This window comes from Bacillus sp. PS108 (assembly GCF_037963335.1).
GTDB classification, from domain to species: domain Bacteria; phylum Bacillota; class Bacilli; order Bacillales; family Bacillaceae; genus Bacillus; species Bacillus subtilis.
On sequence record NZ_CP150155.1, the window covers coordinates 3,075,001 to 3,132,671 of the forward strand.

Below are 57,671 nucleotides of genomic sequence, written 5' to 3' on the forward strand. Positions count from 1 at the left end.
AAGGGTTGCGCTCGTTGCGGGACTTAACCCAACATCTCACGACACGAGCTGACGACAACCATGCACCACCTGTCACTCTGCCCCCGAAGGGGACGTCCTATCTCTAGGATTGTCAGAGGATGTCAAGACCTGGTAAGGTTCTTCGCGTTGCTTCGAATTAAACCACATGCTCCACCGCTTGTGCGGGCCCCCGTCAATTCCTTTGAGTTTCAGTCTTGCGACCGTACTCCCCAGGCGGAGTGCTTAATGCGTTAGCTGCAGCACTAAGGGGCGGAAACCCCCTAACACTTAGCACTCATCGTTTACGGCGTGGACTACCAGGGTATCTAATCCTGTTCGCTCCCCACGCTTTCGCTCCTCAGCGTCAGTTACAGACCAGAGAGTCGCCTTCGCCACTGGTGTTCCTCCACATCTCTACGCATTTCACCGCTACACGTGGAATTCCACTCTCCTCTTCTGCACTCAAGTTCCCCAGTTTCCAATGACCCTCCCCGGTTGAGCCGGGGGCTTTCACATCAGACTTAAGAAACCGCCTGCGAGCCCTTTACGCCCAATAATTCCGGACAACGCTTGCCACCTACGTATTACCGCGGCTGCTGGCACGTAGTTAGCCGTGGCTTTCTGGTTAGGTACCGTCAAGGTACCGCCCTATTCGAACGGTACTTGTTCTTCCCTAACAACAGAGCTTTACGATCCGAAAACCTTCATCACTCACGCGGCGTTGCTCCGTCAGACTTTCGTCCATTGCGGAAGATTCCCTACTGCTGCCTCCCGTAGGAGTCTGGGCCGTGTCTCAGTCCCAGTGTGGCCGATCACCCTCTCAGGTCGGCTACGCATCGTTGCCTTGGTGAGCCGTTACCTCACCAACTAGCTAATGCGCCGCGGGTCCATCTGTAAGTGGTAGCCGAAGCCACCTTTTATGTTTGAACCATGCGGTTCAAACAACCATCCGGTATTAGCCCCGGTTTCCCGGAGTTATCCCAGTCTTACAGGCAGGTTACCCACGTGTTACTCACCCGTCCGCCGCTAACATCAGGGAGCAAGCTCCCATCTGTCCGCTCGACTTGCATGTATTAGGCACGCCGCCAGCGTTCGTCCTGAGCCAGGATCAAACTCTCCGATAAATGGATCACAGGTTAAGTTCACCGCATCCTGCGGCGACACCTGTGTGACCTGCGTCTTGCAGGCCCTAGTTTGACTGACTACGCACATCGCTGTGCGATTTTTAAAAACTGAATTAACAGGTACGTTTTGTCTTGTTTAGTTTTCAAAGATCATTTCGTTACTTCTCAATGAAGCAGCTTTACTAATATAACATTCAACTTCTTTTTTGTCAACAACTTTTTTAAAGTTGTTTTGAAGCATCTAGTTTGTGTCCGCTGTGCATCAGCGACGTTTAATAATATAACACCTGTATTTATTTATTGCAATAGTTTTTTGAAAAAATCTATAAAACAAATAAACTATAATCCTCGCCATGATTTCTAAAGCGTGTGTATCATATAAGTTTCTTAAAAGAACATATACATCAGTCATGTGATCTTGTTGTTTTTTTCGTTTTCTTGTATAGTAGAAACGAACTAAATACTGATGACCACAAGGGGAGCATTAAAGCTGAGAGTGAGCGGTTTCGTTCTGACCCTTTGAACCTGTTAGTTAACGCTGGCGTAGGGATGTGGCAAAGTCAAATGAATTGCAGATCGTAAAGCAGTGCGTGGAACTTTTCTCATCCTTCCGCGTGCTGCTTTTTTGTTGTCCTTTTGGTTGTCTATCAATGGAAGGAGATAGATATGAATCAATCTAAGCAACTGGTTCGCCTTATTGAAATTGCCATTATGACAGCGGCAGCCGTTATTTTAGACATTGTCTCAGGAATGTTTCTTAGCATGCCTCAAGGAGGCTCGGTCTCCATCATGATGATTCCGATCTTTTTAATTTCGTTTCGCTGGGGTGTCAAAGCAGGTCTTACTACAGGTTTGTTGACAGGTCTAGTACAAATAGCAATCGGAAACTTGTTTGCTCAACATCCTGTACAGCTATTGTTAGATTACATTGTCGCTTTCGCAGCAATCGGCATAAGCGGCTGTTTCGCTTCTTCTGTCCGTAAAGCCGCTGTATCAAAAACAAAAGGGAAATTGATTGTTTCAGTGGTCAGCGCAGTTTTTATCGGCAGTTTGCTGCGCTATGCCGCGCATGTCATTTCAGGAGCTGTGTTTTTCGGCAGCTTTGCTCCAAAAGGAACACCGGTATGGATTTATTCTTTAACTTATAATGCGACTTACATGGTTCCTTCATTCATTATTTGTGCAATTGTCCTATGTCTATTATTTATGACAGCACCCCGTTTGCTTAAAAGTGACAAAGCGTAAAAATAACAATCCCCCCAGCGAATTCCGCTGGGGGATTGTTCGTTATCTGTTAAGAAGTGTTTTTAAAGCTGAAAGATCCGGCCAGCCAAGACCTACTTCTTTCAACCTTACTCCGGCAATTTCAAAGTTGTCCTCCGCTACTCTTTCAGGTGAATAAGCCTGATAAAATATTATCGAGGGATTCTGCTCAATAACCCAAACAAACATACTTGAAAAGCCATGTTGAAGCAAATACTCCGCTCCTTTTGCTAAGAGCGCCCTGCCTGCACCTTGCCGCTGGCGCTCTTCCAGAAGATAAATAGCGTATAACTCGCCGTCATAGCCTTCTTGTTCAGAGCGAATAGGTCCAAATGAAGCAAAGCCGAATACTGAACCCTTTTCGTCCTGAGCAACAAATACTCCCTTTAACGAGCGACTTTTCCATTTGTCTTCAAATTCCTTATAGTTCAGGCTGTTTAAATAATCAATCGGGATAATTTCGTGGTATGTTGTCCTCCAGCTGTCTACATGCACTTTTGCAATGTCCTTTATATCCTCTAACTTCGCTTCACGTACAGTTACCATACGGTTCTGCCCTTTCCTTACTCTGATTTTTGGATCGTTTTGGCTTCTTTGATTTCATTTGTTAATTCATTAATGCTTTGTTTTACGTTTCCTTTTCCTGAAAAGTTCTCAAGCATTTCTTTTACATCAATTCCTGAGGATGCTTTTAAACTTTCTTGCAAACTTGACATTAAGTTCGTCGCATAGCTGGTTACTTTGTTTGCTCCGCTTGATTCACCGCTTCCTCCTGTATCGACAACGGTGATTTTATCAATATTTGAAAGAGGTGCCGCTGCTTGTTTCGCGTATTCCGGAAGCATTTTGACAATCATATCGAAAATCGCCGCCTGCCCGTACTGTTCAAAGGCGGCCGCAATTTTCTCTTTTGCTTCCGCTTCTGCAAGACCTTTCAGGCGGATAACCTCTGCCTCTGTCTCTCCTTTCGCTTTTTCCGCTTCTGCTTTTGCTAGCCCGTCAATTCTTACTTTTTCCGCCTCAGCCTTTGCCATTGCTTCAATACTGTACTTCTTGGCATCGGCTTCCGCGAGCTGTTTGGCTTTCTCAGCTGCTGCGGACTGCTCAACAGAATAACGGTCTGCATCGGCTTTTTTCTTTACCTCTGAGTCGTATTGACGTTCACGGCGAAGAATTTCTTTTTCTTCTAGTTCTATTTGTTTTTGGCGTTCGATAATTTTAACCTGCATTTCCTGCTCTGTGACTTGCTGGCGCGCTCTGGCAGTCTCTAAATCATATGCCTGGTCGGCATTCGCTTTTGCCGTATCTTGTTCTCTGCGGAATTCAGCCATTTTGAGCTGATTGATTTTTTCAGCTTCAGCGATTTCCGTCGCCCGTTCAAGTTCTGATTTTTTTGCGTCTTTATCGGCTTCTGCCCGCTTAATTCGGGTTTCTTTATCAGCCTCTGCTGTCGCGATATCAGCATCGCGTTTTACTTGGGCAATTCTCGGTTTCCCTAATGATTCAAGATAACCGTTTTTATCACGAACATCTTTAATGGTAAACGAGACGATTACAAGCCCCATTTTCGCGAGATCCTGTGAAGCGACACGCTGCACCTCTTGAGAGAATTTTTCTCTGTTTTTATAGATTTCTTCTACTGTCATTGAGCCGAGAATGGAACGAAGGTGGCCTTCTAAAACCTCCCGCGCTTCCTGCTCACGGTCGTCTTTTGATTTCCCTAAAAATTGTTCGGCCGCTGTAGCGATTTCTCCTATAGAACCGCCGATTTTAATAATCGCAGTTCCATCGGCCATTACTGGCACTCCTTGTTCTGTATAGACTTCAGGTGTCGAAACATCGAGTTTGCTTGATAATAAGCTTAGCGGCTCTGCCTGCTGGAAGACGGGAAGGACAAAGGTTCCTCCGCCGCGGACGATTTTAATACGGTTGCCGCCTTCATCGACATGAACATTTTTATTGCCCAGATAGCTCCCTGTTACAATTAACGCTTCATCAGGCCCTGCTGTACGATACTTCGTAATAAACACAGCTATTAGTGCAATTAATAAAAAGAATACAACTCCGATGATCATTATAATCGGCATTGTCATATCAAATTCCTCCTTGTATGTTAAATGGGTTCATGCGGAGTAACCGAAAGAACTCCGTTGTTAATATCTACGACTAACACCGTTGTCCCGTAACTGATCTGCTGATTATCAAAACTGACCGCTGACTTTGAAATGGTCCCGCCTATCCCTTCTATGACCACTTCACCAAACCCGTCAACCGGCACAGCTGTAATCACTTTACCGAGTCTTCCTCTGAGATCATCTTCTCTATATGCCAATGATTCTTCTGCAGATGATAATGGTACCAGTACAAAGATGTGAAGCAATACCGCCAGCATGATTGAAAGGATGCAAGATAAAAGCGCAATCAGCAAGCTCGACAGAGGCAATACGAGTTCACCTATATATCCGCCCGCTGAAAAACATGTGAAAAATGAGAGCACTAATGTCGGATTAAGAAACGGAATGCCTTCTGGCAGCCCTGCAAATACATCTCCGAAAAACAGAAATAACAGCGTAAGGCTGCCCGCAATAATAAGCGTATAAAGATAAATTGTTTGTATAGGTACTCCAAATAACTCCAATTTCCTCATCCTTTCTTCATCAATGCATTGATGAACGGCTGCCGTTACCATTAATACGTGACACCCCGGGAAAAGTTTCAAAATTTTAAGACAAATAACCCATTTGAAGTGCTTTATAAATGATAATTGCTTATATATATGGTAATGTCATTTTAGGAGGAGATATGATGAGTATCTTTAATGAAGCCAGATTAGAAACGTGGAACGAATTGAAAGGACTTTCTGACGAAAAGCTGAATCAAAAGCCTTCTGCTGAAGAATGGAGCATACGGGAAGTTCTTGACCATTTGAAAAAAATCGATATGACCGCACAAAAAATGTTGAAGGAACGTGTAAAGGACGCTCCGATTAAAGAAATTGAAGAAAAATTGCTTGAGGTAGCACAGGACAGAAATAATAAACGGAAAGCCCCGAGTCATCTTGAGCCTGCGCATGATTTTATTTCAGGCAGCCAAATGAAACGTGAGCTTGATGTGGTAAGAGAGCAGCTGACTGCTGCGATTGCCTCTCTGAAAGAAGAAGATTTTGAAAGAGTGCTTCCGCATCCTGTGTTTCAAGAGCTGACTGTCAGACAGTGGATCGATTTTATCGGCCATCATGAAAAACGGCACCTCAGCCAAATGAAAGAAATTAAAGAAAAGATAGAAAGGGCCTGATTTAATCAGACCCTTTCTGCTTTTCGTTTGACTTTTCGCTGATAGGAATGAACTTCTATTTCATCACCTGTGTAAACAGCACCAGGTCTCTCCACAATACAGACAATCCCTCTAATGCCCAGTGCGTGGCGGACGAAAGCCGACGCCAGCTTCGGTTGGTCCGGATAATAAGACTGAATGACTTCTCCCGGCTGGATACACGGATCATTTTCGCCCTCACACAGCAGAGCCGCTCCGCTCGGAAAAATAATCCGGCTTCCTTCTTTTAATGAAGTAAGATCTGGCATACCGCTGACTGCCACATTCGCCCCGAGCCATTCCGGCAAAATTCTCGGCACTCCCATTTTTAAAGCGATTTCGTTGCATTCCTCTATTGAAACAATTGAAATTTGTCTGCGGTTGAAAATTTCAGTCCCTCTTGAAAACATTGGTTCTCTGGCTCCCGCTTTTTTGGTCAGGCCAAAATGCAAGTCGCCGGGGATGCCGCCATAATCAAAATCAAGCTTGTCCATTTGCTTTGTTACGAAGCTTTTTGTATCTGCGATATATAAGCCTTCCGCTTTTGCAGTCATACGCTTCCACATCAGCTGGCACCTTCCTTCTTATCTAAAATTTCCACCTATGCTTCATTATCCCAAAAAATCCCGCTCTGTAAAGGAGCGGGATTTTGATTATACCGTTTTAGGCGTAAGGTTAAAGCAGCGTTTGTAGATCCAGTTGTATGCTTTTTCATTTAAATCTCTAGGGTTTCCGAAGGTTTGCGGATCTTTCATTGCTTCTTTAGACAAGCGTTCGATCATATCAGGTGATACTCCCTGCTCTTCTAAAGTCGGCACTTCTAAATCTTCGACCAGATCATACATCCAATTGACAGATGCTTTCGCAGCTTCTTCTGTTGTCATCTTGCTTGTATCAATACCGAACGCTTTCGCAATACGCGCAAACTTCTCAGGATAGCCCTTCCAGTTGTATTCCATGACAGGGCCCATCATCGCCGCTACACATTGGCCGTGAGCGACTGGGATAATACCGCCAAGCGTTTGGCTCATCGCATGAGCAGCGCCCGCTGATTCACTTCCGTAAGAAAGACCGGCAAGCATCGCAGCCTGCGCCATTCCGTACCTTGCTTCCAGATCCTCTCCATCAGCAAATGCCCTCTTGATGTAATGAGCGGCATACTCAATCGCCATTAAGGCAACCGCATCCGTGATTGGCTGTGCAAATTTCATTGTATAGCACTCAATGGCATGGGCGAGCGCATCAATTCCCGTCATAGCTGTTACATGCGGAGGCATTGAAACATGAAGCTCAGGATCAATGATTGTCAAGTGCGCTGCAATCAGCGGACCGCCCGTGTTGAATTTGAATTCTCTTTCTTCATCTGTGATAACCGCCCATTGGGTTACTTCTGATCCGGTTCCAGCTGTAGTGGGAATTGTCGTCAGCGGAGGAATGCGGTTTTCCAGCGGTTTTTTCCCATCTGCCGCTTCATAATCAAGCACGCTTCCTTCGTGAGTCGCTTCTACTCCGATTGCTTTTGCTGTATCCATGGAGCTTCCGCCTCCGACTGCCACCAAACCATTACAGTTCTCTTTTTTGTAAAGCTCAGATCCTTCATTCACCAGACGGACAGGCGGGTTTGGCTCAACTTTATTAAAGAGTACCACTTCAATGCCTGCTTCTTTAAGTGATTCGATTACGGGATCAGCAACACCGGCTTTATAAATCCCAGGGTCTGTGACAAGGAGCGCTTTTGAAACGCCCAGTGCAGCTACTTCCTCACCCGTATGCTTGATGGATCCGATTCCATGCTTAATCACAGTCGGAATTTCAAATGTGTGGAATTTCTGCATGCTTTCTACCTTCATATTTAATGTCATCATCAATCTCCCCCTCTTATGAATTGAACCAGTTAACCGCTGCCGGTTTTGTATTGCGGTATACATGTTTGACTTCTGTGTATTCTTCAAGGCCTATTTTTCCAAGCTCGCGTCCGAACCCGGATTGCTTATATCCGCCCCATGGCGCTTGTGCAAAGTACGGATGAAAATCGTTGATCCAAACGGTTCCCATTCTCAAGCGGGCAGCTACCCGTTCGCACTTTTCAATGTCTTTTGACCATACCGCTCCAGCCAAGCCATAGATGGTATCATTCGCAAGCTCGATTACCTCTTCTTCAGAGCTGAAGGTTTCGACTGTCAATACAGGACCGAAAACCTCTTCCTGAACGATTCTCATGTCAGAATTACAGTTTGAGAAAATAGTAGGTTCATAGAAAAAGCCGTTTTGAAGCTCAGGATCTTCCGGGCGTTTGCCTCCTGTCTCCAGCTTCGCGCCTTCCTCTATTCCGATCTCAACATATTTTTCTACCTTTGCCCTGTGCTCCGCCGAAATAAGCGGACCGCTTTCTGTCTCAGCATGAAAACCGTTTCCGAGTTTTATGCGTTTTGCCCGTTTGACCAGCTCCGCCAAAAATTGATCATGAATGGCATCCTCAACAAGCAAGCGGGAACCTGCAGAGCATACTTGGCCGGCGTGGAAAAATACAGCGTTTAAGGCCTGATCAACCGCAACTTCTAAATCCGCGTCCTTGAAAACAATATTTGGGTTTTTCCCGCCAAGTTCAAGGGCGATTTTTTTGACGTTTCCGCTTGCCGCCCGCATGATTTTTTTGCCTGTTTCAATTCCGCCCGTAAATGAAATCAAATCGACGTCTTTGTTTACGGCAAGCTCGTCGCCCACTGTGGCTCCCGGTCCAAGAACAAGATTTGCAACACCTTTTGGAACACCGGCTTCTTCCATCAGCTTAAAGACTTTGATTGTCGTCAGCGGCGTAATCTCACTCGGCTTCATGACGATTGTGTTTCCTGCGGCCAGTGCAGGGGCGATTTTCCAGCTCGCTTGAAGGAGCGGATAATTCCATGGAGTGATCTGGCCGCAAACCCCGATTGGCTCCCTAATAATTTTGCTTTCTGAATCAGGAATCGGAGATGAAATGATCTCTCCGCCATCTTTGTCTGCCAAGCCGGCGTAATATTGAAAAACATTGGCGATATCGTCCATATCGGCCTTGCTTTCTTCGAGTGTTTTTCCTGTATCAAGAGATTCAAGCTCAGCCAGCTCCTCAAGATCGCGTCTGATTAATTCCGCAATTTTCAGAACAATTTTCCCGCGTTCAAGCCCGGATAGCGAAGACCATTCTCCTTTGTCAAATGCTCTACGTGCGGCTGCGATTGCTTTGATGGCGTCCTCTCGCCCTCCCTCGCTTACAGTTGCAATTTCTTTTTGATTAAATGGGTTGATAATACTGCGGATCTGTTCTTTTTCGGCACTGATCCATTCTCCGTCAATGAATAATGTTTGACTCATATAAGCCTCCTTGACGTAAATAAAGTTTGTTAAATAAAAATTTAATGTTTTTAACAACCTTAATCTAACATATGGTTTTTAAACTGTCAAAGTCCCATTTTGATTTTTCTTTTTGACTTTTCCTCATGTTTCGTTAAGATAAAGAACATAAAGAAATAACTTAACGAATTTAATTTTCTAAAGGAAAAGAGGGTCAGTATGGATGAAAATCCAGAATTTGCAGCTATAGAACAGGCTCGGGATCTTGTTATTGACTCCATTGCTGAAACGATGGATCTTTACGGAATTACCCGCAGTGTCGGGATTTTATATGGGACGATGTATATGAGGGATGAGATGACGCTTGACGAAATGCGTGAGGAGTTGCAAATGAGCAAACCAAGCATGAGCACTGGCGTCAAAAAGCTTCAAGACTTAAATGTAGTGAAAAAAACATTTCACCGGGGCATCCGCAAGCATACATTTGTGGCTGAGAAGGATTTCTTTAAATTTTTCACAAATTTCTTTCCACCTAAATGGGAGCGGGAGGTTCAAGTGAATGTAACAGCGATCGAGGAAGCACAAGCTGATTTACAAAAGGTTTTAAGCAAGGAAGATCTCGATGAGGATATCAAAAATGAAGCACTGCAGTTATATGATCAGCTGGAAAGCTCTAAAGCTTACTATGACTGGCTGAAACGGCTTGCTGAATCGGTGCAGACCGGAGAAATTTTTAAATTTATACCGATCGAAACAAAGTAAAGCAGAAAACGCCTGGGAAACCAGGCGTTTTTTTGATGTAACTACTACAAATTTGAAAAATACGGGAAAAACACCCCATTTACTTCCAAAATATTTGATGGTAATTTTATGTAGGTAAAATTTGTATTTGGCCTTCAGAGGAGGTGAAAAGCGGGCAGGCCTGTTTAATTTATCATTTTTTAGGGGGAATTTTGTTATGAAACGCAAATTATTATCTTCTTTGGCAATTAGTGCATTAAGTCTTGGGTTACTCGTTTCTGCACCTACAGCTTCTTTCGCGGCTGAATCTACATCAACTAAAGCTCATACTGAATCTACTATGAGAACACAGTCTACAGCTTCATTGTTCGCAACAATCACTGGCGCCAGCAAAACGGAATGGTCTTTCTCAGATATCGAATTGACTTACCGTCCAAACACGCTTCTCAGCCTTGGCGTTATGGAGTTTACATTGCCAAGCGGATTTACTGCAAACACGAAAGACACATTGAACGGAAATGCCTTGCGTACAACACAGATCCTCAATAACGGGAAAACAGTAAGAGTTCCTTTGGCACTTGATTTGTTAGGAGCTGGCGAATTTAAATTAAAACTGAATAACAAAACACTTCCTGCCGCAGGTACATATACTTTCCGTGCAGAGAATAAATCATTAAGCATCGGAAATAAATTTTACGCAGAAGCCAGCATTGACGTGGCTAAGCGCAGCACTCCTCCGACTCAGCCTTGCGGTTGCAACTAATGTAAAAGACCGGTTAACGCCGGTCTTTTTTGCGTTTTACCCTCCCCTTTTTCTCTAATTCCCGTTATCTTTTTTCTGGTTTAAAATTTAAATTGACAAACACTAGAAACAGGAGTAAATTCTTGAGTGTTCAATTTCATACAGTCTCTTTTATCGCTTAATCAAACACGAACGGGGGAACCAACGATTGGCTGTTTTATTAACAGCCTTGGGGTGAATCTTACTAAGTAAGAGGGGGTACTCTGAATCCCTAATCCGACAGCTAACCTCGTAGGCGTATACAGAGAGGAGGTCTATTATCGGCCATTCTTTGCAATGGTCTTTTTTGCTTCAAAAACGTTAATTCACTAAGGGAGATATGAACATTGGGAAGAATTAAAAATAAGCAATTTGCCGTGATCGGGCTGGGCCGATTTGGCGGCAGCATTTGTAAAGAACTTCATAGAATGGGGCATGAGGTCCTTGCGGTTGATATCAACGAAGAAAAGGTCAATGCATATGCTTCTTACGCCACTCATGCGGTAATTGCCAACGCCACCGAAGAAAACGAATTGCTTTCATTAGGAATACGCAATTTTGAATATGTGATTGTTGCCATCGGAGCAAATATTCAAGCGAGTACGCTGACCACCCTATTATTAAAGGAGCTTGATATTCCAAATATTTGGGTGAAGGCTCAAAACTATTATCATCACAAGGTGCTTGAAAAAATCGGCGCTGACCGCATTATTCATCCCGAAAAAGATATGGGGGTTAAAATCGCACAAAGCCTTTCAGACGAAAATGTTTTGAATTACATTGATCTATCTGATGAATACAGTATTGTCGAGCTGCTGGCTACGCGCAAGCTTGATTCAAAATCGATTATTGACCTGAATGTAAGAGCAAAGTACGGCTGCACGATCCTGGCCATCAAACATCATGGAGATATCTGTCTTTCCCCCGCGCCTGAAGACATCATTCACGAGCAAGATTGCCTGGTGATCATGGGCCACAAAAAGGATATTAAACGTTTTGAAAACGAAGGGATGTAGACAAAGGTGACACTTCAAAAGGATAAAGTGATCAAATGGGTTCGGTTTACACCGCCTCAAGTGCTTGCCATTGGTTTTTTCCTTACCATTATCATCGGGGCTGTCCTATTAATGCTTCCGATTTCCACTACGAAGCCATTGTCATGGATAGATGCCCTTTTTACTGCGGCTTCCGCTACAACTGTTACAGGGCTTGCTGTTGTCGATACCGGTACTCAATTTACGGTATTCGGGCAAACAGTTATTATGGGGCTGATTCAGATTGGCGGGCTTGGATTTATGACATTTGCGGTCTTGATCGTCATGATATTAGGAAAAAAAATCGGCTTAAAAGAACGAATTCTCGTCCAGGAAGCCTTAAACCAGCCGACAATCGGCGGTGTCATTGGCCTTGTCAAAGTCCTGTTTCTGTTTTCGATCAGTATTGAATTGATAGCAGCACTCATTTTATCCATCCGGCTTGTACCTCAGTACGGCTGGTCATCCGGCTTGTTTGCAAGTTTGTTTCACGCAATTTCTGCTTTTAACAATGCCGGGTTTTCGCTGTGGCCTGATAATTTGATGAGCTACGTTGGCGATCCTACAGTAAACCTCGTGATTACTTTCTTATTTATTACAGGAGGGATCGGATTTACGGTTCTGTTTGATGTGATGAAAAATCGGCGTTTTAAAGCTTTTTCTTTACATACAAAGCTCATGCTTACAGGAACGCTGATGTTGAATGCGATTGCTATGCTTACGGTCTTTATTTTAGAATACAGCAACCCCGGCACGCTCGGCCACCTGCATATAGTGGATAAACTGTGGGCGTCCTATTTTCAGGCAGTGACGCCGAGAACCGCAGGCTTCAATTCTCTAGATTTTGGAAGCATGAGAGAAGGAACAATTGTATTTACTTTATTATTGATGTTTATCGGAGCAGGAAGCGCATCAACGGCGAGCGGCATTAAGCTGACTACGTTCATCGTGATTTTAACATCTGTTATTGCTTACTTGAGAGGTAAAAAAGAAACGGTTATTTTCCGCCGTTCCATCAAATATCCGATTATCATTAAAGCTTTAGCTGTGAGCGTCACCAGTTTGTTCATCGTGTTTTTAGGGATTTTCGCCCTGACGATCACAGAACAAGCGCCATTTCTTCAAATTGTGTTTGAAACCTTTTCCGCATTCGGAACTGTCGGCCTTACGATGGGGCTTACTCCTGAACTGACAACAGCTGGCAAGTGTATCATTATTGTCATCATGTTTATCGGAAGAATTGGTCCTTTAACGTTCGTGTTTTCATTCGCAAAAACAGAGCAATCAAATATCCGTTACCCTGATGGCGAAGTGTTTACAGGGTGATATCAAAAAATCCGGCGTGCAGTCGCCGGATTTTTTTATGATTCGATATGAGATTGATTTTGTCTTTTTTCCTGTTCCGCGATGATTTCGTTATCCTCCGCATTATCACGGGTCACTTTTTGTGTAAGAATCGCACCAACTGCTACAAGTATCATAACAGCGATGTAATAACCTTTTTCATTGAGTTCCAGATTATCAGCATTATAGAGTCCGATACTAAACAAAAATACTCCCGCAAAAAAAGTAAAATAAGCTAATACTGTAAAGGCAACCGTGTTTCTGCGTCTATATTTCTGCACCTTTGTTCCCTCCCGAAAGCATAGTTAAAAAGTGATAACTTCCGTGGAATATTATACCTCAAATTCCCCGGATTGGAACAAAGAATTAAAAATACCAGTAAAAAGGGCTTAGGTTGCCTCCTTTATTTCAACAGCTGAATCATCAATCCAGCCAATAAGTTTATCATTGATTTGGAATTGGTACCATATAGACTGGCCTTTCTGTTTTTTAGACACAACCTTTATGTCTTTGCCGACGTAAGATTGGGCAGAGGTAAGCCTTATGGACCGATCATCAGTAGAAGGCTTGGACCATACGTCTTGAACGGCACAGTCTTTAATAGAGGCGTTTAAATCCACAGATTTGAGGGATGGATTTACCTCATCGTACTCATCTAAATCGTATTTTTCCACAATAGCACTGATTTTGTCAGCGTAGTCAGGGTCTGTAGCATATCCTGATGTTTGCAGGGCGGTTGCCGCTTCCTTATAATTCCCTGCCTCAAGCACCGGTTTATACTTCTTTTTATTCCACGATGTGCCACGGACGAACAATTGGGCGTGATCATCCATAGATTCAAAAAACGTGCTGTATTTTCGAAACTTCGCGCGAATGGTTTTTCTTTTCCCTTTTTCAACTTCGTCCGTTTCCATCGTGACATGATGGCCTTTATAATTCCCTTTTACGCCAAAAAGGTTGTTGGCCTTAGCAGCCAGTTCACTGTTCCCCCAGTCCGATTCGAGAATGGCCTGAGCAATTGTAATGCTGGGGAGAACATGGTATTTTTCATACAAAATTTGGGCATGTCCGGACAGACTGTCTATAAATACTTGCTGTTCATCGATTTCTTCAGTTTCTTTGGATGTTTCAATCGGTTTTGATAAAGTTGTCGCTAAAACAAACAGAGCTAGCGGAATCGATACAATGAAAAATAGTGAAATCAAGAGTTTACGTTTTTTAAGTTTTTTACGGGCCATGAAAACCTTCCTTCGAATTAAAAGATTACGAATGTAAAAGAATCTACCTTTTAGAATTTTACTTGCACTTCTAATATTTTTCAATTCTTTAGGGATAAAGTTGGGAAAAGATTGCAAAACAAAAACCTTTTCGCTCAATGAAAAGGTTTTTACCATGTTTCTATTTTTGTAAATTTCTGAGTGCATTCCGATATTCCGTATCATTTATTACTTTATATGATTTGACAGTTGCCTTCGACAAACCTTCTGCTGAAACGGCCGGTTTTTCCGGAGCTGTTTTCGCTTTATCATGTGGTTTATGTGCCAGCTTGTGCCCCATTCCAGTGGCATTCATACAAAATGACAGGCAGACGAGCAGCACGCTAAGGATAAAAGAAATGAAGAAGAGATCATGATAAGCAGTCATCATAGAATCCTGTACCGAACCGCTTTGTCTGGCAGCATCTTTTTTCGTGAAAAAGCCGATGAGAATAGGAACTCCCATATAGACAAACAATCTTAAAAACTGAACAGCTGTCATTCTCTTGACCAAATCAGGCAGCGGGCCTCCCATGGCAGCTCCCATCAGCCCTGCGGCGACTGTCAGGCCTGTTCCCGCTGCAAGCATGATAAACAGTGCCGCGAACATATAAAGAGATGATCGATCCTGCATATGCAGCCATTGAAAATTCACAAAGACGAGAATGAGTCCGCCGATAATACCGAGCATCCCTGGTCCGACTTTATCGTATAACAGAGCGCTTAAAATGGCCGCGATCGCCACTCCAATTAAAAGAGTCAAGTTTAAAAAAATGAGATGCTCCTGAGAAATATCATACATTTGACGGAGCAAGCCTTGAAAAGCAGACAGGCTGACAGCTACCGTTATCGTCCCTGCAGCTATGATCAATAAGCCAAGCACCGGTTTTGGCAGCAGCATCAGTTTAATAGATATGAATGGGTTTTTCACTTTATATTCCACAATCAATAGACCAATGAGCAAACATAACGTCACCCCGAAACCAATCCATACATAACCCGATAACAGCCCCCATTTTTGCAGAAAAATGAATGAAACCGCTGAGGCTGCGGCAAGGAAAACAGATAAAAGAATTCCCGCATGATCAAGCGGCTGTTCTTGATCCGACGCCCCGTGATGCTCGTCATGAAGAAAGAAATAGCTCACCGCGACACCGATCAGGGACAAGGTGCCAAAGATGAAAAACAGCCATCTCCAATGCCCGCAGCTTGTTGCAATGGTTCCGAGGATTGTGCCGATGATAACAGAACCATAGAATCCCCCGATCAGCACAAGCAGTGCATAATTCCTGCGTTCAATCGGGAATGACAGTACAAGCATTGGAATCATAATCATCAGCATGACGCCTGTTGCCGCTCCCTGTAAAAAGCGCCCTGCCGCCATCCATGCAATATCGCCTGAACATGCGATGAGCAGTGAACCTAGTATAAAGACAGGTAATGAAGCCAGATAGACGGGACGAGCACCGAATTTTTTCCTCAGCAGCGGTCCTGCCGGAACTAACAAGGCAAAGGCCATATTGCCGATCAATATCGGATTTACTGATGTGAAGACACTTGTTCCAACCGCTTTCTGAACAAGGCCTTGAACTGACGACAATGCCGTGTTAGACATCAATCCCGGCCCGACCGCTAAGACGGCGAGCAAAGAAATCACCCAATAGTGTTTTGTCTTCATGTTGTCATTCCTTCCTATATGAATACATGCGAAACACATCATTTTTTGAAAACAAAAGAAGCTAATAGATTTTGCATACCATTAGCTTTCATTCTAATATTATCCCTTTCAGGGGAAATGATATTATTTTATTATAATTATGTGAATGAATGAGCATATAATCAAATATTATTTCAAATCGATTGTGTTTTGTCAATGGAGTAAATTTCAAGCACAACATAAAAAGTCTGAAAGCTTTTCCCCGATATTGTGTTTTGGAGCCAAGGGGCCTAGAACTGCACTTATGGAGCCCTGCTCGTTCCCTCAAGCGAATTAAAGCAGGCCGTTTTAATCCTTTCAATCCACTATTCCAACTAATAAACTCGAATAAGTTGGTGATAAGACAACATTTTGCCCCCACATTTTTTTGTGTTCACTGGGCGTTTGCCGCCTCTAAATTGTATATGGGTAAATACCATGAATTAACCTATGAAATACCAATGTAAGGAAATTCTAAATATTCCGGGAGGCAAAAACGAATGGAACTGTATGAGTGTATCCAAGACATTTTTAGCGGCTTGAAAAATCCATCGGTTAAAGATTTAGCAACGTCTTTAAAAAAAATTCCAAACGCAGCAAAATTAAGTCAACCGTATATTAAGGAACCAGACCAGTACGCTTACGGCCGAAATGCCATCTATCGAAATAATGAATTGGAAATTATCGTGATTAACATTCCGCCAAACAAGGAGACAACAGTACACGATCATGGTCAATCCATTGGTTGTGCAATGGTGTTAGAAGGAAAGCTTCTTAATTCTATTTATCGCTCAACCGGCGAACACGCAGAACTCTCCAATTCATACTTTGTCCACGAAGGAGAATGCCTTATTTCAACCAAAGGTTTAATTCACAAAATGTCCAATCCCACATCCGAACGAATGGTGTCTCTTCATGTCTACTCCCCTCCTTTGGAAGACATGACGGTCTTTGAGGAACAAAAGGAGGTATTGGAAAATTCATGATTGACAGATAAACTGCTCACTTTGACTTCGCTCAACTGGAGGATTCAGAGAATGAAACCTTTTCCTCAAAACAAAAAAACCCTTATAGAATAAGGGTTTAAAGGTATGGAGCCAAGGGGGCTCGAACCCCTGACCTCTACGCTGCCAGCGTAGCGCTCTCCCAGCTGAGCTATGGCCCCGTATGTAACGTCATGTTTATTATAGATGATTTTATTTTGAAAAACAAGCTGTTTCCTCTTGAATTGACAGAAAAAATAAGGCTCGTAAAAGAGCCTTATTTTCGACTTACATCATGATCAAAAGTAAAATCACACCGAGAATAATTCGATAGATAGCAAATGGGACAAGTTTGATTTTGTTAATCAGCCTTAAGAAGAAACGGACGACAAACAGTGCGACCACAAAGGCACAGATAAAGCCGACGATGAAAAATGGCATCAGATCCGAGCTTAAGCTGTCCCAATGCTTCACGAGGCTTAGAAAACTGGCTCCCATCATGATCGGCATCGCCATAATAAACGTAAAGTCGGCTGCAGCTCGGTGGTTTAATCCGAGAATAACACCTCCGGATATGGTTGAACCAGAACGTGAGAAACCCGGCCAAAGGGCAAGACATTGGAATAAGCCGACTGCTATCGCCTGTTTATAGGAAATGCGGTCGAGTGTGTCAGTCGCTGTTTTCCGCTTATTGACCCAGTCAGCAAAAAGCATCAGGATTGCCCCGGCAATTAAACCGATGGCCACAGTTTTGACAGAAAATAAATATTCATCAATGTAATCTTCAAACAAAAAGCCGAGAACAGCTGCAGGCACGAGTCCGACGGCAATTTGGGCAATGCTTAATTTATGTCCCTGCTCCTGGTCGCTTGTAATATTTTTTTTCAAGCCCAGTAAATTTAAAATTCGGTCTTTAAACACGATAGCTACTGCTAAAATGGAGCCTAGCTGAATAACCACCTTGAATGAGTTAGCAGCTTCTTCTGACATCAGATTACTTGATTTAAGCCAGATGTCGTCTACTATGATCATATGTCCTGTCGAAGAAACCGGCGCGTACTCTGTTAATCCTTCTACGATTCCTAAAATGGCGGCTACAAACAATTCCCATAGAGTCATGATTTTGATTCTCCCCATTAGACATTTATTTTTTTACATAACGGGAGCTTCCCATAAATGGAAAGCCCGTCTTATATAACTATAAACGAAAATCACACTTTATGCCCCGGCGTATTTTCATTTTTTTCTTCATCGTATAAATGTGACCGCATTTTAAACCAGTCAAATAAATGTGTCGTAATGACTTTGGCAACCGCATAGCCGGGAATCGCAAGAATGATTCCAACAACGCCAAACAGCTTGCCGGCTGTTAACAGCAGAAAAATAATCGTAATCGGATGGATGTGAAGGTTTTTTCCCATAATTTGCGGAGAGATCAGCTTCCCTTCAATCAGCTGAACAATGGTCCAAACGATCACCAGCTTAAGCAGCATGAGCGGCGATGTCACTATGGCAATGATAATCGCAGGTGTAATGGCAATCGTTGGCCCTAAATATGGAACGATGCTTGTGCAAGCCGCAATGACTGCAAGCAATGAAGCATAATCCAGCCCGATAATCAAATAACCGATAAACAGCAAAAACCCGATACAGAAGCTGACAATGATCTGGCCTCTGATATAAGAGCTTAACCGATGATTCATTTCGCTTAAGACTGTATATGTCTGTTCTTTCAATCGAGTCGGCACAAACTTCAGTATGTAGACTGGTAATTTTCTTCCGTCTTTTAGCAAATAAAATAGAATAAACGGAACCGTGACGATCGAAATGATAATCTCAGTCAGGGCGCCGATAAAATTCCCAACACCGGTAAAGGTGCTGTTCACGATCGTCGCTGCCTGATCCGAAACCTTTGTAGCAAGATCAGATATATTAATGTTCATCGTTTGCTGGGCTTGATTGACGAAGTTGCTGCCAATCAGCTGTTTCGTCTGATTTTCAACGACGTCCACATATCTCGGGATATTGTCAATCAAACTCATAATTTGTTCTTTTAAGAAGGGAATGATGGACACGATCGTGATCGTGATCAGCCCGATAACCAATAGATATAGCAGCAATATAGAATAGATTCTTCTTATTCTTCTTCTCTCCAGAAAATCGACGACTGGGTTTAACAGATAAAAAACAATGCCTGTCAAAATAATCGGAAGTGATATCGTTTTGAGCAGAACAATAATCGGGGTGAAAATAAATGATGTTTTTGTAAATACTAGAATATTTAAACCAATCAGCAGCAGCACAAGCAAAAATAAAACAAACTTATTATCCAAGAAGAATCGCTTGAATCTGCCGCTCCATGTTTGCAACGTCTCCACTATCGTTCCTCCGTCATACATAGTTTAATTAAATTGTACACTATCGTCCCTATAATGAAAAATAAAAACCGTTAATTGCTGGAAAAGCTTTCACGGTTTTAACATTCTATTTATATCTATCATGTGATTTTGTTCTTTTTAAGCTATAATTTAGCTATATCATACAAAAGGAGCGATACGAGTGATACGTTTTGCAATAATAGGAACCAACTGGATTACAGACCGCTTTCTTGAGTCAGCAGCGGATATCGAAGATTTTCAGCTGACTGCTGTTTATTCAAGATCGGCTGAACGCGCTGGCGAGTTTGCTGCTAAACACAACGCTGCGCATGCCTTCTCAGACCTTCAGGAAATGGCGGCGAGCGATTGCTTTGATGCCGTATACATAGCGAGCCCGAACGCTCTTCACAAGGAACAAGCCGTTCTCTTTATGAACCATGGCAAGCATGTGCTTTGTGAGAAACCGTTTGCTTCGAATACAAAAGAAACAGAAGAGATGATCTCAGCAGCTAAGGCAAACGGCGTTGTTCTCATGGAAGCAATGAAGACCACTTTCCTGCCGAATTTCAAAGAGCTGAAAAAACACCTGCATAAAATCGGCACTGTCCGCAGATTTACCGCAAGCTACTGCCAGTATTCCTCACGATATGACGCGTTCAGAAGCGGAACTGTTTTGAATGCGTTTCAGCCTGAGCTTTCCAATGGGTCATTAATGGATATTGGCGTCTATTGTATTTATCCGGCTGTTGTGTTGTTTGGCGCGCCGAAGGATGTAAAAGCAAACGGATATGCTTTATCCTCCGGAGTGGACGGAGAAGGAACTGTCATTCTGTCTTACGACGGGTTCGAAGCTGTTCTGATGCATTCCAAAATCTCTACTTCCTATGCCCCGGCTGAAATCCAGGGTGAAGACGGGACGATTGTAATCGATACGATTCACCGGCCTGAACGTGTTGAAATCCGCTACCGGGACGGCCGCCTTGAAAACATCGCGATCCCTGATCCTAAACCAGCGATGTTCTATGAAGCAGAAGAATTTGTCACGCTCATAAAAGAGAATAAGCTGGAATCTGAAGAAAATACATTTGAACGGTCTTTGACCACTGCAAAGATTATGGAAGAAGCAAGAAAGCAAATGGGGATTGTATACCCTGCTGATCAAGCTTAAAAAAATCCGCCCGCGTGCAAATGCCGCGGCGGATTTTTTATTAGGCAATCGGAGAAGATGCCTTCCTTTTTAAAAGCACCTGTTGCTCATATTCTTTGATGTCATGAAGCCATGCTTCTTTTACCGGAACGCCCATTTGCTCACAGTAGGAATCCCAGATGGCTCCGAAAGGATATGTTTTGAATTCCTCCATCAGGGCCAGCCTTTCTGTATAGCGGCCCTCTTCCTGCAATTGTTTTAAATAGCCGTTCGGGAGAAGCAGGGCATACAATAAAGCTTTGATCATATTTCTCGTTCCGATGGTCCAGGCGGCTACACGGTTAATGCTGGCATCGAAAAAATCCAGACCGATGGCGACCTTCTCAAGAGCATGATTTCGTACAATTTCAAGAGCGATTTCTCTCAATTCATCATCCAAAACCACTACATGGTCGCTATCCCAACGAACAGGCCGCGATACGTGCAAGGCAAGCTTGTCTGTGTAAAGCAGCATGGACGAGATCTTGTTTGATACCGTCTCAGTCGGATGGAAATGGCCTGTATCAAGTAAACAAAGCTTATGATTCGTCAAAGCATAAGCTAAATAAAATTCATGAGATCCGACAACATATGATTCGGAGCCAAGCCCGAACAGCTTGCTCTCGATTGAATCAAGATTGTGATGTTCACTGATCTCCTCTGCGAAGATCCGATCCAGTGATTCTTTTAGTCTTTTACGCGGTGTCAGCCTATCACTCGGGATATCCTTATAGCCGTCGGGAATCCAAATATTCGTCAAGCAAGGTGTTCCTAATTCTTTCCCGAAGTATTCCCCGATACGGCGGCAAGCGATGCAATGCCTGATCCAAAATTCTCTGATGTCGGGATCAGGGTGTGAAAGGGTGAGTCCGTCAGCCGCTTTCTCATGCGAAAACAAGGTTGGATTAAAATCTAAACCGAGACCAAGGTTTTTTGCCCATTTCACCCAGTTTTCAAAATGCTGCGGCTTCAATTCGTCACGTTCTACCGCTTCCCTGTTTGTTTCTGCGTATATCGCATGCAGGTTTACGCGGTGCTTTCCAGGAATGAGAGAAAGAGCCTTCTCCAAATCTCTTCTTAATTCTTCAGGAGTTTGCGCTTTTCCGGGATAATTGCCGGTCACGTCAATTCCGCCTGAAAGCTCGCCCTTATTTACTTCAAAGCCTTCAATGTCGTCACCCTGCCAGCAGTGGATCGAAATGGGCACTTGCTCTAATTGCCGAAGCGCCTCTTCAACATCAATTCCCCATTTTTCATATGCCTGTTTTGCACTGTCATAATTGGCTTTTATGGTCATACGGCTCTCTCCCTTTATCAGTTTTTCAATCCAAATAAAAAACTTCCTTTAGATCTATCGCAACAGGACTGAAATCCGAATTTGTTTTCATTAATGGCGCCATCGATTTCCACCATCTTTGGCAAACTTCCGTGTCCGCCATCTTTCTCCATTTCTCTTCATCCTCTATTTCTAAATATGCAAAAAGCCTGCCTGTTTCCTCGTCTAGAAAAATGGAATAATGGTGTGCTCCATGAGCTTTGAGTGCTTCTGCCATCTCTGGCCAAATGTCATCATGCCGCTGTTTGTATTCTTCGTACTTGTCTTGATGGACAAACATGATACTGGCTTTTCTTTTCAAACCTTTTCACCTCTTCATCATTTAGATAGCGCTTTCAAAACGGTTTGCTGAAATGACTGAATGATGGTGCTTCTGTCAATGTCTTTAGGTGTAAACACTTTGATCGGAAAGGAATTTCTGACGACTTGCCGGGCTTCTTTTATGTCTTTGACTTCTTTGGCAGCAATCATTTGCATCAAAAGATTTCCGATGGCAGTTGCCTCTATCGGCCCTGCATATACCGCTTTTCCACTCATGTCTGCCGTTAATTGATTTAAGAAATCATTCCGGGCTCCGCCGCCGATGATATGAAATTGCTCGATCGGTTGTTCTGTGATTGTTTCGAGCTCTTTGATGGCTATCGCATAGATGATGGCTAAATTGCTGTAGATGCAGCAGGCAAGTTCGCCTGCAGTGCGGGGAATCTTTTGGCGGGTTTGTCTGCAATAATGTTGTATTTCCTTTATCATGTTTTCTGGATTCAGGAATCGTTTATCATTTAAGTTTATAAATTGCTGGAATGGTTCTGTTTTTTTGGCTTCTTCTGCAAGCTGCTGGAAGGAGTAATCTGCTTGTAACTGCTGTCTGACTTCTTGTATCACCCACATGCCGATAATGTTTTTGAGAAAGCGAATGGTGTTGTTTGCGCCGCGTTCATTTGTATAGTTGTTTTCTAAAGCAAGATCAGTTATTATCGGTGTTTTGTTTTCAACCCCGATTAACGACCATGTTCCGCTGCTGATATACGCCCAGCCATCATGTACGCCTGGCGCTGCAATGACGGCCGAGGCCGTATCATGTGTTGCGACTGTCATCACCTTGCACGCCGGGAGATCATAATCCGGGAACCACTCATTTCTTAGCTTCCCGAGTTCACACCCCGGTTCAGTCAGCGGGGCAAATTGCTGTTCCTGAACGGACACGGCTTCAAGCAATTCAGGATCAAGATTTCCCGTTGAGGCGTTTAAAAGCTGTGTTGTGGACGCATTTGTGATTTCCGTTACAGCTTTTCCGGTTAAACAATAGCCTAAATAATCAGGAATCATCATAATTTTGTCTGTCTTTATCAGCAGCTCACGGTCTTCCTCATATAATTGATAGATCGTGTTGAAAGGCTGAAATTGTATTCCTGTTTTTTGATAAATTGCGGCTTTTGAGAGGGTATGTTCCAGTTTGTCTATTGTGTGATCTGTTCTTCTATCACGGTAGGAGATTGCTTCCCGCAACCGATCGCCTTTTTCGTCCAGTAAGACATAATCAACTGCCCATGTATCAATGCCTACGGTGCAGTGTTCATACCCAAGCGTCTTTACTTTTTGCAGTCCTTGCAGGATTTGTTTTAGCAAATGATCAATATCCCAAAAGCAATGCCCGTCTCTTTGACTGAAACCGTTAGCGAACCTGTGAATCTCTTGTATGTCAAGCTTCCCTTCATTCAGTTCACCTACCATGATTCTCCCGCTTGATGCGCCTATATCAATGGCAGTATAAATCATCCTTTCACCCTCTCTTCGAAAGAGGAACAGCTGTCACCTTCACCTTTTTGTCCTCAAGAGCTTTTACCGATGCCGGATCAAGTCCAGAATCCGTAATAAGGCGGCTGACATCTTGCAGCGAGGCAATATGTGAAAACTCGCGGTTCCCCCATTTGCTTGAATCGGCCATCAAAATGGTCTGGTCCGACCTTTCGATCATCCGTTTTTTGAGCAGCGCCTGCCACTCATTTGAATCACTCATCCCGTTGTGTACGTCAAATCCCTTACATGACAGAAAGGTTTTATTGACATGATAGGTCTCAAGTGAACGCTCTGCTAACGGGCCGGCAAACGATAATGATTTTTCCAGCAAAATGCCGCCTGTTGAAATGACTGATATGTTTTCTTTATTGCTGAGTTCAATAGCTGCTTTCATTGAGTTTGTAATCACGGTGAGCTCAATGTCAGGGAGTATTTTTGCCATGTACCAAGCGGTTGTGCTTGCATCGAGAATGATTCGGTCTCCGCTTTTTACATATTTGGCCGCTTCGTGAGCGATGGCTTTTTTTTCGATGACATTCGTGATTTCCCGTTCAGAAAAATGAATTTCTGATTCCTTCTGCTGAATACTGACCGCTCCTCCGTGGCTCCGGCTCAGTTTATGTTCTTTTTCAAGCTTTTCAAGATCACGCCGAATGGTTTCCTCTGTGACTGAAAATATGTCACTTAATTCGGAAACGCGGATGCTTGAACGCATATTTACTATTTCCACTATTTTTTGCTGCCGTTCTGCTACTAGCATCGGTAACGCCCTTCCTCATATCGTAGTCCGTCTTATATTTTTTATCATAGCATATTTCTAACGCGTAAAAGCAGCAGGAACGCCGCCGTCTACCGTGATCATGCAGCCCGTTGTTTTTTCGGCTTTGGAAGAAGCGAAGAATGCAATGGCTTCGGCAATATCCTCCGGGTAAATATTGACGAGCAATGCTGTCCGTTTCCGGTAATGTTCCTCCAGCTGATCCGGTTCAATCCCGTACGCCGCGGCTCGTTCCTCCCGCCAGCTTGAACCCCAGATTGCCGATCCTTGAAGAACCGCATCAGGCAAAACAGAGTTGACCCTAATGCCGAATTCTCCACCTTCTGCAGCAATGCATCTTGCTAAATGGGTTTCAAGCGCCTTAACCGAGCTGTAGGCAGAGGCGTTTTTGCCCGCATAAACCGAATTTTTCGATCCGACAAATACCATGCTTCCGCCTCTATTTTGGTGTTTCATCTGTTTAAACGCTTCACGGGCTACAAGGAAATAGCCTGTTCCTAAAACATTCATATTAAGATTCCATTCTTTTAGACTTGTTTCGTCAAATGGGCTTGATGTGGCCAGCCCGGCATTATTGACGACGATATCAATGCCGCCGTAAGCAAGCGCCGCTCGTTCAAAAGCTGATTGTACGTCTTCCTCCTTTGTCACATCCATTTTGACAGCCATTGCCCGTCCTTCTCCGTATGCATCGTTTATTTCCCCGGCAATTTTCTGTGCACCTTCTATATTCAGATCAGCTACGATCACGTGCCCTCCCTCAGCTGCAAATCGGCGGCATGCTGCACTGCCGATTCCGCCGGCTCCTCCAGTTATCAACGCTACTTTTCGGGAAAATTCTGCTTCCGGCGGGGCCAGCGTGAGTTTATATAGTTCGAGCGGCCAATATTCGACATGGTAGGATTCATTTTCATGTAAAGAAACAAATTGCCCCAGAGCGGTTGCTCCTTTCATCACGGCGATGGCCCTCCGATATAAAGCCCCGCTTACTTTAGACATGGCATAACTTTTTCCTGTATTCACCATTCCGATTCCCGGAATCAATATCACCCGTGGGGAGGATTCAAAGATTTGATCCCCATCCTGCTGATTTCGTGTAAAGTAAGCCTGATACTCTGATGTAAAGGTCTCGACTCCTGACTTGATCAGATCTGCAAGCTTGTGCACATCTTGAGTTTCCGGATTCCAATCAATGTACAGCGGAACCCGTTTTGTGTGAACAAGGTGATCCGGGCATGCCGCACCGATTTGCGAAAGTGCTGGCGCTTGGACACTGTTTACAAATTCCAAGACATCGTCATGATCATCATAGGAAAGGATCATTTTCTTTTCTTCACTTACTGCTCCTCTGATCACAGGCATGATGCCTGCCAAGATTTGTTTTCTTTTATCCTCCGGCAGCGGCTGATACCTTTTGCCTCCGAATACCTCATGCTGATTGATACGATCGTTAACATACTGCTCGGCTTCTTGAATGATGGATATCGTTTTTTGATAACATGTTTCAGACGTCTCTCCCCAAGTGACTAAGCCGTGTTTCTCCATTAATATAAGCTCGGCGTGGGGATTGTTTGCTACGCCTTCAGCGATCATTTTAGACAAAGTAAATCCAGGACGGACGTATGGCACCCATACAAACCGATTTCCGTAAATGTCTTCAGCGATTTGTTTTCCATTATCCGCACAGCATATGCTGATAATCGCATCTGGATGGGTATGGTCAACATGTTTGTATGGCAGAAAAGCGTGTAATAGCGTTTCAATTGAAGGGCGGGGATGTTTGCTGTCTATCATACAATGAGACAGGTAGTCTACCATTTCTTCATCTGGCATTTGGTCCCTTTTAATCAGCGGGCGGATATCATCTAATTTCAAACCGGTAAAGTTATGCGCTTTCATTGTTGCCAAATCCGAACCGCTTCCTTTTACCCACATGACTTCTATTTCACGGCCTCTAAAATCCTTTTCCGTTGTTTTCATAGATGTATTCCCCCCGCCCCAGTTGCAGACAGTGCGGTCTGACCCGATCAGATTGGACCTGTACACCAATTCCTCTACACCTTTAGGCAGCCGTGCAGCTCGCTCTGAATCCCATATATGTTTCGCCATATTTGATATTCCTCCATCCCCTTTTATTTGTATCCGTTTTCATTATATATGATTTCTGTTTGTTTTTGAATTGTTTTTGTTTATTTTTGCTTTTAACAAAAAAGAAAGCAGCAGATATGCCGCTTTCTTGTTTCATTATGATTCTATTTTAAATTTCTTCGTAATGTCCTGAAGTTCTTCCGCCATGTTTGCCAACGTTTCCGCTGAAGAGCTGATTTCTTCCATGGACGCAAGCTGTTCTTCCGCCGAAGCTGCGATATCCTGAATGCCTGCTGAGCTTTCTTTCGCCACTGCAGAAATATCTTCAACAGCACTTGACACTTCCTGTGATCCGGCTGACAGTTGTTCAACCGTCGCGTTCAAGTTTTGCAATTCGCCGGAAATTTGGGTTGTCATCTCATAGATTTGTTTAAAGCTTTCCGCTGTTTGATCCGTAATCTGCAAGCCTTCTTTCACTTCATGATTCACGGATTGGAACATTGAAAGTGAGGTGCTGATTTCCCTGACAATCTCTTGAATTAATCCTTCAATTTCCTTGGCGGAGTCTGCTGATTGTACAGCAAGTTTTCTAACCTCTTCCGCAACTACTGAGAAACCTCTTCCGTATTCTCCCGCTCTTGCCGCCTCAATCGCAGCATTTAATGCAAGCAGGTTGGTTTGATCAGCAATGCCATTAATCACATTCAAGATGCTTGTGATATCTTGCGATTTTGTTTCAAGGCCCTTCACAACCGCTTCCGCTTTTTGAACGGATTGGTCAATTGTTTTCATCTGGCCGACTGTATGCTCCACCAGCTTTTCTCCGCTGCCCGCTGCCTCAGAGGACTGAATCGATGATTTCGTAATGGTTGAAGAGGCCTGAGCCACTTTTGAAATCCCCTCGTTCATTTGAGAAAGATGATTTGAGCTTGTTTCCAGTTTCTCGCTTTGTGCCTCGTTGCCATCTGAGAATTGTTCGATGGCAAGTGTAATATGTTCAGTTGCCTTGCTCGTTTGGGCTGCGCTTGCCGTCAGCTCCTCAGAAGATGAAGCAACGTTTTCTACAGACGTTTGAATAACGCCGATTACAGAACGCAATGATGCAGACATTTCATTAAAGCTTTCGCCAAGCTGGCCAAACTCGTTTTTCGAGTGAATGTCAATGACTTCTGTGAGATCTCCACTGCTGATTTTTGCAGACGTTGAGACAAGTTTTCTTAACGGCTTGGTGATGGCACGAATAATATAGAGTATGAGTATGCCGCCGATTACAATTGACACGCATAGAATGATAACCGCAGTGTTCAGCACCGGACTTGAAGCATCTTGCAATTCACTGACAAAATATGTGCCTGCGATTTTCCAGCCAGTCAGTTTATTTGTCGTAAAGGCCATTTTCTTTTCTTTGCCTTCGAATATATATTCAAATGAGCCTTCTTTTTTGGAATATACTTGGTTTGTCCAATCGCCGGATCCGGTTGTCCCCGGCTTAATTGTCGGATGGGCGATATATTTTTTGTTGCCAGTCGTAATAAATGCAAAGCCTTCTTTACCGATTTTGATTCTTTGTGATGCAGTAAGCACTTCATCCAGGTTTAAATCAAGCGCTATAACCCCTGAACCGTCTTTTAATTGTTTTGAAATTGTGACAACGATATCTCCTGTCGCTTCATCAGTATACGGTTCTGAGAAAACAGCTTGTCCTTTTTCCGCAACCGCCTGTTTGTACCAGTCACGTCCTGTCGGATCGAAACCTTTCGGAACACCGCTATCCGGATATTTATAAAGCTTCTTATCTTCTGAAGCAGCATAGATTGCGCCTACATCGTCGTTAAGTGTCGTGTACTGCTTAAATTTCTCTTTCAGTAATGTTTTGTTTTTGCCTAACAATATGTCTTTATCGACTGTCTCACTATAATAATCTATTGCTTTTACTTTATCTTCTAATTTATTTTGCAGCGTACTGTTTAGTTCTTCAACATTTCCCTTCGCACTGTTTATGAGCTCTCTGTCTAACGCGTTCCAAGCTGATTGATAACTGAAATATGCTAAAACCCCAACCGGCAAAATAAGCACTGCCAGAAACGCAGCGATTAGCGGTTTGCTGATCGATGGCTGTTTGATCCAATGTATGAATTTTCCCATTCTTGTTGACTCCTCCTTTAAGATAAATCTAATATCGTCAAACTAGGATAAAAGGTTTAATAAAAAAACTAAAAAAAACACCCAAGCGTAACAAGCTTGGGTGTTAAGGCTTATTATTCGATTTTGAATCGTTTGGTCATATCGCGAAGCTCTTCCGCCATAGACGAAAGGGTCTCTGCAGACGAGCTGATTTCTTCCATGGAAGCAAGCTGCTCTTCGGCTGACGCCGCGATATCTTGTATATGCGCTGAACTTTCTTTTGAAATCGATGCAATGTGCTCAGACGCTCCCGAAACTTCTTCGGAGCTGGCAGAAAGCTGCTGAACCGTCGCACTCATATTTTGCAGTTCGCCGGCGATTTGGTTCGTCATTTCAGAAATGCGTTTGAAGCTCATTTCTGTTTTATCTGTGATGTCAAGTCCTGTCTGCACCTCTTGATTGACAGATTGGAACATGCCGAGTGATGTATTGATTTCCTTCACAATTTCGATGATTAATCCTTCAATCTCTTTTGCTGAATCTGCTGACTGTACTGCCAGTTTTCTTACTTCTTCCGCTACAACGGAGAAGCCGCGGCCGTACTCGCCTGCGCGCGCTGCTTCAATTGCTGCGTTTAAGGCAAGCAGGTTCGTCTGGTCTGCGATGCCATTGATCACACGCAAAATGTTTGTAATATCTTTCGATTTCGTTTCCAATCCGCGTACGACTTGCTCCGCTTCTTTAACGGACTTGTCAATGACATTCATTTGGCCGACGGTTTGATGAACAAGCTTGCCGCCTTCACTTGCAATTTCTGTCGATTGAACAGATGAATCAGTGATCACTTCAGAAGCTTGAGCCATATTCGTCAACCCGTCATTCATTTGATAAATGTGCTCTGCTGCCGTTTCAATGTTTTCGTTTTGTTTTTCATTGCCGTTAGAAAATTGTTCAATCGCCAATGTAATGTGCTCTGTTGCCTTGCTCGTTTGCGCAGCTGATGCAGTGAGCTCCTCAGAGGAAGCGGCAACATTATCTACGGAATCCTGGATGGCGTGTATGAGAGAACGAAGTGACGACGCCATATTGTTAAAGCTTTTGCCAAGCTCGCCCAATTCATCTTTTGAACGGATATCAATGGTTTCCGTCAAATCTCCCTCGCTGATCCGCTTAGAGGAACCGACAAGCTGTTTCAGCGGTGTTGTAATCGACCGAATGATCAAAGTCATGACGATAATCCCTATGATAATAGCTGCGGCCAAGACAATTAAAGCAAGGTGTAGGACAGGCTGGGCTGCCTCATGGATTTCATCCAAATACATGGTGCCGCCGATCTTCCATCCCGTCAACTTGTTTGTGTCAAAGGCCATTTTTTTCTTATCGCCATCCATGGTGTATTGAAAATCGCCTTTATCAGCACTCAACATCTTATCGAGCCAGTCGCCTTTTAATTCAGTTCCTGATTTTTCATTAGGATGAGCGACAACTTTTTTGTCCTTCGTCATGATAAATGCGTAGCCTTGTGTGCCGATGTTGACTTTTTTGGTTGTTTTCAGCAGATTTTCAATGGTCATGTTGATTGCGATAACGCCTGAACCATCTTTTGTCTGCTGGGCGATTGTCACAACCATCGTATTTGTCGACGCGGTTTTATAAGGGTCTGTGATCACGACTTTCCCTTTATTTGCAACCGCTTTTTTGTACCAGTCGCGTTCAACCGGATTGTAGCCGCTTGGCATCGGAAGATCCGGATAGCGGGTAAAGTGCCCTTTTGTGTCACTTGTATAAATGGATTCTACATCCTTGTTAATGCTGATATATTGTGAGAATTTCTCTGCAATGCTTGCATTGCTTTTTGCATTGTATTTCTCTTTTGTCAGCCATTCGCTGAAATAATCAGCACTGTTTTCTTTTTCGCCGATGCTGGTGTTAATGATTTCGTTTAATTGCTGTACATTTTCCAATGCGCTCCCCATCATCTGTCTGTCGAGTGAGCTGCTAGCCGATTGATACGCAAAGATCGCCAATATAACAACCGGTATGATGAGGATCGACAGAAAGGAAACAAGAAGCTTCCGTGTAATTGATCTTTGTTTTATGAGTTGGAGTATTTTTTTCATCATTCATTTCTCCTTTTTTATGCTACCCTTCATATCGGCTGGAAATGGGTAAATATATACAGCAAAAAAGAAGAAATTTAACAAAAGTAACTAATTTCCCATAAATAAATAGTATTTTAGACCTATTATTTATCTACTTTAAATTGTTTTGTCAGATCACGGAGTTCTTCAGACATTCTTTCAAGCGTCAGTGCAGATGAACTAATCTCCTCCATGGAAGCCAGCTGTTCCTCAGCTGAAGCGGCGATATCTTGGATGCCATCCGAGCTTTCCTTAGAAATGGCTGTGATATCATTTGAAGCTGCGGAAATTTCTTGAGCTCCCGCTGACAGCTCCTCAACCGTCGCATTCATGTTTTGCAGCTCGGAAGCAATTTGATTGGTCATTTGCGATATATGTTTGAAGCTCTGTTTAGTTTCATCCGTCATGACAAGCCCTGTTTTAACTTCTTTGTTTACGGACTGAAGCACGTTCAGTGATGTGTGAATTTCTTTTACTATTTCACTGATCAGCGATTCAATTTCTTTTGCCGAGTCAGCCGACTGTACCGCGAGCTTTCTCACTTCCTCAGCGACGACTGAGAAGCCCCGTCCGTATTCACCCGCTCTGGCCGCTTCAATGGCGGCATTTAAAGCCAAAAGATTGGTTTGATCCGCAATGCCGTTGATGACACGCAAAATATTCGTGATATCCTTTGATTTGATCTCCAGCCCTTTCACCACTTGTTCCGCTGCTTTTACAGAATGGTCAATTGTGTTCATTTGGCCGGCTGTTTTCTGGACGAGTGTCTCCCCTTTACTTGACACTTCTGTTGAATCTGCGGATGTTTCTGTAATCACTGCTGCAGCCCGCGCCAGCTCTGCCAATCCGTCATTCATTTCATTAATTTGTTCGGTTGTCGTTTCTATTTTCTCGCTTTGGCTTTCACTGCCGTTTGAAAATTGCTCGATAGCCATCGTAATGTGCTCAGTGGCTCTGCTTGTCTGGTCTGCCGATGCAGTCAGCTCTTCAGACGATGAGGCAACGTGCTCTACTGAGTCTTTGATCCCGTGAATGAGCGAGCGAAGCGAGTGTGCCATATGATTGAAGCTCTCGCTCAGAACGCCGAGTTCATCTTTTGAATTGATTTCAATCGTTTCGGTTAGATCGCCTTCACTAATTTTTTCAGCGGATGCGACAATGCGTCTCAATGGCTTTGTGATGGATCGAATCACAAAATAAATCGCCGTCATTCCAGCTGCGATGGCAATCGCCAGAACGATTGAAGCCATGATCAGAACCCTGCTTGCAGCATCGTGAATCTCGTTTGCATACATCGTGCCGCTGATTTTCCAGCCTGTTGTTTCGCTTGTTGCAAATGCCATTTTTTTCTTTTTGCCTTTGTACGTATATTCAAAGTCCCCGCTTTTATCCTTGTAGAGCTTATCAACCCAGTCCCCTTTTAGCTCTGTTCCCGCTTTTTCTCCGGAGTAGGCGATGACTTTCTTGTTTTGGCTCAAGATAAAAGCATAGCCTTCTTTTCCGATATTGATTCCTTTCGCGGTAGTGACTAAGTCATCAATTTTCATATCAATGGCGACAACGCCTGACCCATCCACCGTTTGACGGGCGATGGTGACGACCATTTTTCCTGATGAAATCGATTCATAAGGCTCAGTGACAATTGTTTTGCCTTTATTGGCCATTGCTTCTTTGTACCAATCTCGTTCCAAAGCATTAAAGTCACTTGGCATGTCAGCGTACGGATAACGGGTGAATTCCCCGTCTTTGCCGCTTGAAAATACCGCAGCGACATTATCATTCATTTGGATAAATTGTTTAAATTCCTGTTTCAGCTCTGTTTTCTTTTTATCCTGAAACTTTTCTTCTGTAGCCCAATCGCTGAAATATGCGAGGCTTTTTTCAGTCGTGCTGATTTTATCATCAATGATGTGATCTAATATCTGAACATTTTCCTTTGCGCTTTGCGTCATCTGTACATCAAGTGAGGCAACTGCTGATTGATAAGCGCTAACCGAAAGGGCGGTTATCGGAACAATTAAGATCAGCAGGAAAGAAATAATAAGTCTCCTTGCAATTGATGATCTGCGAATAGTGGTGAGTGTTTTTTTCATTTCCTTTTGAACCTTCTTTCAATAATTTACAAATTATATCGGCGGATCTTCCTTTAAATTACATTGAAAATGGAGGAAAAAATGAAAAATAGTTCTAAATTCACCTGTTAAACTAGGACTTTATTATTGTTTACCATATAAAAAAACAGCGCTTTGATAGCGCTGTTTTTCGGCTTTTACTCGATTTTAAATTGTTTCGTCAGATCACGAAGCTCTTCTGCCATCTGCGCAAGAGTGGTCGCTGAGGAACTGATTTCTTCCATGGAAGCAAGCTGTTCTTCAGCTGATGCGGCAATGTCCTGGATGCTTGCCGAGCTTTCTTTCGACACGTCTGCAATGCCGCTGACTGCTGCTGAAACATGCTGTGAACGGTCTGACAGCTGCTCGACGGTGGAATTCATCGTTTGCAGCTTGCCTGCGATTTCGTTTGTCATGCTGAAAATGCTCTGGAAGCTTTCTTTTGTATTGTCTGTGACAACAAGTCCGGACTGTACTTCCTGATTGACCTCTTTAAACATGTGAAGAGAGGTGTCGATTTCTGCGACGATTTCTTGGATCAGCTTTTCGATTTCTTTTGCTGAATCGGCTGATTGGACAGCCAGCTTGCGCACTTCCTCCGCTACGACAGAGAAGCCGCGTCCTGACTCTCCGGCACGCGCCGCTTCAATGGCTGCGTTTAGTGCAAGCAGATTTGTTTGGTCAGCGATTCCGTTGATGACTCTCAAAATGCTTGTGATGTCTTTTGATTTTCCTTCTAAGCCTTTGACAACAGCTTCAGCCTGTTGAACAGATTGATTAATCGAGTTCATTTGTCCGACTGTCTGCTGCACAAACTTCTCACCCGTTCCGGCGATTTCCGTTGATTGGATAGATGCCTTTGTAATATCTGACGATGTTTGTGAGACTTGCTGGAGTCCTTCATTCATTAAGTTCAGCTGATGAGAGCTGGATTCAACCTTTTCGCTTTGCTCCTCGTTTCCGTTTGAGAACTGCTCAATCGCCATCGTAATATGCTCGGTGGCTTTACTCGTCTGCCCGGCAGATGCGGTAAGCTGTTCGGAAGATGCGGCCACATTGTTCACCGAGTCCTGAATAGCGCTGATCAGAGAGCGGAGAGATTGTCCCATTTCATTGAAGCTTTCCCCAAGCTCCCCAAGCTCATCCTTTGAATGGATTTCGATCGTTTCGGTCAGATCCCCCCTGCTGATCGTTTTCGATGATTGAACAAGACGTTTTAACGGTTTTGTAATTGAACGAACGATAAACAGAATTAAAATTCCGCCTGCCACAATGGAAGCAATCAGCACAATCATTCCTGTAGTCAGCACAGACTTTGAGGCATCCTTAATTTCATCCATATACATTGTGCCGGCTATTTTCCAACCAGTCAGTTCGTTTGTAGTATAGGTCATCTTTTTATCTTCGTTATTAAGAGTATACTGGAGTTCACCGCTGTCATTCGCATACATTTTGGCTACCCAGTCGCCTGAAAGCTTTTCTCCAGCCTTATGGTTCTTGTGGGCGACATAGGTTTTGTTTTTTGTTGCAATGAAAGCATAACCTTCTTTTCCGACCTTGATTTGTTTCATTTGTTCTAACAATTTATCAATGGTAATATCCATGGCGACAACGCCAGATCCGTCCTTCAGCTCCTGTGCAATGGTAATGACCATGCTTCCGTCACTCGCAGCCACGTAAGGATCTGTCACGACAATTTCACCGCCGGCCTTCATCGCATCCTGGTACCAAGGGCGTTGTCTCGGGTCGTATCCTTCCGGCAATTTTTCTTTTGGCGCTTGTACGTAAGTGCCGTTATCTGCGCCCCCATAAATTCTGGCTACTCCTTGATTAATAGATACATATTGTGAAAATTTAGCTTTGATCTCTTCTTGATTGGATTTCCCTTTGAATGCGGACCTTTTAAGAGATTCACTGAAAAAGGTGACTGCTTTCGCTTTTTCTCCCAGATCATTTGTAACAGTTGTATTAAATGTATCGACACTGTTTTTCGCATTTCCCATAATTTCCTGATCCAGCTTTCCGCTGGCGCTTCGGTAAGAGCTAAATTCTAATATAAGAATAGGGATAATGAGAATCGCAATAAATGAGACGATTAATTTCTTTGAAATAGACGGTTTCTTCAGCCAATTGATAAAAGTCTTCATGTCACTTGCTCCTTCAGGTTTAATACAGTATATATCGGCTGCTTAAAAAAGTTTTAAAATAAAAAATGGAAGAAGTTCTTTTTGGCTGTCTTCTGTCTTTTTAACTTTCATTGCCCAAGCCCTTTGCATATCTTATAAAAAACAAGGGGGGCTAAACATGATTATTGTATCAGGACAATTGCTCCGTCCCCAGGATATTGAAAATTGGCAGATTGATCAAAATCTGAATCCGCTGTTAAAAGAGATGATTGAGACACCTGTTCAGTTTGATTATCATTCAATTGCTGAACTGATGTTTGAGCTTAAACTGCGGATGAATATTGTAGCAGCGGCAAAAACGCTGCACAAAAGCGGGGCGAAGTTTGCCACTTTTTTAAAAACATACGGGAATACAACGTATTGGAGAGTTTCACCGGAGGGCGCCTTGGAGCTGAAATACAGAATGCCGCCTTCAAAAGCGATTCGGGACATTGCTGAGAACGGCCCGTTTTATGCGTTTGAATGCGCAACCGCAATCGTTATCATTTATTACTTGGCCTTAATCGATACAATCGGAGAAGATAAATTCAATGCCAGCTTTGACAGAATTATTTTATATGACTGGCATTATGAGAAATTGCCGATATATACGGAAACAGGACACCACTTTTTCCTTGGAGATTGTTTGTATTTTAAGAATCCTGAATTTGATCCGCAAAAGGCACAATGGAGAGGCGAAAATGTGATTTTACTGGGGGAAGATAAATATTTTGCCCATGGTCTTGGAATCTTAAACGGAAAGCAAATTATTGATAAGCTGAATTCTTTTAGGAAAAAAGGAGCCTTACAGTCAGCCTACCTTCTGTCACAGGCGACCAGACTGGATGTTCCGTCTCTTTTCCGCATCGTCCGCTAAAAAGCCCCATCGCCTATTTTCGGGACGATGGGGTTTCAAATGTCTTTCGTTTTCGATAGAAGGGGGCTGTGCCAAGATATTGGTTCGCAGCCCACTCCATTTTTTCAAGGTCATTTCTTGTCACGATTGGATCCAGGCTGCTCCATTTGATAAAGCGGACAAAATAGTAGCCTTTGATAGGAGCCATTGTAACTTTTGAGTGAGGCCAGCCTTCAAATACAAACTCAATTTTCCCTCTTTTTTTATAAGAATATTGAAGAATGTTCATATCTGTCACCTCAGTTTATCAAGTTACGTTCGGCAAAGCTCGGTACGTTTACATCCATTGATTAACTATCCCTCATGCAAGGCTTTCCTTTTTTTATTTCACATAGGGATTAGCTTTTCGAGCATGTCGTGACTGAGATAGCCGAATGCCAAGCGCGCCTTCATTCGATAAAGCGGCAGCCGGGGCGGGTGTGACAAGCCCTCCGGCTATCGGCGTTTGTTCAGCGATCATGCTTTTGTCAAAAAAACAGCCTATTATCCCATCATTTTGATATAGCATGTCCGGGTGCGAGGGCCGTCAAATTCACAGAAATAAATGCCCTGCCACGTTCCAAGAATGAGCCGGCCGTTTTCCACAATGACATGCTGTGAAGCTCCGACCGTACTCGACTTCATGTGTGCAGCTGTATTGCCCTCCATATGGCGGTCCAGCTCATGTTCCCACGGATATACCTCATCAAACCTTCTGAGCATATCTTTTTTGACGTCCGGATCGGCATTTTCATTAATTGTAATGCCCGCAGTCGTATGCGGACAGTAAATCAGCGCTGCGCCGCTCGTTATACCTGTTTCTTGAAGAAACGTTTCCACCTCATGGGTGATATCAATCATTTCATCTCGTTTGGTTGTTTTGATTTGCAGTGTTTTCAGCATTTGTTTCTCCTTTCGTTTGTCCGCTCTCATTGCTTAATTCTTTCTGTGTTCTTTTTTTCCTGTTAAACCGCTCTCATAAACCTGATACAACAAAAAAACTCCAGTCTAAGGCTGGAGATTAGCGCCATAGATATATTCTTGCTTCATACGGCTTTAAGAGTGCTGATGTCATATGCTTGTGCGGCTCTGCTTCAATATTTGACAAGACGAGTGCATCTGATGACAATGGCAAGCCAGAGTGCTTGAACAACGCCGGTGTTCCTGTCAGATTGGCCACAATCAGTGCAGTATGGCTCTCGTTTTTCCGAAGATATGCAAAGATTTGCTGATCTTCCGGTAAAATGAGCTCGTATGTCCCGTTAATAAAAACATCATATGTTTGGCGCAGCTTGATCAAGCTTTTATAAAAATGGTAAACGGATGTTTTATCATTTTTTTGCGCCTCGGCATTCAGCCATTTGTAATTCTCATTGATTCGGATCCACGGTTTGGCCTCAGAAAATCCGGCGTATGGACCTGCATTCCATTGCATCGGCGTTCTTGAATTGTCTCTTCCCTTTTTCCAGACAATCTTCATCACATCCTCGTGTGATGTGCCTTTCGCCGTTTTTGTTTCATACAGGCGTTTCATTGCGACATCATCATAGTCATCAATAGATGGAAAAGCCACGTTCGTCATCCCGAGTTCCTGTCCCTGATAAATAAACGGTGTGCCTTTCATGAGAAAATAAACAGCGGAAAGCGCTTTTGCACTTTCTTTCAGGTACACTCCGTCGTCTCCCCACACAGAAACTGAACGGGGCTGGTCGTGATTCTCCATAAACAAAGCATTCCAGCCGATCCCTTCCAGACTGTCCTGCCAGTCAGTTAAAATTCGTTTAAATGCAACGATATCAATACTTTCATTGATCTCTACATCCCACAGGCCGAGATGCTCAAATTGAAAAATCATGCTGAATATGCCGTTTTTTTCTCCAGCCCAATCAGCTGCTTCTTTTGCAGCGACGCCGTTTGCTTCACCAACTGTCATAATCGGATAGCGGGAAAATGTGTTTTCCTTCAGATCTGTTAACAAATCCATAATACCGTCAGCATTCATATGATAAGGAAAGGAAGGGACATAGTCCAATCCCTTTGGATTCGGCATGTCGGGAAGCCCTTCTTTTTTCTTAATATGCGTAATGGCATCCACCCGAAATCCGTCAATTCCTTTAGCAAGCCACCAATTGATCATGTCATAAACGGCATTCCTCACCTTTTCATTTTCCCAATTCAAATCAGGCTGTTTTTTATCAAAAAGGTGCAGATAATACTGGCTTGTCTTTTGATCATACTCCCAAGCCGGCCCGCCGAAAATGCTTTCCCAATTGTTGGGCGTTTTTCCGTTTTTGCCGTCTTTCCAAATATACCAGTCGCGCTTTTCCGAGTGTATGGATGAACGGGATTCTATGAACCATGGATGTTCGTCGCTTGTGTGGTTCACAACGAGATCCATAATCAGCTTCATATCCAGATCATGAATGTCACCAAGCAGCTCGTCAAAATCTTCCATCGTGCCAAACTCGCTTAATATGTTTTGATAATCCCTGATATCATAGCCATTATCGGCATTCGGTGAATCATACAGCGGGCAAATCCATATGACGTCAGCGCCCAGCTCTTTTATGTAAGAAAGCTTGGATCTGATTCCTTGAATATCCCCGATTCCGTCGCCATTTGAATCTTTAAAACTGCGGGGGTAAATTTGGTAAACTACGGCTTCCTTCCACCAAGCCTTTTTCATACAGCCACTCCTTCCCAGTGTACCGTTCTTATATATCCTATGTAGAAAAAGGTCTTTACAGCATTGCTTTTTAAGAAATGACTTGATGACACAAAAAACAGCCGTTTGTTCCCCGGCTGTTTTTTATCAAAAATCAGTTTTTTTAATTTCTACAAAACGGATGTGATGATCTTCGGCGTCGAGGATTTTAAATTCACAGCCCTCCGCGTGTATCATATCTCCTGCTTTCAGCTCCATTTTTTGCGTTAGAAGCCAGCCTGCAATCGTATCAATTTCTTCATTTTCAATCGCAATGTCGAGAAGGTCATTCACTTCGTCTATTAGCGCTTTTCCATCCATCACATAATGGTGCTCGCCCTTTTTCAGGATGTGCGGTGTTTCATCCTGATCATACTCATCGCGGATTTCCCCGACGATTTCCTCTATAATATCCTCTACAGTGACAAGCCCTGCCGTTCCCCCGTATTCATCTACGAGAATCGCCATGTGAATCCGCTCCTTCTGCATGCGGATTAAAAGCTGTTGAACAGGAATACTTTCAATGACCCTGATAACGGGCCTCATGATTTGCTCCAGCTTTATCGGCTGGCCGAGAAAATAAGCTTTAAACATATCTTTGCTGTTGATGATCCCTAAAATATGATCCTTGTCATCTTTGATGACAGGGTAGCGTGTATACCGTTCATTAATGATGTGATGAATTGCCTCTTCAAGCGACTGCTCCAGAGAGATAACCGCAATTTCTGTCCGCGGAATCATAATCTCTCTCGCTACCCGGTTGTCAAATTCAAAAATCTTATTTACATAGCGGAATTCAGACTGATTGATTTCTCCCTTTTCATAGCTTTCAGAAAGGATCAGCCTTAGTTCCTCTTCGCTGATGACAACCTCATGCTCCTTTACTGAATGAAAGCCAAACAATTTCACAAGAAAGCTTGCAGAGCCGTTTAATGCTTTAATAAACGGGTACGTGATTTTATAAAACCAGATCAGCGGCTTTGCAATCCATAAGCTTACAGCTTCAGCTTTTTGAATAGAAACCGTTTTTGGGGCAAGCTCCCCCATCACCACATGCAAAAAAGTGACGATGATAAATGCAACTACAAATGTGACAATGTGGTTAAATGGTTCCGGCATGCCTGTCATTGTAAATAAGGGATGAAGAAAACGTTCAAATGTAGGTTCACCAAGCCATCCAAGGCCGAGGGCTGTAATCGTAATCCCGAGCTGGCAGGCTGATAAATACTCGTCAAGATTGGAGATGATTTTATGTGCGGCTAGTGCTCGGCTGTCACCGCTTTCGATGAGCTGATTGATTTTTGAACCTCTGATTTTGACGATCGCAAATTCCGCTGCAACGAAAACAGCCGTAATGCCAATCAAAACAAAAATGGCGATCAATTGTAAAATAAGCAAAAAAAGCCCTTACCATAAATGGTAAGGGACCACCTCCTTAACGTTAATTCTCATCACGACCGTTTAAGAAAATCATCACAAAACGAAGTAGTTCAAACAGGGAAACCAGGGCGGCGGCCACATACGTTAAGGCAGCAGCGCTCAGCACTTTATTTACCCCATTTTCTTCATTGTTTCGGATGAATCCTTCTGACACAATAATCTGCTTGGCGCGTGAACTTGCATTGAATTCGACAGGCAATGTAATCAGCTGGAAAAAGACTGCCGCTGAAAACAGTATGATGCCAAGCCCGATCAAATTCAGGCTGCCGAGAAGCATGCCTCCTAAGAAAAGCAAAGGAGCTACACCTGATGCAAAATTCACGACTGGGAAGATTTTATGTCTCAGCACAAGCGCACCATATGACTCCTGATGCTGCAAGGCATGTCCGACTTCATGGGAAGCTACGGATATGGCGGAAATTGAGCGGCCGTAATAGACCGGCTCAGATAAACGCACCACCCGTCTTGTCGGGTCGTAATGGTCTGTTAAAGTGCCTCTTACCGGTTCGACCGGCACGTCGTAAAGACCGTTTATATCTAAAATCCGTCTTGCCGTTTCTGCCCCTGTACGTCCGCTTGAGGCTTCCACTTTTGAATATTTTTCAAAGTTGCTCTTTACTTTAAATTGTGCCCAAAACGACAATCCCAATGCGGCTATTGTTAAAAATATAAACAGCATTTTTTCATCATCCTTTTTCCATGATCATTTCTCTATTACGATTATTTTAATGAGTTTTCTTTCCCGTGTACAGAAATGCGCTTTTTCTTCCGGCTTGGAGCACAGAATCCAATCAGCAAAAAGAACAGGCCTGCTGAAAACAAATAAAAGGCGAAACCGCCGGCCAGTTCTTTCAGAAAATAAAACCAGGAGAAGCTGCCGGAAAAGTGATTATATGAATTCAAATCGAAAATAAACAAAATCACCGCGGATGCCGCCAGCTGTGTACCGATCAAAACCACGATCGTTCTTTGAAAGATCGTCATCTTTTTCATCCTTTTTGTTTTAGTTTATGGAGAAATCCGGTTTTATATGTTTTGTACATTTTTTGAAAAACATCACCGGAAGTGGGACATACTGTTAGAAAAAAGCACGGGTGTGATGGAAGCTATGAAAGTGACGAGTGAGGAAAAGGAACAGCTGAGCACAGCAATCGACCGAATGAATGAAGGACTGGACGCGTTTATCCAGCTGTATAATGAATCGGAAATTGATGAACCGCTTATTCAGCTTGATGATGATACAGCCGAGTTAATGAAGCAGGCCCGAGATAAGTACGGCCAGGAAAAGCTAAATGAAAAATTAAATACAATTATTAAACAGATTTTATCCATCTCAGTATCTGAAGAAGGAGAAAAAGAATGAAATCAAATCGGATATTTATTTCATGGCTCAGGTGGCCGTTATTTATCCGAATCGGGGTTATTATTTTATGTCTGATTCTTTTGTTCGGCCAAATCATTTATATACTTGAGCCTAAGCAGTTCACTTCGGTATTCGAAGGCATTTGGTGGGCTGTCGTTACGGTTTCGACAGTCGGTTATGGAGACTATGTGCCGCACACGCCGCTGGGACAGGCAGCCGGAATACTGCTGATTTTGAGCGGAGCAAGCTTTGTCACAGCATATTTCGCTACGTTATCAGCGGCCGCATTCAGCAGACAGCATCGCTACATCGAAGGAAAAGTTGCTTACAAAGGCCGGGACCACATCATTCTGATCGGGTGGAATGAAAAAACAAACCGGCTTTTGAAGGACCTTCAGCTTGCCGCCCCTTCCAAAACGGTCGTACTAATCGATGAATCCTTAACAGAAGGCCCGCTTATTGAAAACGTTCATTTCATACGCGGGCACGCTGCCGATGATGGGACACTGAAACGGGCCAATATTACTGAAGCGGAATCAGTGATGATTACTGCCGATCAGTATAAAAGTGAAACTGATGCTGATATGCTGTCAGTGCTTACTCTTTTATCTGTTAAAGGGCTTAATCCCCTTGCTTACTGCATCGTCGAGATTTTGACTGACCGTTTTGTCACCAATGCGGAGCGGGCAGGTGCAAACCAAATCATCGGAACTTCAGAATTTATCAGCCGGGCGATGCTGCAGCATTACCAAGTCAAGTTACGGCCGTCTAAACAGCAGAACGGAATCAAGCTGACACTTGATCAGCATGTGGAGCTTCTTGCTGTTCCTGACGAACTAAAGGGAGCGGCTTACAAAACCTGTGTTCTCTATTTCCTTGATCACAACACAACAATTATAGGCGTACAAAAAGAGGAGGGGCCGATGATTTCCCCTCCTCTTACATACAAGGTGCTCGAAACAGATCAATTCCTTGCCATCTAGTGTAACAGAACATCCTCCAATTCTTTCACGAGAGAGGCGCCGATATCCAAAAATGCCGGATCAATTTCCGCGTCCCGCCTTTCCGGTTCGGAAAATTGATTAAACAGTGATTGGAAAGGCCCTCCCTCGGCGTGATCGTCAACATCCGCCTGAAACACCTGTCTCAGCATAAACGGCGTTCCGATCCGGACGGCCGCCCCTCGTTCATCGAGACTGCCCTGTACCGCATTGACGGGAATTCTTAAAAATAAATAGCCGTCTCTATCATCAATTTTATAATCAAAGTAGCCATGATCGTATTCCCAGCCGCCGTTTATCACATAACCGAGCGGCTTCATCACTTGTTCCAGTTCTTGAAGCAGAAAAGACTGCCCATCTATCGCGGAAGGTATTGGTATCATCAGAATGCCCCTTTTTTCACTTATCCTGTCCCGCCGAACAAGACTTCATTCAGAGGCGCCTACATGGAAATCGTTGTTTCTTTCGCGCGGCCAACAGAAAAGAAAGCGCATTCAATTAAGAAGTAAACAGTCATTGCCGCTGCAAGCCATACAGCTGAATCCCAAGACACATAAACAACCGTTGCATAGAGTCCTAATTTAGTGAAAAGAGTATGGGTTCGTTTTAAATGCAAAATCCGATGTACCGCATCGGTAAAAAGGGCAAGCGGCAAACCAATGAGAAGAAAGGCGTGGATGAAAAAATGTGACAGCGTGCCGCCAAAGCTTGAAGAAAACTCTGTATACACGGCATCAAAGGAGATAAGGAAACTTAAAATAGCTGCAGAAAAACCGGCAATGATGAGATGTTTAACCAATTGTTTCATGAACATCAGCACCTTTCTGATTTTATAAAAAGCCGACCGGCAAATGCCAGTCAGCTTTCTCACATTAATCTTCCAGACGTTTTTCAAGCTCTGCTTTTTTCTCTTCAAAGCCAGGTTTGCCGAGTAACGCAAACATATTGACTTTATACGCTTCTACACCAGGCTGGTCAAACGGATTGACGCCAAGGAGGTAACCGCTCATCGCGCAGGCTTTTTCGAAGAAATATACAAGGTATCCAAAAGTATATGCATTCAGCTCAGGAATGTTAACGATTAAGTTCGGAACATTTCCGTCTGTATGGGCAAGCATCGTGCCTTGGAATGCTTTCTTATTAACGAAATCAACAGTTTTACCGGCTAAATAGTTCAAGCCGTCAAGATCGTTATCCGCTTCCTCAATTGTCAGTTCATGTTTAGGTTTCTCTACGTTCAGGACCGTTTCGAATAAATCTCTGCGGCCTTCTTGTACATACTGGCCTAAAGAATGAAGGTCTGTTGAATAGTTCGCTGAAGAAGGATAAATGCCCTTCTCATCTTTCCCTTCGCTTTCTCCGAACAGCTGCTTCCACCATTCCGCAAAGTATTGAAGCGCCGGTTCGTAGTTGATGAGCATTTCAATTGTTTTGCCCTTATTATAAAGGACATTGCGAACAACCGCATATTGGTATGCTGGGTTATCTTCCAGTTCAGATGTTGCAAAATCTTTGCTCGCATCCAGGGCGCCTTTCATCATGTCATCAATGTTGACGCCGCTGACAGCAATCGGCAAGAGACCTACAGCTGTTAAAACTGAATAACGGCCGCCGACATCGTCAGGAATAACAAATGATTCGAAGCCTTCTTCGTTAGAAAGCGTTTTTAATGCGCCGCGCTCTTTATCAGTTGTTGCATAAATCCGCGCTTTCGCTTCTTCTTTACCGTATTTCTCTTCAAGAAGCTTGCGGAAAATACGGAAAGCGATTGCAGGTTCAGTTGTCGTACCTGATTTAGAAATCACATTAATAGAGAAGTCAACATCTTCAAGAAGATCCATGACGTCTCTCATATAAGATGAACTGATGTTGTTCCCGATAAAAATGACTTGCGGATTGCCGCGTTTTGCTTTTGGCAAAGTGTTATAAAACGCGTGATTCAGCGCTTCAATCGCTGCCCGCGCTCCAAGATAAGAACCGCCAATGCCGACAACAAGCAAGACATCAGAGTCAGATTTGATTTTTTCCGCGCTTTTTTTGATGCGCGCGAATTCTTCTTTATCATAATGTTCAGGGAGGTCCACCCAGCCTAGAAAATCGCTGCCCGCGCCTGTTTTTTCATGGATATTATGGTGTGCTGTTTTTACAAAGTCCCGCAGATATGTAAGTTCATGTTCGTTGAAGAAAGTCAACGCTTTTGAGTAGTCAAAGCGTACATGCGTCATTGCTTGTCCCTCCATAACGGTATAATGTTTTCATCTTTCACTTTATATGAACTTATCTGTGAAATCAAGTCAAGAAGAAAGGGCGGAATGACTGGATTCCGCCCTTTGAGTTTATAGAGACGCGCGAAGGATGGCAAGCACGTCATCTTTGTTCAGTTTTTGGAAGTTGCCGAAGCCGCCGTGTTCCATTTCCTTGGCTGCGATATCAGCAATCAGCTCAAGTTTTTCTTCTCCAATATTGTAATCAGCAAGACGAGAAGGCGCACCGAGGCTTGTCCAGAACGCAGATAGTTTATCGATTCCTTCAAGCGCAATTTCTTTATCTGTTTTGCCTTCAGTATCAATGTCAAACATGTTGAGCATGAGGTTTTTGAAGCGGCCTACATTTGTATCAAGAGTATATCTCATCCAGTTCGGGAACAGTATCGCCAAACCGCCCGCGTGCGGAATATCATACACAGCTGAAACGGCGTGTTCCATTGTATGAGAAGCCCAGTCACCAAAGTAGCCCATTTGGAGCGTGCCGTTTAAAGCGATTGTACCAGCATACAAAATCGTTTCACGAAGCTCGTAGTTTTCCAGATCTTCAAGAAGCTTAGGAGCTGTTTCGATGACCGTCTGCAAAACAGCAAAGCACATTCTATCCTGAAGCGGCGTATTTTCAACATTATGGAAGTATTGTTCGAATACGTGGCTCATCATGTCAACCATGCCGTATACTGTTTGATTTTCCGGAACCGTGAACGTATTTTCAGGGTCTAAAATAGAGAAACGCGGATGAGTGACATTGCTGCCCCATACAAATTTCTCGTTTGTTTCCCAGTTTGTAATCACGGAATCAGGGTTCATTTCAGAGCCTGTTGCAGCAAGCGTTAAAACAGTGCCAAACGGCAGCGCATCCTCCGCTGTTACTTTTTTGCTGAAAATATCCCAAGCGTCGCCATCGTATTTGACGCCAGCTGCGATTGCCTTTGTACAGTCAATCACACTGCCTCCGCCGACAGCAAGCAGAAAATCAATGTCATGCTCTCTGCAAAGGCCTATGCCTTTTTCCACTGTTGCAAGACGCGGGTTCGGCTCTACACCTGACAGCTCATGAACAACAGCGCCCTCTTCTTTTAAAATGCCTGTGACTTGATCATAAAGGCCGTTGCGTTTAATGCTGCCGCCCCCGTAAACAAGCAGTACATTTTTGACGTATCGTTTGAATTCTTTTCTTAATTGTTCAAGCTGACCTTTTCCAAAAATCAGCTTTGTCGGATTATAATAAGTGAAATTTTCCATAGTAAAACCTCCAAATGATGCTGGTGAAAAACAGATTTTCCATTGTAACATAAGTTGACAAAAAGAAAAAGGGAAGCAGCCAAACGGCTATTTCCCCTTTTTTATAGTGATGCTTTCAAAATTGACAGCACATCTTCTTTGTTGAGTGATTTAAATTGGCCGAATGTACCGTTAGCCATTGCCTTGTCAGCAATTGTGTCAAGCTGCTCATCATTAATATCATAATCAGCAAGACGGTTCGGAGCGCCAAGGCTTGTCCAGAATGCGGACAGCTTATCGATACCTTCAAGGGCAATTTCTTCATCCGTTTTACCTGCTTCTTCAACATCAAACACGCGAACTGCAAGCTGTTTCATGCGGGCAGGGTTTTCAGACAATGTGTGTCTCATCCAGTTCGGGAACAAAATTGCCAGTCCGCCGGCATGCGGAATATCATAAACGGCTGATACTGCATGTTCAATATTATGAGTAGCCCAATCCCCTCTTGCCCCCATAGAAAGCATGCCGTTTAATGCGATTGTTCCTGTGTACAGGATCGTCTCACGCAATTCGTAATTTTCGAGATCATTGATCAGCTTAGGCGCTGTTTCAATGACTGTACGCAAAAGTGATTCACACATGCGGTCCTGATACGGCGTGTTTGATACATGATGGAAGTATTGTTCGAATACGTGGCTCATCATGTCAACCATCCCGTAGATCGTGTGGTTTTTAGGTACGGTGAATGTATTCACCGGATCAAGAATCGAGAATTTAGGGAATACGAGCGGGCTGCCCCAGCCGTATTTTTCTTTTGTTTCCCAGTTTGTAATAACAGATCCTGAGTTCATTTCTGAACCAGTTGCAGCGAGAGTCAATACCGTTCCGAATGGCAAAGCATCTTTTGGCTGATGCTTTTTCGTAACGATATCCCACGCATCACCATCATACTTCGCTCCTGCGGCAATCGCTTTTGTACAGTCGATTACACTTCCGCCTCCGACAGCCAGCAAGAAATCAATGTTTTGTTCTTTACAGATGGCAACACCTTTATTAACAGTCGACACACGAGGATTCGGTTCCACACCTGCTAATTCATGCACGGTCGCTCCGGCTTTATTCAGCTGTTCAATCACTTGATCATACAGGCCGCTGCGTTTAATGCTGCCGCCTCCGTACACAAGCAATACGTTTTTTCCGTAAGGTTTGAGTTCCTCCGGAAGTCTTTCCACTTCGCCGCGCCCGAAAATTAATTTGGTCGGATTCCAGTATGTAAAGTTTTGCATGACATCTCCTCCTTAGATTTTTTATTATGCAGAATGTCCTCACCACATGTAAAGCAATCAGCTCTCACCGATCAGCATACCAGATGGTTTTATTTTGCAAGTCGCTGGGAAAGAAGCAGATATAAGCGAGGGCAGGCCAGCTTCCCTCATATGGAGAATGCATGTATAGATTCTCCAATATGTCACAATCTATAACTGTTTTAATAATTCATGGAGGAGGTTGCAAAACATGAGTACCATTCAAAGAATTTGTCTTGTATTAACCATCATTGGCGCCATTAACTGGGGACTGATCGGATTTTTCCAATTTGACTTAGTAGCGGCTATCTTCGGCGGCCAAGGGTCAGCTCTTTCCCGAATCATTTACGGACTTGTCGGAATCGCCGGCTTAATCAACCTCGGTCTGCTATTTAAGCCAAACGAGGAAAGATCACGTGAAGAAGCAGCAAATCCTGAAATGCGATAGGATATCAATCACGCTGAAATAGGATTTTGCATGAAATCAAAAGCACCGAACATTCCTGTCCGGTGCTTTTTTTCATGCTTATTTTTTGATAAGGTCTTTGCGGTTGGACATTTCGATCCACTCTTCAAGCTTATCTTTTAATGTGTTGAAACCTTGTGGTGTAGAAGCTTCTTCGCTTACTTGAGCAGCTTTAGGTTTTCTTGGTTTGCTTTCTTTTTTCTCAGGCGCAGCTTGTGTCGCACGAATTGAAAGGCTGATTTTGCCTTTTTCTTCATCAACAGCAAGTACTTTTACTTGTACTTCGTCGCCAACTGAAAGGTGCTCGTTGATATCTTTTACGAAACCGTGAGTCACTTCAGAAATGTGTACTAAACCTTGAGTTTCTTCATCTAATGCAACAAACGCACCATACGCTTGTAATCCTGTAACTTTACCAGTGTAAACACTGCCCACTTCAAATTTTGCTGCCATTCATAACAACTCCTAAGTTAAATTAAATATCTGTTTATACGCAATTTAAAATTATATCACACATGTCTTATTTCCGCAAAGAAAACTTTTTTATAAAAAATCAGGTTTATGCACAGCAAAAAGGGGGTAAACTGAAAATACCAAAGGCTTTCTAGTATTCCCCCCTTTTATTGGATGCGAACAAAAGGTTCGTATCTTTTTTTATGTTGTTTTGTGCAGGAAGCGTTTCATTCTGACTAACGCTTCTTGAAGCTGTTCAATCGAGGTTGCATATGAACAACGGATATATCCCTCACCGCTCGGACCAAACACACTTCCAGGAACAACTGCCACTTTTTCCTGCGTCAGAAGCTCCTCGGCAAACTGTTCTGAACTCATTCCCGTACTTTTAATAGATGGAAAAGCATAGAAAGCGCCGCCCGGATGATGACAGCTGAGGCCGATTTCATTGAGCGATTCTACAAACAGATTCCGTCTTCTTCGATAGCTTTTTTTCATTTTTTCTACGTCTTCCATGCCGTTCTTCAGGCCTTCAAGGGCGGCAAACTGCGCCATTGCGGGCGCACACATCATCGCATACTGATGAATTTTAAGCATGGCATCCCGAAGCAAGGATGGTGCCGCGGCAAAACCGAGCCTCCAGCCCGTCATTGCAAATGCTTTTGAAAAGCCTGAGATGACTACCGTCCGTTCCTTCATTCCCGGTAATGCCGCTATACTTGTAAATTCCTCATCATATGTCAGCTCCGCGTAGATCTCGTCGGCTAAAACGATGACATCATGTTTTTTGGCAAATTCAGCAATCTCATTCAGCTCTTCCTTCGAATAAACCGAACCTGTCGGATTCGATGGTGAGCAGATGAGAATGGCCTTTGTTTTTTCAGTGACTGCCGCTTCAAAATCAGCAGCCGTTGCTTTAAATCCTTTGTCTGCCGTTGTATGAACGTGAACCGGGATACCGCCTGCCAAAGAAACAAGCGCATCGTACGCCACAAAACACGGCTCAGGAATGATGACTTCCTCACCTGGATTCACAATGGCGCGGATCGCAATATCCAAAGCCTGACTTGCCCCCACTGTCACAATCAGCTCATTATCTGGCGAGTAGCTAAGATCAAACCTGTTGCTCAAATAACGGCTGATTTCCTCCCGCAATGAGTATAAACCCGCATTGGCCGTGTATGACGTATATCCTTGTTCAAGAGAGAGAATGCTTGCTTCGCGGACATTCCACGCGGTAACAAAATCAGGCTCGCCGACGCCTAAAGAAATGACGCCTTCCATCGTTGCCGCCAAATCAAAGAATTTGCGGATGCCGGATGGTTTTATTTGTTGTACATAGTCTGATAAATACGAAGTCATTTACGGTGACACCACGATTCTTTTGTCGTCGTCTCCTGTTTCAAACACTTTGCCGTCATGCTTGTATTTTTTCAGGATAAAATGGGTTGTCGTAGATACAACTGAATCAAGCGTTGAGAGTTTATCCGAGACAAAACGCGCTACGTCAGACATCGAATTGCCGCGAATCACGACAGACAAATCGTATACGCCTGACATCAGGTAAACTGATTCAACCTCTTGGAATCGGTAAATCCGTTCCGCCACTTCATCGAAACCGACGCCCCGCTTCGGCGTTACTTTGACGTCGATCATGGCCGTAACGCCCTCATGTCCGTCGACTTTTCGCCAATCAATCATAGCGGAATAATCGATAATAACCTTTTCTTTCTCCAGTTTGTCAATAATTGTTTTTACTTCATTTACAGGGATGCCCGCCATCTTTGCGATTGTTTCTAAATCGGCGCGGCTGTTTTCGTCTAAAATTTCTAATATTTCTGTTTCTTTTTCTGTCAATTTCATTTGATTCACACCTTTGCAATGTCAAGAAATCTCATGACATTATATCACGTTTTTTGACGAATGCTAAGAAAAAACGAGGAGAAACTTCCGCTAGAATTTACAATTTCAGGGCATAATACAACCATCAAAAAAAGGGAGTGACACAGAATGGAGGCGGTTTCACCAATAAGGCGGTTTACGGTCGATGGAGTCAATGTATACTACGAACATTATCAAAATCCCGGCAGGCAAACGCTGGTCTGCGTACACGGTTTTTTATCATCTGCATTCAGCTTCAGAAAAGTAATTCCTCTCCTTCGGGACAAGTACGACATCATCGCGCTTGATTTGCCTCCTTTCGGCCAATCTGAAAAATCAAGAACGTTTATCTATACCTATCAAAACCTTGCTAAGCTTGTCATTGGGATTTTGGAGCACTTGCAAGTGAAACAGGCTGTGCTTGTCGGGCATTCTATGGGCGGACAGATATCGCTGTCTGCTGCTCTCCAAAAACCTGAGCTTTTTTCAAAGGTTGTGCTGCTTTGCAGTTCAGGGTATTTAAAACGTTCACACCCGACGATCATTTTCGGGACCCATATCCCTTATTTTCATCTTTATATCAAACGCTGGCTCTCGAAAGAAGGCGTGATGAAAAATTTATTAAATGTGGTGCATGACAAATCGCTGATTGATGAGGAGATGATTGACGGCTATGGCAGACCGTTTCAGGACGAGCAGATTTTCAAAGCCATGACAAGGTTTATCCGCCATAGAGAAGGCGATTTAGAACCCGAACAATTGAAGAGAATGAACAAGCCTGCATTATTGATTTGGGGCGAGGAGGATCGAATTGTCCCAATGGAGATCGGTAAACGGCTGCACGCAGATTTGCCTAATTCCGTGCTGTACTCACTTGGCCAGACCGGACATCTGGTGCCTGAAGAACGGCCTGAACTTGTTTCTGAACACATTGCTGATTTTATCAATTAAAAAAACCGGTGCTCAACCGGTTTTTTTAAGGCGTGCAGGAGCTGCTGTTTTTAATGAATAAAAGCTGGCCAGCCACTTCCCGGCAGCTGGCGATCGGCAGCGTTTGTTCAAAAGAAGTTTCAAATATATGCTGAATGCTTTTCGCCAGCACGTCGGGATCGTCTTCATCATAGACTGCCTGCACGACATCAACAGCCTCCGTTTCGTAAAACTCTTCTCCATATTTAAACGGGTCCCATTTGGCAATGATCTTAATCATTTCCCTGACCGCTTGACTTTCTTCCATATTCATCACCGCTTATAATAAAATTTGCAGTTCTATCTTATCATAGTGAAGCTTAGAAGAATAAACATACATGAGGGGGTAACAGAATGAACTTTGATAAACGAGAAGAACGCCTTGGCACCCAATCTGTCAAATGGGACAAAACAGGCGAATTATTTGGCGTGACAGACGCACTCCCGATGTGGGTGGCGGATATGGATTTTCGCGCCCCAGAAGCGATAACTGAAGCGTTAAAAGAGCGTCTTGACCACGGTATTTTTGGTTATACAACTCCAGATCAAAAAACGAGGGATGCTGTGTGCGGATGGATGCAAAACAGGCACGGCTGGAAGGTGAATCCGGAAAGCATCACATTCAGCCCCGGCGTTGTAACGGCTTTGAGCATGGCGGTACAAGCTTTTACGGAGCCGGGCGATCAAGTAGTTGTTCAGCCTCCAGTTTATACGCCTTTTTACCATATGGTGGAGAAAAACGGCCGACACATTTTACATAATCCGCTGCTAGAAAAAGACGGCGCATATGCAATGGATTTTGAGGATTTGGAGACGAAGCTTAGTGACCCAAGCGTTACATTGTTTATTTTATGCAATCCTCATAACCCTTCTGGGCGTTCATGGAGCCGAGAAGATTTACTGAAGCTAGGCGAATTGTGCCTTGAGCATGGCGTCACAGTTGTATCGGATGAAATCCATTCCGATTTAATGCTGTGCGGACACAAACACACGCCGTTCGCTTCGCTCTCTGACGATTTCGCTGATATTTCTGTGACATGTGCTGCTCCAAGCAAAACATTTAATATCGCCGGATTGCAGGCTTCAGCGATCATTATTCCGGATCGCCTGAAGCGCGCCAAGTTTTCCGCAAGCCTTCAGCGAAATGGTTTAGGCGGACTGAACGCGTTTGCCGTCACTGCAATCGAAGCCGCGTATTCAAAAGGGGGACCGTGGCTTGATGAATTGATCACTTACATTGAGAAAAACATGAACGAAGCGGAAGCCTTTTTGAGCAATGAGCTGCCAAAGGTCAAAATGATGAAGCCGGATGCATCATACTTGATTTGGCTCGACTTCAGCGCTTACGGCTTGTCCGATGCAGAGCTTCAGCAAAGAATGCTAAAAAAAGGAAAAGTTATTTTAGAGCCCGGGACGAAATACGGACCTGGCGGAGAAGGATTTATGCGCCTGAACGCGGGATGCTCTCTTGCAACCCTGCAGGACGGCCTGCGCCGCATCAAAGCCGCATTATCGTAAATATAGCTGTAAACGCCTTTACGTCTTCATTTGTAAAGGCGTTCTTAATAAAGGAATTTTATATTTTACTTCTAATATTTAGTGTTATAATAGATTCATATTTTATACGAAAGGATTTCACACGAATGGAAATTCTAAAAGACTATCTTCTGCACATCTGCTTTATTTTGTTTCCTATTCTTCTTTACCAAGTGTTTTGGCTTGGAAAACCTGCGATTCTTGTGCCAAAAATAAACAGCGGTTTGGTCACGCTCTTCGCCTGCGGCGCCTCCGTTTTATGCATTATTTTCCCGATTCATGAAATGGACTACATACAATACGGCCTTCAGATGATTCCCGTTATCATTTGTTTATTTTACATTAGTACCGCTTCCGGACTTACAGTCGCCGCATCTGTCCTATGTTTTGAACTGCTTTTTTACGAACCTTCCGCAATGTTTGTTTTCACTTTGCTGCCTTTTCTTATCATTATCCCAATCTTATTTCAGAAAAAATGGCCATTCATGTCCAAAGCGAAAAAACTGCTGCTGTCTTTATTGATCAGCTGCGTGGAGATTTTCCTATTTTTCGCCTCAAGCTGGATTCTTTCCGCCTTGAATATTTTAAATTTTCAAAAATCAGGAATCTTCGTTTACGAAGCGACAGTGTCAGGGCTTTTCCGCTCCAGTGTTCTTCTATTAAGCATCTATATTATCGAAAGCATCGCCGAAAATATCGCCCTGCGTTCACAGCTTATCCATTCTGAAAAAATGACGATTGTGAGTGAACTGGCAGCGAGCGTCGCCCATGAGGTCAGGAATCCGCTGACAGTTGTCCGCGGGTTTGTCCAGCTGCTTTTTAATGACGAAACCTTACAAAACAAGTCGAGTGCAGATTACAAAAAGCTTGTACTGTCAGAGCTTGACCGGGCGCAAGGCATTATTACAAACTATCTCGATATGGCCAAACAGCAATTATACGAAAAAGAGGTTTTTGACCTATCTGCCCTTATCAAAGAGACAAGCTCCCTTATGGTGTCGTACGCCAATTACAAGTCAGTAACCGTCGAGGCTGAAACAGAACCGGACCTTTTGATATACGGAGACGCAACAAAGCTGAAGCAGGCTGTCATCAACCTGATGAAAAACAGTATTGAAGCGGTTCCTCACGGGAAGGGGATGATCCACATATCAGCCAAAAGAAACGGCCATACGATCATGATTAACATCACAGACAATGGGGTCGGGATGACAGACCATCAAATGCAAAAACTCGGCGAACCTTATTATTCCTTAAAAACGAACGGAACGGGACTCGGCCTCACCGTAACCTTTTCCATTATTGAACATCATCACGGGACCATTTCATTTAACAGCAGCTTCCAAAAAGGCACTACGGTGACCATTAAGCTTCCCGCTGATCTTCCTCACTAGCAAATCGATTGGAACTTTAATAGAATAAATGCGAGGTGATGACAGATGAGCACGTTTGAGACAGGCTCTATCGTTAAAGGATTTTACAAAACAGGTGTATACATAGGAGAAATCACGGCTTGCAGGCCGCAGCACTATTTAGTGAAAGTGAAAGCGGTTCTTACCCATCCCGCTCAAGGAGACCTTCATCATCCAAAACAGGCGGATGTGCCATTTTTTCATGAGAGAAAAGCGCTTGCATATGGTGAACAGACCAATATCCCCCACCATATGGTGAAGCCTTATGATGGTGAAGTGCCGGATTATACAAAATCTCTGCGGGAGGCGGCAGCACAGCTGAGAGCCAAATTGAATGAGGATGGTTCGGAGTGGGCAAAGCGCTCCCTTCATAATCTGAACATTTTAGAAAAAGAATATTTTAACCGGCCATAACCCAGTCTGACAAAAGATTGGGTTTTTTACGTCGCGCGCTTCAACAGTTCGGTTAAATCGATTCTCTCGCCGATTGTGGGCGGTTTTGGCTTTTCGAGATACTGCTTATCCTGCTCAACAAGCTTAAAAAGTTTATATGCTGTAAGAGCATCATCAAGCGCTTTATGATGGGTGCCGGTTCCGGAATCTCCATACTCTTCGGCAGCTTTCCATAAACCCGTCAATGTCCGGTCTCCAAAAAAGTTTTTGTATTCAAGCGATAAATCTCTCATTTCTCCCTTAAACGGGAAAGGGATATGGTTAAACATACAGTTTTGCTTCAGCACTTTCATATCCATGTTTCCCCACGTAATAATTGTGCTGTTTTTCTCAGGATCCAGCTCGTTTAGTTTACGGATGAAATCCTCGAATCTCATTCCTTCGTCTACCTGTTTTTGGGTTATTTTTAAAAATGATTTGCAGCGTTTCGTAAGCTTCGGGAACTTTTTCGGTCTAACATAGCTAGAAAACGTCTCAACCACTTCATCATCAATCGACTTTACAATTCCGGCTTCAATGATTTCCGGGAAGAAGTTTTGAGGACTGTACTTTCCATCGGGCATTGTAAATTCGAAATCAATAATGAGTAAGCTGTTTGTCGTCACCTTTTTACACCTGCCTTTCCTCCGATCAGAAAATGCTATCTTTATAGTATATCAATTCCCCTTCTCGACATTTCTTCATTTTCTAAAAATAATGAATTTTCCCAGCCGCTTCGTTTCTTTTAAATTGTGAATCGTTTCTTTATAATTAGTAAGGAACCCGAAATAATAAGAAGGTGATGTTATTTCTATCCGTAAGAAAAACTTTGTCATTGTGTGGCTGGCGAACTTTTTTGTCTCCGCTAGCACAACGATGATCGTTCCTTTTCTCTCCTTATACATTGAGACGCTCAGCTCTTTTTCAAACGGCTTTGTGCAAAGGTGGAGCGGCTATGTGTTCGGCATTACATTTCTCATGGCGTTTTTGGTATCCCCGTTTTGGGGACGGTTCGGAGACAAACGCGGATACAAGAAAATCCTTATGGCAACCGGAACGGGCATTGCCCTCAGCATTTTCTTCATGGGCTTTGTTACATCGGTGTACCAATTGTTTTTTCTGCGTATGGCAATGGGTCTTGTAACCGGATTCATCCCGACATCTCTTGCGATGATTTCGGCACAGACTCCGAAGAGCTCAGCCGGCAAAACACTCGGCACGCTGCAAATGGGGCAAGTGTCCGGAAGCTTGTTCGGCCCGCTTTTGGGAGGCATGCTTGCTGATCATTTCGGCTTTACGTATACCTTTTTTATCACATCCTTTGTGATTTTCTCGTCTGTTCTTCTCGTGTTATTTGGTGTCAAAGAAAAGCCTCTTGCAGAGAAAACAGCCAAACGTACGTCTTACTCAAGAAAAGAAGTGCTCTCCTATATTTTTCACCAGCCGGCGCTGTGGGTCATGATGCTGTTAACCATGCTGATTCAAACAGGCAATTTCAGTATCCAGCCCCTGCTCGCTTTATATGTAAATGAGCTGCACGGACCTGTCAATCTTGCCTTTTTCTCCGGCATGGCATTTTCAGCAACGGGGCTCGGAAGTTTGCTGCTGGCTAGAAAATGGGGTGATCTGGGCGACCGCTACGGCCACCGCCGCATTTTAATCGGACTTTTGCTCGCCGCCTCTTTCTTTTTTATTCCGCAGGCGCTCGCGTCCTCACTCAGCGTGCTCCTTGTTTTCAGATTTTTATTCGGAATGGCAATGGGCGGTTTGCTGCCATGCATTACGGCAGCGATCCGCGTTCAGGCTCCCGGCAGCATTCAAGGTGAAGTTCTCGGCTACAATGTCAGCTTTCGCTTTTTAGGAAACGTGCTCGGGCCTCTGCTCGGCGGAATCATATCGAGCCATTTTACCATTTCGGCCACCTTTTACGTCACGGCGTTTCTCTTTTTCGCCGGCGCCTGCATGCTTTGGATCATGCAGAAACTTCGGAAAGATTCTTATGCCAAAGCAAGCTGATTCCGAGAAAAAACTAAGGAATCTTCTAAATTTAACCTTCTCGTAATCTCAAAAGAATGGTACGATATGGCTAGAATTTAGGAGAAAAGAGAGTGACCATGTTACGAAAAATAATCGGATGGATTTTGCTCCTTTGCATAATCCCATTGTTTGCATTTACAGTTATCGCTTCCGGAAAAGAAGTAAAACAAATGAAGTCCCTGGATCAGGTGCTTGATAAAAATATTAATCTGAAAGATATCAGCCTTGTTCAGAACAGCTACATGTATGACAGGGACGGCTCCCTTGTCTCGGAAATCGTCAGCGACCACGAAAACCGTGTGCTCGTTCCATTTAACAAGATTCCCGAGGAAGTCAAACAGATTTTCTTAACATCTGAGGACCGCCATTTTTACGAGCATAAAGGCTTTGACTTTATGGGAATGGTGCGGGCTACTGCTTCTAACGTAAAAGACAAGAAAATTGACCAGGGTGCCAGCACCATCACACAGCAGCTTTCAAGAAACTTATATTTGAGCCACGAACGCTCCTTCAGCCGCAAGCTGACAGAGCTCGCGTATTCCTATCAGCTGGAGAAAAAATATACGAAAAATGAAATTCTTGAAGCTTACTTAAATACCATTTATTTTAACAATGGTGTTTATGGCGTCGGTTCAGCGGCTGAATTCTATTTCAGCAAACCGCTGAAATCTCTCACAGTGGGAGAAATGGCTTTTATCTGTGCTATACCTAATAACCCTACATTATATGATCCTCTCAAGCATTTTGACTACACGAAAAGCCGTCAAGAACGTTTGCTTAAAGGGCTAAAAGATGCCGGGGTCATTACGGACAAAGAGCTGAAAAAAGCCGTAAAACAAAAAATCAAACTGGATGTTGAAAAAAGAGAAGACAAATATCCTGACTACGTTTCCTACGTCAATGATGAATTCACTCAGCTGGTGTCTGAATCAGAAGGCTTTGATAAACGCCTTCAAAAAGCATCAGGAAAACAAAAAGAAAAGATCGAGAACGAGCTGTCCGCAAGAGTCAGCACGCTGATGAAAGACGGCGTGAAAATTTATACTGCACTTGATCCGTACATGCAAAATCAAGTTGTGGCACAAATGAATTCCAAGCTCCCGTATGCGGACGTACAGGGCGGAGCGGCTGTGATTAATCACCAGACGCATCAAATCATCGCTCTATCCGGCGGGAAAAACTATCAAAAATATGACTTTAACCGCGCCTACCAGGCGTACAGGCAGCCGGGTTCATCCATTAAGCCGCTTCTTGATTACGGCCCTTATATTGAACAGACCGGCGCGACAACAAGCAGCACCATTGATGCCAGCAAGTTTTGC

Annotated in this window: 55 protein-coding genes, 1 tRNA gene, 1 rRNA gene, 1 pseudogene and 2 riboswitches (2 of these 60 only partly in view); of the genes and pseudogenes, 18 read left to right on the forward strand and 40 right to left on the reverse strand. The window is 43.6% G+C overall.

Annotation, left to right across the window (positions count from 1 at the left end; translation table 11 throughout):
* Positions 1-1,124, reverse strand: a 16S ribosomal RNA gene (locus NSQ16_RS16065); it reaches 426 nt to the left of the window's first position.
* A 465-nt stretch (positions 1,125-1,589) separates the two neighbouring features.
* A riboswitch (TPP riboswitch) is annotated at positions 1,590-1,691 on the forward strand.
* A gap of 99 nt (positions 1,692-1,790) precedes the next feature.
* On the opposite strand from NSQ16_RS16065, the gene thiT reads away from it, so the two are divergent.
* Positions 1,791-2,369: an energy-coupled thiamine transporter ThiT gene (gene thiT, locus NSQ16_RS16070; RefSeq protein WP_003228966.1), complete on the forward strand. Its 579-nt coding sequence runs from the start codon at positions 1,791-1,793 to the stop codon at positions 2,367-2,369.
* A 42-nt stretch (positions 2,370-2,411) separates the two neighbouring features.
* Here thiT and NSQ16_RS16075 read toward each other — a convergent pair whose 3' ends face one another.
* From NSQ16_RS16075 to NSQ16_RS16085, 3 genes are read right to left on the reverse strand one after another with little or no spacing between them, the layout of a single operon-like run.
* Positions 2,412-2,933 (reverse strand): GNAT family N-acetyltransferase, encoded by a 522-nt coding sequence (locus tag NSQ16_RS16075; protein WP_070547681.1) that lies wholly within the window; start codon positions 2,931-2,933, stop codon positions 2,412-2,414.
* A gap of 17 nt (positions 2,934-2,950) precedes the next feature.
* Positions 2,951-4,480, reverse strand: a complete 1,530-nt coding sequence (gene floT, locus NSQ16_RS16080) for a flotillin lipid rafts scaffold protein FloT (protein ID WP_003228960.1) — start codon at positions 4,478-4,480, stop codon at positions 2,951-2,953.
* Between the two features lie 20 nt (positions 4,481-4,500).
* Positions 4,501-5,025, reverse strand: a complete 525-nt coding sequence (locus tag NSQ16_RS16085) for a hypothetical protein (RefSeq protein WP_327837245.1) — start codon at positions 5,023-5,025, stop codon at positions 4,501-4,503.
* 167 nt (positions 5,026-5,192) lie between these two features.
* Between NSQ16_RS16085 and NSQ16_RS16090 the strand changes: the two genes are divergently transcribed.
* Positions 5,193-5,681, forward strand: coding sequence for a DinB family protein (locus NSQ16_RS16090; RefSeq protein ID WP_327837247.1), 489 nt, complete (start codon positions 5,193-5,195; stop codon positions 5,679-5,681).
* Positions 5,682-5,686: 5 nt separating this feature from the next.
* On the opposite strand, the gene NSQ16_RS16095 is transcribed toward NSQ16_RS16090, so the two are convergent.
* From NSQ16_RS16095 to betB, 3 genes are all read right to left on the reverse strand, one after another.
* Complete coding sequence (locus NSQ16_RS16095) at positions 5,687-6,265, reverse strand: MOSC domain-containing protein (protein ID WP_003243361.1); 579 nt, start codon at positions 6,263-6,265, stop codon at positions 5,687-5,689.
* Positions 6,266-6,352: 87 nt separating this feature from the next.
* The gene (gene gbsB, locus NSQ16_RS16100) at positions 6,353-7,561 is read right to left on the reverse strand and encodes a choline dehydrogenase (RefSeq protein WP_339232742.1); all 1,209 of its coding nucleotides are present in this window, start codon (positions 7,559-7,561) and stop codon (positions 6,353-6,355) included.
* 16 nt (positions 7,562-7,577) lie between these two features.
* Positions 7,578-9,050, reverse strand: coding sequence for a betaine-aldehyde dehydrogenase (gene betB, locus NSQ16_RS16105; RefSeq protein ID WP_339232309.1), 1,473 nt, complete (start codon positions 9,048-9,050; stop codon positions 7,578-7,580).
* A 198-nt stretch (positions 9,051-9,248) separates the two neighbouring features.
* Here betB and gbsR point away from each other — a divergent pair, with 198 nt between their 5' ends.
* The 4 genes from gbsR to ktrB all read left to right on the forward strand — a co-directional run bounded on the left by gbsR (position 9,249) and on the right by ktrB (position 12,911).
* On the forward strand, positions 9,249-9,791 hold the full coding sequence (gene gbsR, locus NSQ16_RS16110; protein ID WP_015251366.1) for a transcriptional regulator GbsR: 543 nt from the start codon (positions 9,249-9,251) through the stop codon (positions 9,789-9,791).
* 196 nt (positions 9,792-9,987) lie between these two features.
* Positions 9,988-10,533 (forward strand): biofilm surface layer hydrophobin BslA, encoded by a 546-nt coding sequence (bslA, locus tag NSQ16_RS16115; RefSeq protein WP_003243556.1) that lies wholly within the window; start codon positions 9,988-9,990, stop codon positions 10,531-10,533.
* Between the two features lie 144 nt (positions 10,534-10,677).
* Positions 10,678-10,826: riboswitch (cyclic di-AMP (ydaO/yuaA leader) on the forward strand.
* Between the two features lie 72 nt (positions 10,827-10,898).
* The gene (gene ktrA, locus NSQ16_RS16120; RefSeq protein ID WP_003228942.1) at positions 10,899-11,567 is read left to right on the forward strand and encodes a potassium uptake protein KtrA; all 669 of its coding nucleotides are present in this window, start codon (positions 10,899-10,901) and stop codon (positions 11,565-11,567) included.
* A 6-nt stretch (positions 11,568-11,573) separates the two neighbouring features.
* A complete protein-coding gene (gene ktrB, locus NSQ16_RS16125; protein ID WP_339232310.1) occupies positions 11,574-12,911 on the forward strand; it encodes a Ktr system potassium transporter KtrB in 1,338 nt (445 codons plus the stop codon).
* 35 nt (positions 12,912-12,946) lie between these two features.
* Here ktrB and NSQ16_RS16130 read toward each other — a convergent pair whose 3' ends face one another.
* From NSQ16_RS16130 to NSQ16_RS16140, 3 genes are all read right to left on the reverse strand, one after another.
* Positions 12,947-13,210, reverse strand: a complete 264-nt coding sequence (locus NSQ16_RS16130; RefSeq protein WP_003222348.1) for a YiaA/YiaB family protein — start codon at positions 13,208-13,210, stop codon at positions 12,947-12,949.
* Positions 13,211-13,318: 108 nt separating this feature from the next.
* Entirely contained in the window at positions 13,319-14,167 is an 849-nt protein-coding gene (lytG, locus tag NSQ16_RS16135; protein ID WP_339232311.1) for an exo-glucosaminidase LytG, read from the reverse strand.
* 160 nt (positions 14,168-14,327) lie between these two features.
* Positions 14,328-15,863, reverse strand: a complete 1,536-nt coding sequence (locus NSQ16_RS16140) for an MFS transporter (RefSeq protein WP_339232313.1) — start codon at positions 15,861-15,863, stop codon at positions 14,328-14,330.
* Between the two features lie 518 nt (positions 15,864-16,381).
* Between NSQ16_RS16140 and cdoA the strand changes: the two genes are divergently transcribed.
* On the forward strand, positions 16,382-16,867 hold the full coding sequence (gene cdoA / locus NSQ16_RS16145; RefSeq protein ID WP_029726532.1) for a cysteine dioxygenase: 486 nt from the start codon (positions 16,382-16,384) through the stop codon (positions 16,865-16,867).
* 106 nt (positions 16,868-16,973) lie between these two features.
* On the opposite strand, the gene NSQ16_RS16150 is transcribed toward cdoA, so the two are convergent.
* The 3 genes from NSQ16_RS16150 to NSQ16_RS16160 form a co-directional block, all read right to left on the reverse strand.
* Positions 16,974-17,046 (reverse strand) — tRNA-Ala (locus NSQ16_RS16150).
* Between the two features lie 106 nt (positions 17,047-17,152).
* Entirely contained in the window at positions 17,153-17,983 is an 831-nt protein-coding gene (locus tag NSQ16_RS16155) for an undecaprenyl-diphosphate phosphatase (RefSeq protein ID WP_014477785.1), read from the reverse strand.
* A 92-nt stretch (positions 17,984-18,075) separates the two neighbouring features.
* A complete protein-coding gene (locus tag NSQ16_RS16160; RefSeq protein ID WP_038429517.1) occupies positions 18,076-19,242 on the reverse strand; it encodes an AI-2E family transporter in 1,167 nt (388 codons plus the stop codon).
* A 181-nt stretch (positions 19,243-19,423) separates the two neighbouring features.
* Between NSQ16_RS16160 and iolU the strand changes: the two genes are divergently transcribed.
* Positions 19,424-20,410, forward strand: a complete 987-nt coding sequence (iolU, locus tag NSQ16_RS16165) for a scyllo-inositol 2-dehydrogenase (RefSeq protein ID WP_003228926.1) — start codon at positions 19,424-19,426, stop codon at positions 20,408-20,410.
* A gap of 40 nt (positions 20,411-20,450) precedes the next feature.
* Here iolU and rhaA read toward each other — a convergent pair whose 3' ends face one another.
* The 9 genes from rhaA to mcpB all read right to left on the reverse strand — a co-directional run bounded on the left by rhaA (position 20,451) and on the right by mcpB (position 34,950).
* Positions 20,451-21,725 carry an L-rhamnose isomerase gene (rhaA, locus tag NSQ16_RS16170; protein WP_003228924.1) on the reverse strand — a complete coding sequence of 425 codons (1,275 nt, stop codon included), beginning with the start codon at positions 21,723-21,725 and terminating at the stop codon, positions 20,451-20,453.
* Between the two features lie 25 nt (positions 21,726-21,750).
* Positions 21,751-22,065, reverse strand: a complete 315-nt coding sequence (gene rhaM / locus NSQ16_RS16175) for an L-rhamnose mutarotase (RefSeq protein WP_003243762.1) — start codon at positions 22,063-22,065, stop codon at positions 21,751-21,753.
* 17 nt (positions 22,066-22,082) lie between these two features.
* Positions 22,083-23,540: a rhamnulokinase gene (rhaB, locus tag NSQ16_RS16180; RefSeq protein WP_160221781.1), complete on the reverse strand. Its 1,458-nt coding sequence runs from the start codon at positions 23,538-23,540 to the stop codon at positions 22,083-22,085.
* A gap of 4 nt (positions 23,541-23,544) precedes the next feature.
* Complete coding sequence (gene rhaR / locus NSQ16_RS16185; protein WP_009968057.1) at positions 23,545-24,321, reverse strand: rhamnose catabolism operon transcriptional regulator RhaR; 777 nt, start codon at positions 24,319-24,321, stop codon at positions 23,545-23,547.
* Between the two features lie 57 nt (positions 24,322-24,378).
* Positions 24,379-26,448 (reverse strand): bifunctional rhamnulose-1-phosphate aldolase/short-chain dehydrogenase, encoded by a 2,070-nt coding sequence (locus tag NSQ16_RS16190; protein WP_046160782.1) that lies wholly within the window; start codon positions 26,446-26,448, stop codon positions 24,379-24,381.
* A 135-nt stretch (positions 26,449-26,583) separates the two neighbouring features.
* Positions 26,584-28,572: a methyl-accepting chemotaxis protein TlpB gene (tlpB, locus tag NSQ16_RS16195; protein ID WP_003228913.1), complete on the reverse strand. Its 1,989-nt coding sequence runs from the start codon at positions 28,570-28,572 to the stop codon at positions 26,584-26,586.
* A gap of 113 nt (positions 28,573-28,685) precedes the next feature.
* Complete coding sequence (gene mcpA, locus NSQ16_RS16200) at positions 28,686-30,671, reverse strand: methyl-accepting chemotaxis protein (protein WP_015714603.1); 1,986 nt, start codon at positions 30,669-30,671, stop codon at positions 28,686-28,688.
* A gap of 125 nt (positions 30,672-30,796) precedes the next feature.
* Positions 30,797-32,785 (reverse strand): methyl-accepting chemotaxis protein TlpA, encoded by a 1,989-nt coding sequence (tlpA, locus tag NSQ16_RS16205; RefSeq protein WP_160221782.1) that lies wholly within the window; start codon positions 32,783-32,785, stop codon positions 30,797-30,799.
* Positions 32,786-32,961: 176 nt separating this feature from the next.
* Positions 32,962-34,950, reverse strand: a complete 1,989-nt coding sequence (gene mcpB, locus NSQ16_RS16210; RefSeq protein WP_003243461.1) for a methyl-accepting chemotaxis protein McpB — start codon at positions 34,948-34,950, stop codon at positions 32,962-32,964.
* A gap of 157 nt (positions 34,951-35,107) precedes the next feature.
* Between mcpB and NSQ16_RS16215 the strand changes: the two genes are divergently transcribed.
* The gene (locus tag NSQ16_RS16215; protein WP_003228904.1) at positions 35,108-35,845 is read left to right on the forward strand and encodes a protein-glutamine gamma-glutamyltransferase; all 738 of its coding nucleotides are present in this window, start codon (positions 35,108-35,110) and stop codon (positions 35,843-35,845) included.
* A gap of 13 nt (positions 35,846-35,858) precedes the next feature.
* Here NSQ16_RS16215 and NSQ16_RS16220 read toward each other — a convergent pair whose 3' ends face one another.
* From NSQ16_RS16220 to NSQ16_RS16250, 7 genes and pseudogenes are all read right to left on the reverse strand, one after another.
* The gene (locus NSQ16_RS16220) at positions 35,859-36,113 is read right to left on the reverse strand and encodes a hypothetical protein (RefSeq protein WP_042974489.1); all 255 of its coding nucleotides are present in this window, start codon (positions 36,111-36,113) and stop codon (positions 35,859-35,861) included.
* A 254-nt stretch (positions 36,114-36,367) separates the two neighbouring features.
* Complete coding sequence (locus NSQ16_RS16225) at positions 36,368-36,766, reverse strand: secondary thiamine-phosphate synthase enzyme YjbQ (RefSeq protein WP_046160787.1); 399 nt, start codon at positions 36,764-36,766, stop codon at positions 36,368-36,370.
* A pseudogene (locus NSQ16_RS16230) lies at positions 36,726-36,859 on the reverse strand (hypothetical protein). Before NSQ16_RS16230 ends, NSQ16_RS16225 begins: the two are co-directional and overlap by 41 nt.
* Positions 36,860-36,884: 25 nt before the next feature.
* Complete coding sequence (locus NSQ16_RS16235; RefSeq protein ID WP_339232315.1) at positions 36,885-38,549, reverse strand: alpha-glucosidase; 1,665 nt, start codon at positions 38,547-38,549, stop codon at positions 36,885-36,887.
* A gap of 126 nt (positions 38,550-38,675) precedes the next feature.
* Positions 38,676-39,965 (reverse strand): hemolysin family protein, encoded by a 1,290-nt coding sequence (locus NSQ16_RS16240; RefSeq protein ID WP_339232317.1) that lies wholly within the window; start codon positions 39,963-39,965, stop codon positions 38,676-38,678.
* Between the two features lie 43 nt (positions 39,966-40,008).
* Positions 40,009-40,686: a zinc metallopeptidase gene (locus NSQ16_RS16245; protein WP_003228889.1), complete on the reverse strand. Its 678-nt coding sequence runs from the start codon at positions 40,684-40,686 to the stop codon at positions 40,009-40,011.
* Between the two features lie 41 nt (positions 40,687-40,727).
* Entirely contained in the window at positions 40,728-40,991 is a 264-nt protein-coding gene (locus NSQ16_RS16250) for a hypothetical protein (protein ID WP_085185954.1), read from the reverse strand.
* A 46-nt stretch (positions 40,992-41,037) separates the two neighbouring features.
* On the opposite strand from NSQ16_RS16250, the gene mstX reads away from it, so the two are divergent.
* Entirely contained in the window at positions 41,038-41,370 is a 333-nt protein-coding gene (gene mstX / locus NSQ16_RS16255; RefSeq protein WP_021480479.1) for a biofilm formation protein MstX, read from the forward strand.
* Entirely contained in the window at positions 41,367-42,353 is a 987-nt protein-coding gene (gene kbfO, locus NSQ16_RS16260; protein WP_015384493.1) for a potassium channel protein KbfO, read from the forward strand. The genes mstX and kbfO overlap by 4 nt, the downstream gene beginning before the upstream one ends.
* Here kbfO and NSQ16_RS16265 read toward each other — a convergent pair.
* From NSQ16_RS16265 to NSQ16_RS16285, 5 genes are all read right to left on the reverse strand, one after another.
* Positions 42,350-42,754 carry a YugN-like family protein gene (locus NSQ16_RS16265; protein WP_003228878.1) on the reverse strand — a complete coding sequence of 135 codons (405 nt, stop codon included), beginning with the start codon at positions 42,752-42,754 and terminating at the stop codon, positions 42,350-42,352. The genes kbfO and NSQ16_RS16265 overlap by 4 nt on opposite strands.
* Before the next feature lie 59 nt (positions 42,755-42,813).
* Positions 42,814-43,185: a hypothetical protein gene (locus tag NSQ16_RS16270; protein WP_074794719.1), complete on the reverse strand. Its 372-nt coding sequence runs from the start codon at positions 43,183-43,185 to the stop codon at positions 42,814-42,816.
* A 58-nt stretch (positions 43,186-43,243) separates the two neighbouring features.
* A complete protein-coding gene (locus NSQ16_RS16275; RefSeq protein WP_003243401.1) occupies positions 43,244-44,596 on the reverse strand; it encodes a glucose-6-phosphate isomerase in 1,353 nt (450 codons plus the stop codon).
* Positions 44,597-44,707: 111 nt separating this feature from the next.
* Positions 44,708-45,880, reverse strand: a complete 1,173-nt coding sequence (locus NSQ16_RS16280; RefSeq protein WP_339232319.1) for an iron-containing alcohol dehydrogenase — start codon at positions 45,878-45,880, stop codon at positions 44,708-44,710.
* Positions 45,881-45,981: 101 nt separating this feature from the next.
* Positions 45,982-47,145 (reverse strand): iron-containing alcohol dehydrogenase, encoded by a 1,164-nt coding sequence (locus NSQ16_RS16285; protein WP_003228869.1) that lies wholly within the window; start codon positions 47,143-47,145, stop codon positions 45,982-45,984.
* A gap of 229 nt (positions 47,146-47,374) precedes the next feature.
* Here NSQ16_RS16285 and NSQ16_RS16290 point away from each other — a divergent pair, with 229 nt between their 5' ends.
* Positions 47,375-47,611 carry a DUF378 domain-containing protein gene (locus NSQ16_RS16290; RefSeq protein WP_003220771.1) on the forward strand — a complete coding sequence of 79 codons (237 nt, stop codon included), beginning with the start codon at positions 47,375-47,377 and terminating at the stop codon, positions 47,609-47,611.
* A 78-nt stretch (positions 47,612-47,689) separates the two neighbouring features.
* On the opposite strand, the gene yugI is transcribed toward NSQ16_RS16290, so the two are convergent.
* The 3 genes from yugI to NSQ16_RS16305 all read right to left on the reverse strand — a co-directional run bounded on the left by yugI (position 47,690) and on the right by NSQ16_RS16305 (position 49,945).
* Positions 47,690-48,082, reverse strand: coding sequence for a S1 domain-containing post-transcriptional regulator GSP13 (gene yugI / locus NSQ16_RS16295; RefSeq protein WP_003228864.1), 393 nt, complete (start codon positions 48,080-48,082; stop codon positions 47,690-47,692).
* A 201-nt stretch (positions 48,083-48,283) separates the two neighbouring features.
* Complete coding sequence (locus NSQ16_RS16300; protein WP_003228862.1) at positions 48,284-49,444, reverse strand: aminotransferase; 1,161 nt, start codon at positions 49,442-49,444, stop codon at positions 48,284-48,286.
* Positions 49,445-49,945, reverse strand: a complete 501-nt coding sequence (locus tag NSQ16_RS16305) for an Lrp/AsnC family transcriptional regulator (RefSeq protein WP_009968070.1) — start codon at positions 49,943-49,945, stop codon at positions 49,445-49,447. It lies immediately after the preceding gene.
* A gap of 147 nt (positions 49,946-50,092) precedes the next feature.
* Between NSQ16_RS16305 and NSQ16_RS16310 the strand changes: the two genes are divergently transcribed.
* On the forward strand, positions 50,093-50,914 hold the full coding sequence (locus NSQ16_RS16310; protein WP_080529726.1) for an alpha/beta hydrolase: 822 nt from the start codon (positions 50,093-50,095) through the stop codon (positions 50,912-50,914).
* A 25-nt stretch (positions 50,915-50,939) separates the two neighbouring features.
* Here the strand turns inward: NSQ16_RS16310 and NSQ16_RS16315 are convergent, their stop codons facing one another.
* On the reverse strand, positions 50,940-51,200 hold the full coding sequence (locus NSQ16_RS16315; protein ID WP_070547695.1) for a YugE family protein: 261 nt from the start codon (positions 51,198-51,200) through the stop codon (positions 50,940-50,942).
* Positions 51,201-51,286: 86 nt separating this feature from the next.
* On the opposite strand from NSQ16_RS16315, the gene patB reads away from it, so the two are divergent.
* The 3 genes from patB (at position 51,287) to kapB (ending at position 54,294) form a co-directional block, all read left to right on the forward strand.
* Positions 51,287-52,450: a cystathionine beta-lyase PatB gene (gene patB / locus NSQ16_RS16320; RefSeq protein WP_326146014.1), complete on the forward strand. Its 1,164-nt coding sequence runs from the start codon at positions 51,287-51,289 to the stop codon at positions 52,448-52,450.
* A gap of 125 nt (positions 52,451-52,575) precedes the next feature.
* Positions 52,576-53,862, forward strand: a complete 1,287-nt coding sequence (kinB, locus tag NSQ16_RS16325; protein WP_128740682.1) for a sporulation sensor histidine kinase KinB — start codon at positions 52,576-52,578, stop codon at positions 53,860-53,862.
* Between the two features lie 45 nt (positions 53,863-53,907).
* Positions 53,908-54,294, forward strand: a complete 387-nt coding sequence (gene kapB / locus NSQ16_RS16330) for a kinase-associated lipoprotein KapB (RefSeq protein WP_029725859.1) — start codon at positions 53,908-53,910, stop codon at positions 54,292-54,294.
* A 26-nt stretch (positions 54,295-54,320) separates the two neighbouring features.
* Here the strand turns inward: kapB and kapD are convergent, their stop codons facing one another.
* Together kapD and NSQ16_RS16340 are read right to left on the reverse strand one after the other, a co-directional pair.
* Positions 54,321-54,938, reverse strand: coding sequence for a 3'-5' exonuclease KapD (gene kapD, locus NSQ16_RS16335; RefSeq protein WP_003228846.1), 618 nt, complete (start codon positions 54,936-54,938; stop codon positions 54,321-54,323).
* A 75-nt stretch (positions 54,939-55,013) separates the two neighbouring features.
* The gene (locus NSQ16_RS16340) at positions 55,014-55,217 is read right to left on the reverse strand and encodes a hypothetical protein (RefSeq protein ID WP_003243502.1); all 204 of its coding nucleotides are present in this window, start codon (positions 55,215-55,217) and stop codon (positions 55,014-55,016) included.
* Between NSQ16_RS16340 and NSQ16_RS16345 the strand changes: the two genes are divergently transcribed.
* Together NSQ16_RS16345 and NSQ16_RS16350 are read left to right on the forward strand one after the other, a co-directional pair.
* Positions 55,150-56,328: a multidrug efflux MFS transporter gene (locus NSQ16_RS16345; RefSeq protein WP_072692755.1), complete on the forward strand. Its 1,179-nt coding sequence runs from the start codon at positions 55,150-55,152 to the stop codon at positions 56,326-56,328. The two genes, NSQ16_RS16340 and NSQ16_RS16345, sit on opposite strands and share 68 nt — an antisense overlap.
* A gap of 92 nt (positions 56,329-56,420) precedes the next feature.
* Positions 56,421-57,671: the 5' portion of a transglycosylase domain-containing protein gene (locus tag NSQ16_RS16350; protein WP_076457651.1), read on the forward strand. The gene runs 624 nt beyond the window's last position; only the first 1,251 of its 1,875 coding nucleotides appear in the window; the start codon lies at positions 56,421-56,423; its stop codon lies off the right edge, out of view.

Coding starts and splice junctions, on each gene's coding strand:
- NSQ16_RS16215 (WP_003228904.1), top strand. CDS start 35,108: ATGATTATTGTATCAGGACAATTGCTCCGTCCCCAGGATATTGAAAAT.
- NSQ16_RS16275 (WP_003243401.1), bottom strand. CDS start 44,596: ATGACGCATGTACGCTTTGACTACTCAAAAGCGTTGACTTTCTTCAAC.
- NSQ16_RS16270 (WP_074794719.1), bottom strand. CDS start 43,185: ATGTTCATGAAACAATTGGTTAAACATCTCATCATTGCCGGTTTTTCT.
- NSQ16_RS16225 (WP_046160787.1), bottom strand. CDS start 36,766: ATGCTGAAAACACTGCAAATCAAAACAACCAAACGAGATGAAATGATT.
- NSQ16_RS16250 (WP_085185954.1), bottom strand. CDS start 40,991: ATGACGATCTTTCAAAGAACGATCGTGGTTTTGATCGGTACACAGCTG.
- NSQ16_RS16090 (WP_327837247.1), top strand. CDS start 5,193: ATGAGTATCTTTAATGAAGCCAGATTAGAAACGTGGAACGAATTGAAA.
- rhaR (WP_009968057.1), bottom strand. CDS start 24,321: ATGCTAGTAGCAGAACGGCAGCAAAAAATAGTGGAAATAGTAAATATG.
- NSQ16_RS16290 (WP_003220771.1), top strand. CDS start 47,375: ATGAGTACCATTCAAAGAATTTGTCTTGTATTAACCATCATTGGCGCC.
- NSQ16_RS16075 (WP_070547681.1), bottom strand. CDS start 2,933: ATGGTAACTGTACGTGAAGCGAAGTTAGAGGATATAAAGGACATTGCA.
- floT (WP_003228960.1), bottom strand. CDS start 4,480: ATGACAATGCCGATTATAATGATCATCGGAGTTGTATTCTTTTTATTA.
- NSQ16_RS16245 (WP_003228889.1), bottom strand. CDS start 40,686: ATGCTGTTTATATTTTTAACAATAGCCGCATTGGGATTGTCGTTTTGG.
- NSQ16_RS16280 (WP_339232319.1), bottom strand. CDS start 45,880: ATGGAAAATTTCACTTATTATAATCCGACAAAGCTGATTTTTGGAAAA.
- NSQ16_RS16285 (WP_003228869.1), bottom strand. CDS start 47,145: ATGCAAAACTTTACATACTGGAATCCGACCAAATTAATTTTCGGGCGC.
- gbsB (WP_339232742.1), bottom strand. CDS start 7,561: ATGACATTAAATATGAAGGTAGAAAGCATGCAGAAATTCCACACATTT.
- NSQ16_RS16310 (WP_080529726.1), top strand. CDS start 50,093: ATGGAGGCGGTTTCACCAATAAGGCGGTTTACGGTCGATGGAGTCAAT.
- NSQ16_RS16235 (WP_339232315.1), bottom strand. CDS start 38,549: ATGAAAAAGGCTTGGTGGAAGGAAGCCGTAGTTTACCAAATTTACCCC.
- NSQ16_RS16340 (WP_003243502.1), bottom strand. CDS start 55,217: ATGTATAAGGAGAGAAAAGGAACGATCATCGTTGTGCTAGCGGAGACA.
- NSQ16_RS16155 (WP_014477785.1), bottom strand. CDS start 17,983: ATGACTCTATGGGAATTGTTTGTAGCCGCCATTTTAGGAATCGTAGAA.
- gbsR (WP_015251366.1), top strand. CDS start 9,249: ATGGATGAAAATCCAGAATTTGCAGCTATAGAACAGGCTCGGGATCTT.
- mcpB (WP_003243461.1), bottom strand. CDS start 34,950: ATGAAGACTTTTATCAATTGGCTGAAGAAACCGTCTATTTCAAAGAAA.
- NSQ16_RS16315 (WP_070547695.1), bottom strand. CDS start 51,200: ATGGAAGAAAGTCAAGCGGTCAGGGAAATGATTAAGATCATTGCCAAA.
- bslA (WP_003243556.1), top strand. CDS start 9,988: ATGAAACGCAAATTATTATCTTCTTTGGCAATTAGTGCATTAAGTCTT.
- rhaB (WP_160221781.1), bottom strand. CDS start 23,540: ATGATTTATACTGCCATTGATATAGGCGCATCAAGCGGGAGAATCATG.
- patB (WP_326146014.1), top strand. CDS start 51,287: ATGAACTTTGATAAACGAGAAGAACGCCTTGGCACCCAATCTGTCAAA.
- betB (WP_339232309.1), bottom strand. CDS start 9,050: ATGAGTCAAACATTATTCATTGACGGAGAATGGATCAGTGCCGAAAAA.
- kbfO (WP_015384493.1), top strand. CDS start 41,367: ATGAAATCAAATCGGATATTTATTTCATGGCTCAGGTGGCCGTTATTT.
- NSQ16_RS16095 (WP_003243361.1), bottom strand. CDS start 6,265: ATGTGGAAGCGTATGACTGCAAAAGCGGAAGGCTTATATATCGCAGAT.
- kapB (WP_029725859.1), top strand. CDS start 53,908: ATGAGCACGTTTGAGACAGGCTCTATCGTTAAAGGATTTTACAAAACA.
- mcpA (WP_015714603.1), bottom strand. CDS start 30,671: ATGAAAAAAATACTCCAACTCATAAAACAAAGATCAATTACACGGAAG.
- NSQ16_RS16190 (WP_046160782.1), bottom strand. CDS start 26,448: ATGGCGAAACATATATGGGATTCAGAGCGAGCTGCACGGCTGCCTAAA.
- tlpB (WP_003228913.1), bottom strand. CDS start 28,572: ATGGGAAAATTCATACATTGGATCAAACAGCCATCGATCAGCAAACCG.
- mstX (WP_021480479.1), top strand. CDS start 41,038: ATGTTTTGTACATTTTTTGAAAAACATCACCGGAAGTGGGACATACTG.
- kinB (WP_128740682.1), top strand. CDS start 52,576: ATGGAAATTCTAAAAGACTATCTTCTGCACATCTGCTTTATTTTGTTT.
- cdoA (WP_029726532.1), top strand. CDS start 16,382: ATGGAACTGTATGAGTGTATCCAAGACATTTTTAGCGGCTTGAAAAAT.
- rhaA (WP_003228924.1), bottom strand. CDS start 21,725: ATGACCATAAAAGCCAATTATGACAGTGCAAAACAGGCATATGAAAAA.
- NSQ16_RS16305 (WP_009968070.1), bottom strand. CDS start 49,945: ATGAAATTGACAGAAAAAGAAACAGAAATATTAGAAATTTTAGACGAA.
- NSQ16_RS16265 (WP_003228878.1), bottom strand. CDS start 42,754: ATGATACCAATACCTTCCGCGATAGATGGGCAGTCTTTTCTGCTTCAA.
- NSQ16_RS16300 (WP_003228862.1), bottom strand. CDS start 49,444: ATGACTTCGTATTTATCAGACTATGTACAACAAATAAAACCATCCGGC.
- NSQ16_RS16140 (WP_339232313.1), bottom strand. CDS start 15,863: ATGAAGACAAAACACTATTGGGTGATTTCTTTGCTCGCCGTCTTAGCG.
- tlpA (WP_160221782.1), bottom strand. CDS start 32,785: ATGAAAAAAACACTCACCACTATTCGCAGATCATCAATTGCAAGGAGA.
- yugI (WP_003228864.1), bottom strand. CDS start 48,082: ATGGCAGCAAAATTTGAAGTGGGCAGTGTTTACACTGGTAAAGTTACA.
- NSQ16_RS16220 (WP_042974489.1), bottom strand. CDS start 36,113: ATGAACATTCTTCAATATTCTTATAAAAAAAGAGGGAAAATTGAGTTT.
- lytG (WP_339232311.1), bottom strand. CDS start 14,167: ATGGCCCGTAAAAAACTTAAAAAACGTAAACTCTTGATTTCACTATTT.
- thiT (WP_003228966.1), top strand. CDS start 1,791: ATGAATCAATCTAAGCAACTGGTTCGCCTTATTGAAATTGCCATTATG.